The organism is Amycolatopsis sp. NBC_01480, from assembly GCF_036227205.1.
GTDB lineage: Bacteria > Actinomycetota > Actinomycetes > Mycobacteriales > Pseudonocardiaceae > Amycolatopsis.
In genome coordinates, this window is record NZ_CP109442.1 from 5,838,183 (window position 1) to 5,895,853 (window position 57,671).

The window sequence follows — 57,671 nt, forward strand, 5'->3', positions numbered from 1 at the left end:
GCGCAGCGTGGTGGTCCCGGTGGTCAGCGACTCCGCGTGCAAGGCGGCCTACGACACGTACGACCCGGCGAGCATGGTCTGCGCGGGCTACCCGGACGGCGGCAAGGACGCCTGCCAGGGCGACTCCGGCGGCCCGCTGGTCGTCGGCGACACGCTGATCGGCGTCGTCTCCTTCGGCGACGGCTGCGCGAAGGCCGGCAAGCCGGGTGTGTACACGCGGGTGTCGGCGTTCTCGGACGAGATCGCGCAGCAGTCCCAGGGTCGCATCCTCGGCTGACGCTGGACTCTCCTGACTGAACTGGTATGCAGGGGTCGTGAGCACCCTGTTTTCCGCGGCCGGTCCCGACCTCACCGCCGCCCAGCTGTACGCCGTCCTCCGCCTGCGCTGCGACGTGTTCGTGGTCGAGCAGGAATGCGCGTACCCCGAGGTGGACGGCCGTGACCTGCTGCCCGGCACCCGGCATCTGTGGATCTCCGACAGCGACGACGGTGTGGACGCGTACCTGCGGGTCCTCGCCGAGCCCGGCGGCGTCGGCCGGATCGGGCGGGTGGTGACGGCGAAGTCCGCCCGCAGCCGTGGCCTCGCGGGCGAGCTGATGGCCGCCGCGCTCGACGGCGCTCCCGGCGAGTTCGTGCTGGACGCCCAGACGTACGCCCAAGGCCTGTACGCCCGCTTCGGTTTTGTGGCCGAGGGCGAGGAATTCCTCGACGACGGCATCCCGCACATCACCATGCGCCGCCCCGCAGAAGTCGGGTAGACCCCCCGGATTTCCTTGCGGCGAAAGGAAATCAGGCCGTGGCGCCGCGCGGGGCCGACGCCGTGATCACCTTCACCGCGCGGTCCAGGTCGGCCTCGGTGAGGTCGGCGCGGGCGGTCAGGCGCAGCCGCGAGATGCCGTCCGGCACCGACGGCGGGCGGAAGCAGCCGACGCGGATTCCGTGCTCCGCACAGGATTCCGCCCAGGCGACGGCGGCTTCGGCGGAAGGCGCCTGCACCGAGATCACCGCGGCGTCCGGCAGGCTCGCCCGCAGGCCCGCGGCCTTCAGCTGCATCGCGAGGTTCCCGGCGTTCTCCACGACCTTGCCCGGCAGGTCCGGCTCGGACTTCAGCACGCCCAGCGCCGAAAGCGCGGCCGCGGCGCTGGCCGGCGCGAGGGCGGTGTCGAAGATGAAGCTGCGAGCGGTGTCCACGAGGTGCTTGATCACCCGCCGCGGGCCGATGACGGCGCCGCCCTGGGCGCCGAGGGCCTTCGAAAGCGTCACGGTCGTCACGACGTCGGGGGCGCTGGACAGCCCGGCCGCGTGCACCGCGCCACGGCCGCCTTCGCCAAGGACGCCGAAGCCGTGCGCGTCGTCCACCAGCAGGGCCGCGTTGTTCTCGCGGCAGATCCCGGCGAGCTCACCGAGCGGGGCGAGGTCGCCGTCCACCGAGAAGACCGAGTCCGTGATGACCAGCGCTCGCGGCTTGCGGCGCGTGGAGAGTGCGTGCTGGATCGCCGACGGCGTGCTGTGCGCGACGGCCGCGACGTCGGCGCGCGAGAGCCGGCAGCCTTCGATCAGCGACGCGTGGATGTACTTGTCCGTGACGATCGCGGACTCGGCGCCGGACAGCGCCGTCACCGCGCCGAGGTTGGCCGCGAAACCCGAGGAGAACACCAAAGCCGCCTGCGCGCCGCAGAACCGCGCGAGTTCCAGCTCCAGCTCGGTGTGCAGCTCCAGCGAGCCGGTGACGAGCCGGGAGCCGGTGGACCCGGAGCCCCAGCGCAGCGCGGCCGCCGCCGCGGCCCCGGCGACCCGCTTGTCGCGGGCCAGGCCGAGGTAGTCGTTGCCCGCCAGGTCGAGTTCGTCCGGCTGCGCGGGCCGGGGCCTCAGCCGCCGTACGAGCCCCGCGGCTGCCCGCTTCTCCGCCTCGGCGTCGAGCCAGTCGAAGACGTTTTCAGGCGGCAGCTGGGGGGATTCGGTCACGTTCGCAGTCTCCCACCCGGGCCCGCGCCGCAGATGTGCACCCCGTCACGGCAGAAGCCCCGCCCGGCGGCTGCCGGACGGGGCTTCTCCTGGTGACTCGGACTCAGCTGTCGTAGCTGCGACGCGGGCCGCGGCCCGGACGCTGCGGACGGCCCGCGCCGGTGCCGGTACGGCTGCGACCGGCGTAACCGGGACGGCCGCCTTCACGCGAGCCCTGGCCGTAACCGCCGCCGCGGCTCTCGCCGTAGCTGCGGTCGCCACGCTCACGACCGCCGCCGTAACCGCGGCCGCTGCCGCCGCTGCGGCGCGGCGACTCACGACGACGCTCGATGACCGGCTCGCCGCTCGGCGCCTGGGCACCGGTGATGCGCGAGAGCTCGTCGTCGCCCGGGCGGACCATCGTGGTCTCGGCGCGCACGCCGGCCCGATCGGTCATCCGGCGGACGGTGCGACGCTGGTCGTGCGTCACCAGCGTGACCACGACACCGGACGCCCCGGCGCGCGCGGTGCGGCCCGCGCGGTGCAGGTAGTCCTTGTGGTCCGCGGCCGGGTCCACGTGCAGCACCAGCGAGATGTTGTCCACGTGGATACCGCGCGCGGCGACGTCGGTGGCGACCAGCACCGGGGTGTGGCCTTCCTTGAAGTCGGCCAGGACCCGGTTGCGCTGGCCCTGCGTCTTGCCGCCGTGCAGCGCCGCGGCGTGCACACCCTGCTCGCGCAGCCGCTCGGTCAGGCGGTCGACGTGGTGCTTGGTCCGCACGAACATGATCGTGCGGCCCTCGCGGGCGCCGATCTGCGTGATGATGTCCTGCTTGTCCTGGTGCGAAACCTGGAGCACGTGGTGGTCCATGGTGTCGACGCTCGCAGTGGACGGCGCCACCGAGTGCGTGACCGGGTCGGTCAGGTACTGCTTGACCAGCCGGTTGACGTCACCGTCGAGCGTCGCCGAGAACAGCAGGCGCTGCCCGCCCGGCGGGGTGAGGTCGAGGATCTCCCGGACCTGCGGCATGAAGCCCATGTCCGCCATCTGGTCGGCCTCGTCGAGGGCGATGAAGTTGCAGTCGCCCAGCGAAGCGGTGCCCTGTCGGACGTGGTCCGACAGCCGGCCCGGGGTCGCGATGAGCAGGTCGACGCCGCGGGAAAGCGCGTCGGCCTGGCGGGTGAAGGCCATGCCGCCGACGGCCGTGCGGCACCACAGGCCGAGCGACTTGGCCAGCGGGGTCAGCGAGTCCGCCACCTGCATGGCGAGCTCACGGGTGGGCACCAGCACCAGCGCGCGGGGGCGCTTGGGCCGGGCCCGGCCGCCGTTGAGCCGGGCCAGCATGGCCAGGCCGAACGCCAGCGTCTTGCCCGAACCGGTCTGGGCGCGGCCCAGCACGTCGCGGCCCGCGAGCGCGTCCGGGATGGTGGCCGACTGGATCGGGAACGGCGAGTTGATGCCCGCCTCGGCCAACGCGCGCAGCAGCTCCTCGGGGAGCCCCAGCTGGGCGAAGGTCTTGGTGGCCACTGTCTCGACGGCGTCGTCGCGCAGCATGCCCTCGCCGCCACCGCCGGTGGCGGGACGCTGGCGCGGCTTGCGGTCGGGACGGCCGGCGTGTGCGGACGTCGATGAGTGACCGGAGTTGAACGTGACTGTCACAAATGCCTCTCGGACGTGGTACGTCGCAAGGGAGGCCCGGGCTGCCCGCGCGCAGGCAGGGCAAGATGGTGTGCGATGGGCTTTCACAGGGACGGACCCCGGCACACCATGTCGTGACCGACATCGAGCGCCGATGGATAGAGCTTCGGATTCACCGCGAACCCGCTGGGGGTTTATCGATACTTCGGGCTTTGGAGGCGACGGACACCAACTCATCCACGCCGCCGGTTGCGGTCTGTACACACTGTACCGGAGCCGGGCCTTCGACTTCGCACCCAGGTCCACGGTTGTGGGCGGCGTCGCAGGGGTGTTGTGCGCCACAGTCCCCGCGACGCCGCCCCGAGGTCAGCCGAGCCCCGCGGCGAAGGTCAGCGCTTCGACCAGATCGTCGGCCGCCGTGAGGTGTTCCGGCAGGCCACGGGCATGGAACCAGCCGGCCAGATTGCGCACGTCGCGGGTCAGGAACTCACGCCCGCCGGGGTTCGCCACGAGGTCCACCACCTGGGGCAGATCGATCACCATCAGGTGGCCCTCGTGCACCAGCAGGTTGTACGCCGAAAGGTCACCGTGTGCGACGCCCTGGACGGCCAGCAGCTCCAGCGCGGCGGTCGCCTGGGCCCAGAGGTCGGCCAGCTCGTCCGGCTCCGGGCGGAGCTGGGCGAGCCGGGGCGCCGCCGTGCCGTCGTCGTCACCCAGGAACTCGAGCAGCAGCTCGGTCCCGTTGCGCTGCACCGGGTACGGCACCGGCGCACCGATCGTCCACAAGCGACTCAACGCGGCGAACTCGGCCACCGCCCACTGCTCCGCGATCAGGTTGCGGCCGAACGAGCTGCGGTTGGACATCGCGCGCATCTCGCGGGAGCGGCGCATCCGCCTGCCCTCGAGATACCCGGCGTCACGGTGGAACAGCTTGTGCTCGTCGCTGCGGTAGCGCTTCGCGGCGAGCAGCACGCCGTCCGTGGCGGGCACATTCCGGCGCAGCAGGTGGACGTCGGCCTCCTTGCCGGTCTTGAGCACGCCGAGCTCGGTGTCGACCGCGCCGAGGTCGGTGACGACCCAGTCCGGCCTCGGGTGCGGGCCCTGCTCGGCGCTGTCCCAGGTGGTCCGGCGATCGGCGCCGTCCGGCAGCTCGGGCTCGGCGTAGGCCTCTTCGCGCAACTGGGCGAGGCGGACGCGCTCGCCCTCGGTGAGGCGGCCTCGGCGGGCCGGCCCGGGCTGGCCCTCGAACCGGCGCTCACGGCGGACCGGACCGTCGTCGAAAGAGTCGGAAAAGTCTTGCAAGTCTTCGAAATCGTGCTGACGCACTGGTGGGTTCTCCTAGATCAGGGGGTGCCCCACCGGGCGAGCGCGAAGCTCTAGCCGCGAGGGGCGGGCGGAAGTGGGCAGGACTGCGCCCGGACGTTCTCCACGACGCACCTCCTTGACCTCGGCTCCGCCGGCTCCCTGGCCGGTCCCGGGAAGTCTGGCGGGTGCCCGGGGCTCGCGCAACCGAATTACCGGGACCTAGCCTTCGGCCATGGATTACGACGCGGTGATCGTGGGCGGCGGACACAACGGCCTGGTGGCGGCGGCTTATCTGGCACGAGCGGGCCGCTCGGTCCTGGTGCTGGAGCGGCGGGCCGAGACGGGCGGCGCGGCGGTGTCGTTCCGCGCGTTCGAGGGCGTGGACGTGCGGCTGTCCCGGTATTCGTACCTGGTCAGCCTGCTGCCGCGGAAGATCGTCGAGGACCTGGGGCTCGACATCGAGCTGCGGCGGCGCCGGATGTCGTCCTACACCCCGGCTGGCAATTCGGGTCTCCTTGTCGACACGGGGGACGAGGCGCGCACGGCGGCGGCGTTCCGCGCCGTCACGGGATCCACAAAGGACTTCGACGCCTGGCGCCGGTTCTACGCGCTGGCCGGGAAGGTCGCGGCGACGACGTTCGACACGCTCACCTCGCCGTTGCCCAGCCGCGCCGAGCTGAGGCAGCGGATCGGCGACGACGAGGCGTGGTCGATGTTCTTCGAGCGGCCGATCGGGGAGACGCTCACCGGGCTGTTCGACGACGACACCGTGCGCGGCGTGGTGCTCACCGACGCGCTGATCGGGACTTTCGCCCCGGCGTCGGATGAAGAACTGCGGCAGAACCGCTGCCTGCTGTATCACCTGATCGGCAACGGCACGGGTGACTGGGACGTGCCGGTCGGCGGGATGGGCGCGGTCACCGGCGCGCTGGCGGACGCCGCGCGACGGGCGGGCGCCACGCTTGTCACCGGCGCCGAGGTGCAATCGGTGACGCCTGACGGTTCGGTGCGCTACACGCTCGAAGGCGCGTCACGGGTCGTCTCGGCTGGGCATGTGCTGGCGAACGTCGCGCCGCGCACGCTCGCGCGGTTACTCGGTGAGGAGCCAGGCGAGGCTCCGGAGGGCGCGCAACTGAAGGTCAACATGGTGCTTTCGCGGCTGCCCCGCCTGCGCGACACGACCGTCGACCCGCGCGACGCGTTCGGCGGCACTTTCCACGTCAACGAGACGTTCTCGCAGCTGGAGACCGCGTACGCCGAGGCCGCCGCGGGGCGGATCCCGTCGCTGCCGCCGTGCGAGATCTACTGCCACTCGCTCACGGACCCGTCGATCCTGGGCCCGGCGGAGCGCGCGGCGGGCGTCCAGACGCTCACGCTTTTCGGCCTGCACATGCCGGCGCGCCTGTTCGAGGCGAACAACGACGTGGCCCGGGCCGAAGCCCTGCGCGCGACGCTGGCGTCCCTGAACACCGTCCTGGCCGAGCCGATCGAGGATTGTTTGCTGCGGGATGAGGCCGGGCGCCCGTGCGTCGAGGCGAAGACGCCGCTGGACCTGGAGGCGGAGCTGGGGCTGCCGCGCGGGCACATCTTTCACCGGGATCTGTCGTGGCCGTTCTCGGATTCGGCCGCCGGGACTTGGGGCGTCGAGACGGCGTATCCGCGGGTGTTGCTGTGCGGTGCGGGTGCCGTTCGGGGTGGTGGGGTGAGCGGGATTCCTGGCCACAACGCGGCGATGGCGGTGCTGGCTGGTTGAGCGGTGGCTGGGTCGGATCGGGTGTTGCTGTGCGGTGCGGGTGTCGTCCGGAGCGCCGGGGTGAGCGGGATTCCCGGCCGTGCCGCGGCGAGGGGTGTTGACTGGCTGAGCGCCTGTTGGTGGCGTCGGCTGGTGGTGTCAGCTGGACCGGATCGGGTGCTGTTGTGTGGTGCGGGCGCTGCCCGGGCGCAGTGGGGTGAGCGGGATCTCTGGCCATAAAGCGGCGATGGCAGTGCTGGCCGGTTGAGCGGCGGTTGGTGCTGTTGTGCGGTGCGGGTGCAGTCCGGAGTGGCGGGGTGAGCGGGATCCCTGGCCGTAGTGCGGCGATGGCGGCGTTGGCCAGTTGAGTGTCGGCCGGTGGCTTCGGCTGGTGCTGTCGGCCGTGCCGTGTCGGGTAAAGGTCGACGGCGCGGTGCGGAGCGGGCAATGTGGAGACCATGCGCGTGATCGTGATCGGCAGTGGGATCGGCGGAGCGGCGACGGCGTACCAGCTCGCCGCGCGGGGTGCGGAGGTCGTGGCGGTGGACGCGCCCCGGCCGGGGGTGGCCACCGAGGCGGGCGCCGGGATCGTCAGCCCGTGGACCTCTCGCTGGGACAATCAGATCTACCCGCTGGCGGCCGCCGCGGGGGCGTACTACCCGGAGCTGGCTGCGGCGCTGGCGGAGCAGGGGCAGCAGACGTCGTACGAGGTCGTCGGCGGCATGGTGGTTTCGGAGTCGGCGGCCGAGCTGGACGAGGCCGAGGCGTTGCTGCTCTCGCGTGTCGCGGAGGCGCCCGGAGCGGGCAAGGTCAGCCGCCTCGATCCGGACCAGGCGCGCTCGCTGTTCCCGTTGCTCGCTCCGGATCTCGGCGCCGTCCACCTCTCCGGCGCGGGCCGCGTCGACGGCCGCCGGATCCGCCGGGCCCTGATCGCCGCAGCGAAACAGCGCGGCGCCCGTTTCGTGCGGGCGATGGCCTCCCTGCTGCCGAACGTTCCCGCCATCGTCGGGACGGGCACGGCCGGGCCGGTCGGCGGAACGGGCACAGCCAGGTCGGTCGCTGGGCCGGTTGCCGGGCGAGGCGCGGCCGGGCCGGTCGGCGGGCCGGGCTCGGGTGCTCCGCTCACCACCGCGAACGGCCGATGGCGCGTCACCGCCGGCAGCGAGGAACTGACCGCCGACGCCGTGGTGCTCGCAGCGGGCGCTTGGTCGGCCGCGGTGGCTGAGCGGCTGGGGCTGGTCGTCCCAGTGGCGCCGCAGCGGGGGCAGATCACCCACTTCGAGCTGCCGGGCACCGATACCGCCGCGTGGCCGGTTGTGCTGCCGCGGTCGAGTCATTACCTGCTGTCGTTCCCGGGTGGCCACGTCGTCGCCGGGGCCACCCGCGAGACCGGCTCCGGCTTCGACCACCGCGTGACGGCAGCCGGCCAGCGCGAGGTACTCGACCACGCCCTCGCCGTGGCCCCGGGCCTCGCCGACAGCACCCTCGCCGAAACCCGCATCGGCTTCCGCCCCGCAACCCCCGACACCCTGCCCCTGCTCGGCGCCGTCGACGCCCACCCCGGCCTGTGGCTCGCGACCGGCTTCGGCCCAGCAGGGCTCACCCTCGCGCCATACGCCGGCAAGCTGATCGCCGACCTCGTCCTCGGCGGCGATGTCCCGGCGGACCTGCTCGCGCCTTGCTCGCCTGCCCGCTTCGGCTGACCTCGGCCGGTTGGCCTGTTCGCGCCGTGCCGCCCGGCCGGTTCGGTTGAACTCGGCTGGTTGAGCTGGTTGAGCCGTGTTTGCCCGCCCGGTTCGGTTGAAGCGGGCTGGTGGCCTGGTTGAGCCGTGCTTGCCTGCCTGGTTAGGTTGAACCTCTGATCTGGCCGCGCCGTGCTTGCCTGCCCGGTCCGGCTGAACTCGGCCGGGTGGCCTGGCTGCAGCGTGCTTGCCTGCCGGTTTGGCTGAACCTGGCTTGGTGGCTTGGTTGCGGGTTCTCGCCCGGCCGGTTCAGCTCGACTCGGCCGGTTGGCCTGCGTGCACCGTGCTCGCTCGCCGGTTCAGTTGAACTCGGCCGGGTTGACCGGAGTTTGGAGGCGGGCTGGCCGTTCGCCGGTGATGGCCCGGGTTTCGAGGCGGGCCGCTAGCTGGTGATCGGTCGGGGTGTTGGGGTGGGTCGGCCTCGCGCTGGTGATTGGCCGGGGTGTCGGGCGGTCAGCCGGTGAGGAGTTCCAGGCTGTGGTCGCCGGTGCGCTCGACCGTGAGGCCCGCCTTGGTGATCACCTTCACCAGCTGGTCCACAGTGGACGGTTCGGCCCGGGTGGTGGCCAGGACCGCGGCCAGCCGGCCCTTGTAGGCCTTGTTGAAGTGGCTGACCGTGGTGCGGTTGCCGTGGGCGTCTTCCGTCACTACGCGGACGGTCACCGCGTCCGGGCGCAGTCGTGCGAAGGCCGCGTACGTGCCCGAGCGCAGGTCGACCACCAGGCCGTCGATGCCTTGCAGCACCGGCTCCAGCACTGGCTTCCACAGTCCGCGGACGGTGCCCAGCGCGGGCACGGAGTTGCTGCCCGAAAGCCGGTACGCGGGGATCGGGTCGGTCGCGGAGACCACGCCGAACAGCGCCGACGTCAGGGCCAGGCGGCGCTGCGCCTTTTCCAGGCCTGCGCGGGTGAAGCTCTTCATGTCGAGCGCGTCGTAGAGCACGCCGGTGTAGCGGCGCAGCGCGGGCAGCGTCGGGGAGGTCCAGAGCTGCGCGTTGCGGGTGACCTCGTCGCGCTGGCGTTCGGAGATGCCGAGGGTGGCGAGGCTGGCCGGGACGTCGCGGGCCAGCTCGACGAGCGCGTCCGCGAGCTTGGCCCGCACGGGGTTCAGCTCGGGGAAGGACAGCGCGCCGTGGTCGAGGGGCGGGCCGTCGCCGCCGTCGGCTTTGGTCTCGGAAGGGGGAAGCAGCACCAGCACGAACGCAGCCTAACCGCGGCCCAATCCGGATGCGGCGGCCGCTTCCCCCGGCCTACGCTGCGCCGCATGGACCTCACCTGGCGCCCGCTGACGCTTGACGATTCGGAGCAGCTCGCGGGCCTGTTCGCCGCTGCCCAGGACGTCGACCGGACCGGCGAGCACTACAGCGTCGAAGACCTGCGTGAGGAGCTCGACGCGCCGAACATCGACCTGCCGACCGGCTCGGCCGGCGCGTGGGCGGGGGACCGGCTGGTCAGCTACGCCGCGGTCGGCCGCCGCGACCTCGCCGACCCGGTCGACATGCCGCGCGTCGAGACGCTGACGCACCCGGACTTCCGCACCCGCGAGATCGCGGATCACCTCATGACCTGGTTGCTCGACGCGGGCAAGCACGTGCACGAGCAGTTCTTCCCGCAAGCGCCGCTGGAACTGCACGCGACCGTGCACGAGAACGAGCACTGGTACGCCGGGGCGCTCACCCGCGCGGGTTACCGGCGCGCTCGCACGTTCGTCGAGATGCGCGCCGACCTCGCCGAGCTGCCGTCGATGAAGCCGCTTCCGGAGGGCTACGAAGTGGTGGGCTTCGAGGACCGTTATGACGCCCTCACCCTCGAAGCGCGCAACGAGACCTTCGCCGAGCATTGGGGCAGCGCGCTCCTGTCGCCCGAAGCCTGGCGGCACCGCGTGACGGGTTCGAAAGACTTCCGGGCTGACCTGTCGTACTTGGTCCTCACTCCGTCTCGCGATCGGGTGCTGGCGTTTGTCTTGAGCGCCTTCATCGCTTCCGAAGCCGCGGCCACGGGCGTGCGCGAGCTGTACGTGGAGTACGTCGGTACGCGCGCCGAGCTGCGGGGGCTGGGCATCGCGTCGGCGTTGCTGGGCCACACCCTGGTGCAGGCGCGCGCGAAGGGTTTCGAGAAGTCGGCTCTTTCGGTGGACACGAGCAACTCCGCGCTCGGCGTCTACGAACGGTGCGGCTATCGGGTCGCCGACACCCGCTACGGGTACGTGCTGCCGGTCGGCTGACGGGCTCGCTTGTGGTGGTGCGCCGGGTTTTCGTGCTGTGTCGTCAGTTGACCAGGTTGAGCAGTGGGGTGCCGGTGGCGAAGCGGTGGAGCTGGTCGGCCACCAGTTTCTTGGCGCGGGGGTAGAACGAGGCCGAGCCGCCCGCGATGTGCGGGGTCAGGATCACCCCGTGCACAGTCCACAGTGGATGGTCGGCGGGGAGCGGCTCGGGGTCGACGACGTCGAGGGCCGCGCGCAGGCGTCCGGCGGAGGTCTCGGCGAGCAGGGCGCCGGTGTCGATCGCGGTGCCGCGGCCGACGTTGACGACCAGGGCGTCGTCCGGCAGCGCGGCGAGTTCGGGCGTGCCGATCAGGCCGCGGGTGGCCGGGGTGTCGGGCAGGACGAGCACCACGATGTCGGCCTCGGGCAGCAGCGCGGGCAGCTCGCTGATGCCGTGCACGTCCTCGTCAGGTCGCGGTCGGCTCGCGACGCGCGTGACCACGGCTTCGGCCGCGACCAGCTGCCGCTCGATCGCGCGGCCGATCGAGCCGTACCCGACCAGCAGCACGCGGCTGTCGGCGAGGGAACGGGTGTGCTCACGCTCCCAGGTGCCCGTCGCCTGCTGCGCGAACCACCGGGGCAAATCCCGCTGCGACGCGTGGATCAGCGCCAACGTGTGCTCGGCGACGCTCAGGTCGTGCAGCCCCCGCCCATTCGCCAGGCGGACGCCCTCGGGCAGCAGAGGCAGCAAGGTCTCGACGCCTGCCGACAACGACTGCACCACCTGCAACGACGGCAGCCGGCCGATCAGCTTCGCGGGCTCCGTACCGCTGTCGTAGGGAAGCACGTAGAACTCGACCTCGCTGAGGTCGTCGTCAGGCAGCGCCCCACCTCCGTACCAGGCGGCGGCGAGGCCTTCGGGCACCTCGATGTCGGTCCAGGGCAGCAACACACGCGCAGTCACACCCCCACGCTAATCCGCGACGACTCTCCTACGCGCCAGGGCCTCGCGACCGGCGACGACTTCGGCCACGCCGGGCGGGTTCCGCCAGCGTCGTGGCACACCTCGCCGCCATTCCTCGCTGCCGCCGTCGGCAGCGGGAATGCGCTCCAATGCGGCGTTCGGTGCGCTCAACGCAACCAACGCCGCATTGGGGCGGAACCCGGGCCGGAGCAGCGGACCCCGGCTGGACTCGCGACCAAGATCAATGCCCTCCAGCCTCTGCCACGCAGAACTCGTTGCCCTCAGGATCCGCCAGCACCGTCCACGCCACCCCGGGCTGACGGTGCCGGGCCTGTTCCTCCGCGCCCAAAGCGACCAGACGCCGCACCTCGGCCTCAGGGTCGGCAGTGCTGAAGTCCACGTGCACCCGGTTCTTGCCCGTCCGCGGCTCCGGGACCTGTTGGAACGCCAGCGCTGGCCCACCTCCCGAAGGGCGCGCCAGGATGACGAACGTCCCGTAATCGCCCGCGACGGTGACGTCGAGGGCTGCCGTCCAGAACCCGGCGAGTTCCTGGGGGTTGGTGCAGTCGATGGTGATCATGCCCAGCTCAAGTGCCATGCCTGCGAAGCTAGCCCCCACCACCGACAAAACCGGGGGCCGCGGATAACCCGTTGGAAGGTGGCCATGGGGGTTGACTACGCTGTGCCAAACGTCTAGGCCCGCCCAGCGCAGGGAGTTCTCAGTGATCACCAGGATGTCGTCGTTGTTCCTCCGCACCCTGCGTGAGGACCCGGCGGACGCCGAGGTACCCAGCCACCGGCTGCTGGTACGCGCCGGCTACGTCCGCCGGGTCGCCCCGGGTGGTTACACGTGGCTGCCGCTCGGGTTGCGGGTGCTGCGCCGCATCGAGCACGTGGTGCGCGAAGAGATGAACCAGATGGGCGCGCAGGAGATCCAGTTCCCCGCGCTGCTGCCGAAGGAGCCCTACGAGGCCACCGGCCGCTGGACCGAGTACGGCGACAACCTGTTCCGCCTCAAGGACCGCAAGGGTGCCGACTACCTGCTCGGCCCCACGCACGAGGAGCTGTTCGCGCTCACTGTGAAGGGCGAGTACACCTCCTACAAGGACTATCCCGTCACGCTCTACCAGATCCAGACCAAGTACCGCGACGAGGCGCGCCCCCGCGCCGGGATCCTGCGCGGGCGCGAGTTCGTCATGAAGGACTCCTACTCCTTCGACCTCGACGACGACGGCCTGGCGCGCTCGTACCAGGCGCACCGCGACGCCTACACCCGGCTGTTCGACCGCCTCGGCCTCGAGTACGTCATCGTGGCGGCGACCTCGGGCGCCATGGGCGGTTCGGCGTCGGAGGAGTTCCTGGCCGTCGCGGAGACGGGTGAGGACACCTACGTCCGCAGCACGGAATCCGGGTACGCGGCCAATGTCGAGGCCGTCGTCACGCCCGCGCCCCCCGCGAAGCCGATCGAGGGCCTGCCCGCCGCGCAGGTGCACCACACGCCGAACACGCCGACCATCGAGTCGCTCGTGGCGTTTTTCAACGCCGCCGGCCTCGGGCGCGAGTTCACCGCCGCGGACACGCTGAAGAACGTCATGCTCAAGACGCGCCAGCCCGGCGCGAAGGAGTGGGAGCTGCTCGGCGTCGGCCTGCCGGGCGACCGCGAGGTGGACATGAAGCGCCTCGAAGCGTCGCTGGAGCCCGCCGAGGTCGAGCTGCTCGACGAGGCGGACTTCAAGAAGAACCCGTTCCTCACCAAGGGATACATCGGGCCGAAGTCGCTGAAGGAGAACGGCGTCCGCTACCTCGTCGACCCCCGCGTGGTCGAGGGCACGGCCTGGCTGACCGGCGCCGACCAGGCCGACCACCACGTGCTCGACCTGGTGATGGGCCGCGACTTCACCGCCGACGGCACCATCGAGGCCGCCGAGGTCCGCGAGGGCGACGCCTCGCCCGACGGCCACGGCACCCTGGTCGCTGCGCGCGGCATCGAGATCGGCCACATCTTCCAGCTGGGCCGCAAGTACACCGACACGTTCAGCCTCGACGCGCTCGGCCCCGACTCCAAGCCGATCCGCATCACGATGGGCTCGTACGGGCTGGGCGTCTCGCGCCTCGTCGCGGTGCTCGCCGAGCAGAACTTCGACAAGGACGGCCTGGTCTGGCCGCGCGAGGTGTCGCCGTTCGACGTGCACGTGGTCATCGCGGGCAAGGACGAGACGATCGCGGCCGGCGCGGAGAAGCTGGCTGCCGACCTGGACGCCGCCGGCATCGAGGTGCTGCTCGACGACCGCAAGTCCTCGCCGGGCGTGAAGTTCGCCGACGCCGAGCTGGTCGGCGTGCCGACCATCCTGGTGGTCGGGCGCGGGCTGGCCAACGGACTGGTCGAGGTGAAGGACCGCCGCACCGGCGAGCGCGAGGAGATCGCGGTCGACTCGGTGGTCGACCACCTGGTCAAGCTCGTCCGCTCCTGACCGGGCGCCGCCGGTGTTCGGCCGCGACCGCAAGCGCCGGGACGGCGGCTACCAGGACAACGCCGCCCTGACCGGCTTCGGCGGCTACGAGCCGTCGGACACACCGACAACCGGGTACGGCGAGGTTCGGCCCGAGGCCACGCGGCCAGGCGGGACGGCTTCGGGTGTCGCCGAGCCTTTCGGGCCAGGCGGGACGGCTTCGGGTGTCGCCCAGCCTTTCGGGTCGGGCGGAACGGCTTCGGGTGTCGCCGAACCGTCTGGGCCTGGCGGGACGGCTTCGGGTGTCGCGGAGCCTTTCGGGCCAGGCGGAGCGGCTTCGGGCGCCGAACCTTCCGGGCTGGGCGGAACGGCTTCGGGTGTCGAGCCTTTCGGGCCGGGCGGGACGACTTCGGGCGCCGAACCGTTGCGCGGCAAGGGATTCGGGACGCGCACCGACCCGGCGGGCCGCGCGAATCCCGGCTCGGCCCAGGGTTCTTGGCCCAGCGCCGCGTCGTCCGCCGGGCCTGGCGTCCGGGCCGAGCCCCAGCGGATCCGCCCGCCCGCGAAGCCAGGCCGCAAACGCCGGGGCTCGCGGGTCGCGTGGGTGGTGGTCGTGGTGCTCGGGCTGGGTGCGGCGGCGCTGAACGTCTTCAGCACCGGCAACCACCGCTCCACGCCAAACCGTCCGCCGGTCGGTTACACACCCGAGCCACGGGTGACCGTTCCCGCCGTGGTGGCCGGGTGGCAATCCGTGCCGGGCCGCGATGGCTCGTACGCCTACGACGTGCCGCCGAGCTGGACACCCAAGCCCGGCACGGTGCACGGCTGGGACAAAACCGCCACCGCGCCCGGGATCACGCTCAGCACCAGCGCCTTTGTCGACGAGGGTTTCTGCCCCGGCGTCAGCGGCAGCCGCCGCGGCGGGGCCGGGGTGACGACGGAGCCGACCGGTGACGCGGAGCAGGCCGTCCGCAAGGCCGTCGACGACCTGGCCGTGAGCGCGTACGGCCCCGAATCCGCAAAGACGCCGGAGCCGGCAGAAGACGCCACCCTCCAAATCGGCCAAGCACAAAAGCCGACCCGCATGGTCTTCGCCGACGTCGCGCCAAAGGACGATGACCCGTGCACCTCGAAGCACGTGCTGGTCGGCGCGATCGCCATTTCCGGCCCGGCCTCGTCCGCCGTGCTGGTGGCGTACGCCGACCAGGAAGTGCCGGGAGCCCGCGAGGACCTGACGCGCATCCTGCGCAGCTACCGCGGCGTGCTCGCCTCCGACCGGGCCACCTCGACGCCCGCCACCCGCTGACGTTTGAGGGCCAGCTTCGCGAAGTCCTTCAGCCCGGCATTCGGCAGGTAGGCGCGGCCGAGCGCGATGCCGATCCGCGGCAGGTCCGCCTCGTCGCGGAACGCGAGGTACATCGGCTCGTGGCGGGGCTGGAACTTCGCCTTGAACGCGTGCAGCGAACGGAATCCGTAGTACGGCTCCATCTTCTCGCCCAGCGCGTCGAGCACCCGCTCCACCGCGCGCGCCGGCCCGGTGTCGCGGCTGCGCGCCAGCGGGGCGCCCGAAAGCGACACGAACCGCGCGCCCTCCTCACGGAAGGCGAGGCAGGCCGAAGCGATCAGGAACTCCATCACCGGCCGGAAACCGCAAGCACGGCGGCGCATCACGTCGAGCGTCCAGCCGCCGACCGTGCCGGCCCCGGTGTGCACCGGCAGCCACGAGGTGACGCCGTGCACCGTGCCGTCGGCGCCGATCGCCAGCCCGACCCGGGTGGCCGGGTCCATCGCCTGGTCCAGCCCGCCGAGCGTGAACCCCATCTCCGGCATGCCCTTGTCACCGATCCACTCCTCGGACAGCGCGCGCACCTGGGCGCGGACCGAGCGCGGCTGCTCGGCCAGGCGGACCAGCCGGAATTCGATCCCGTCCTTGCCCGCCTTGTTGAGCGCCGAACGAACGTCCTGCCACGCCTTGCCGCGGAACTCCAGGTGCTCCAGGTCGACCAGGGTGTCCTCGGCGACCTGCACGTGCTGCCAGCCCAGCTCGCGGGTGACGGCCACGGTGGTCGCCGTCGCGGAGAAGACACACGGCACCAGGCCGGTGTTCTCACACATTTCGGTGAACTCCGTGACGGTGCGGGCGGCCGAGTCGTCCGGCGCGACCGGGTCGCCGAGCGCGACCGCGACGCCCGCGTGCCGCTGGTAGGCGAGGTAGGAACTGCCGTCGGAGGCGACGAAGTAGGCGTTCTGCGGCCAGGTGGTCATCCACGAGATGGTGCTGCCTCCGTTGCGCCCCAGCAGCATCCGCGCGAACGCCGGGTCCGGGCCGCCGTGGCCGAGCTTGCGGCAGCGGCGCCGGGACGGCACGCGGAACGCGCCGCGCGCGACGATCAGCAGGATCAGCTCGACCGTCCACAAGAGATTGTCCACGAAGAACAGCGAGAGGCCGTGGGCGTCGTAGCCCGTGCGCACCAGCCTGGCCACGGCCACCACCCCGCCGAGGATGAGCACCTGCGACATCGCGAACGCGCACAGCGCCACCGCCCAGCGCCAGGCCGTGCGGCTGCCGCGGCGCAGGCCGTTCATCATCGGCACCACGATCGCGCACAGGATCAGGATTTCGGCCGGCGACAGGGAAACCGCGTCGGACGGGCCGAACGGGCCGTCGCCGGGAATCAGCCACATCACCACCTCGGCGCCGGCGAGCAGCAACAGGCCCGCGCACGCCATCAGGCGCAGCTCGCGCTGGCCCGGCCGGCCGGCCTCCTTGATCCGCGCGGCCCCGACGAGCCGGTGCCCGAGCGGCAGGCCGATCAGGAGCGCGAAGAAGTGCACCAGGTCGGCGAGCGATCCGACGTACACGATGGCAACGCACGCGTACACGCACAGCCCGGCGCGAAGCCGAAGCCGCCACGGCGGGCGCAACGCGGCGCTGGCCACGGCGATGGCCGCGAGCGTGCCGCCGGAGAAGCCGACATCCAGGGTGCCCGCGATGCGTCCCGCCCAGATCCAGCCGGAATTGCGGCACAGCTCGAGGAACTGGATCGCGGCGATCGTGGAGACCAGCTGCCCGCCGACGGTCACGGCGATCGCGCGCCGCGTGCCGAGCTGCCACTCCGCGAAGCCCGCGAGCAGCGCGAAAGTCCCCACCATCGGCAGGTAGAACAGCGGCCGCAGCGCGAAGAACGGGCCGGTGGCCAGCGTCCACCAGCGCCCGTGCTGCATCGAGGGCAGGCCGTAGGCGTAGTTGTGGAAGCTGGCCTGATGTTCGGCCGCGTGCCACAGGGTCCCGCTCGCGATCGCCACGACGAGCATGGCGAGCACCACCGTGGTCGTGAACGGGAGCCGGTGCCAGAGCACAGCGAACCGGCCGCGCGGCGGCTCCTCTGCCGCCCGTCCGCGTCCCCCCGTGCCGGCACCGTCGGCGGTGTCCGCCGCCGGCGCTGCTGTTGTCATGAGCTGAGTCTGGCCCGCGGACCTAAAGCGGGCATCCCTCGTCGGGCGGACTTCTCCCCCTAAGGGACTGCTACCCCAGAGGGACCCGACCCTGACCTAAGGGGGGATGCGGGCTCAGTGCCGTCGCGGTGACCAGTGCGTATGCGTGCCGGAAGGGCCGTGGAGGGCGCTGTTGAGCGAAAACAGGGGTTGACGCGCATTCAGCCCAGCACGGCCTTGCGCACCGAGTCAAGATCGCTCAGATCGGCCAGCACGGTGTGGGCGCCGGCGTCCCGGAGCTCCTCCGCGCGGTAACGCCCGGTGGCGACGGCCACCGCGACGGCCCCGTTGTCGAGCGCAGCACGGACGTCTTCGGGAGTGTCGCCGATGATCACCACGGCTTCGGGGGCGAAGGTGACGTCGTGCTTGGCCGCCGCGGCGGAAACGGCGTGCGGCACGAGGTCCGGACGGTGCGCAGAGAGCGAACCGTAACCGCCGATCGCCAGGTCCAGGTGCTCGTCGAGGCCGAACGCCGCGAGCTTGTGCCCGGAGATCTCCGGCAGGTTGCCGGTGACGAGCGTCTGCACCACGCCGCCGTGTCCCGCCATGGCCTCCAACGCGGCGGCGGCACCGTCGAGGGCGCGGCCGGATTCGTGCAGCGTGGCGCTCTCCCGCTCGGAGACGGCGATCAGCTCGGCCCACAGCCGCTGGATCGTCTCCTCGTCCGGCTCGATCCCGTGGAGGGTCAGCAGGCTGCTGCTGATCGCGCGCTCGGTGTTGCCGCCGAAGTCCGGGTGCACGCTCAGCTCGGTGCCGGTGGCCGCGAGCAGCGCCTCGGTGTACCAGCGGAGGCCGACGCCGCTCAAGTCCACGAGGGTGTGGTCGATGTCCCAGAGCACCAGCCGGTGCGCGCGTGTCGTCGTCACGCTCGCGAGGCTACCGGGGCGGTCCGGCGAAATCAGCCCGCGAGCAGGCTGAACCGCACCCGCCGGACCGGGTTGTCCACATTCGTGTCCACCAGGCAGATCGACTGCCAGGTGCCCAGCAGCAGCACCCCGCCCAGCACCGGGATGGTCGCGTACGGCGGCACCAGCGCGGGCAGCACGTGGTCACGGCCGTGGCCGGCGCTGCCGTGCCGGTGGCGCCAGCGCTCGTCGCGGGGGAGCAGCTCGTCGAGCGCGGCGAGCAGGTCGTCGTCGCTGCCGGCGCCGGTCTCCAGCACCGCGAGCCCGGCGGTGGCGTGCGGCACCCAGACGTGCAGCAGGCCGTCGGTGCAGTCGGCGTCGCGCAGGAACGTCTCGGCCTCGCGGGTCAGGTCGTACACCACGGCGCTGTCGCCGGTGTGCACCTCGATCTCGGTGGAGTACATGCCCGCCAGCGTAGGTCGGGCTCAGGAGCCGAGGTACCGGAGCACGGCCAGGACCCGCCGGTTGTCGCCGTCGGACGGCGACAGGCCGAGCTTGCCGAAGATGCTCGTCACGTACTTCTCCACCGAGCCGGCCGAGAGGAACAGGGCGGCGGCGATCGCGGAGTTCGACCGGCCCTCGGCCATCAGGCCCAGCACCTCCCGTTCGCGCGCGGTCAGCTCCGAAAGCGCGTCCGAGCGGCGGGTGACGCTGAAGAGCTGGCTCACCACCTCGGGGTCCAGCACCGTCTCGCCGCCGGCCACCCGGCGCAGCGCGTCGAGGAAGTCCGAAACCTCCGCGACGCGGTCCTTGAGCAGGTAGCCGACGCCGCCGGCGCGGTCGGCCAGCAGCTGCGCCGCGTACTTCGTCTCGACGTACTGCGAGAACAGCAGGATCGCCCGCCCGGGCCGCTCGCCGCGCAGCGCGATCGCCGCGCGCAGGCCCTCGTCGGTGTGCGTCGGCGGCATCCGGACGTCCACAATGGACACGTCCGGCTCGTGTTCGAGCACTGCGGCGCGCAATGCCACGGCGTCCTTCACCGCGGCCGCGACCTCGTGCCCGCGCAGCGTGAGCAGCTCGACGAGCCCGTGGCGCAGGATGGTCGAATCCTCCGCGATGACGATCCGCACGCGTCCCCCTTCTCCGCGGCCCGACTCTAGCGAGGCAATGGCACCGCGGCGGTGACCGTGGTCGGCCCGCCGGGCGGGCTGGTCACGGACAGCTCGCCGTCGACCGTGCGCAGCCGGTCCGCGAGCCCGGCGAGGCCGCCGCCCGGGACCACGGCGGCGCCGCCCGCGCCGGTGTCGGCGACGACCAGCCGCAGCACGCCGCCGTCCTCCGACAGCGCCAGCCGGACCGGGGAACTGGTGTGTTTCGCGGCGTTCGTGAGCAATTCGGCCGCGCTGAAGTAGACGATCGTCTCCACCGAAGGCGGCGGACGGCGCGGCAGGTCGACCTCGACCCGGACATCGACCCCGGATCTCGCGACCAAAGTGGACAGTGCCACGTCCAGGCCGGCGTCGAGCGCGGCCGGGTGGATGCCGCGGGCGAGGTCGCGCAGCTCGGTGAGCGCCTGCTTGGCGTTGGCGTGCGCGGTGGTCACCAGGTCGCGGACCTGGCCGAGGTCCACCGTCTCGGCGCCCAGCTCCTCCTTCGCCAGCCCCAGCCGCATGGCGAGCGCGACCAGCTGGGCCTGCGCGCCGTCGTGGAGGTCCCGCTCGATCCGGCGCAGCCGCAGCGCCGCGTCCTCGACGGCGGTCGCGCGGCTCTCCTCGAGGTCGCGCACCCGCTCGCTGAGCACGGGCTGGCCCAGCAGGCCGGCCACGAACCCGCGGTCGACCGTGGTCAGCGCGTGGATCAGCCGCGGCAGCACGGCCAGCACGGCGATCCCGGACGCCGCCCAGAGCAGCGTGCCCGCCCAGGCGCCGCTGTGGATGCCGAACACCGGCATCGTCGCGCCGTGCAAGGGAAACCACAGCACGAGGTAGCTGATCGAGGCGCCGGCGTAGAGCACCAGCAGGCCGGCCAGGAACAGGCTGATCAACGTCCACGGCAGCCGCACCAGCAGGTACGCCACGGCCCGCCAGGCGACCGGGTCGCCGATCCGCAGCTTGAGCCAGCGCCACAGCCCCGGCTTCAGCACCACCGGGCGCGGGGCGGGCACCCGCTCGCCGAGCAGCGCGCCCGCCAGCCGCCGGTGCCCGGCCCCGAGCGCCCGGGCCCCGTCCAGCACCGCCGCGAGCACCGCCGGCCCGACGATCAGCGGGAACAGCGCCACGCCGACCACCACTCCGGCCAGCACGGCGAACCAGGCGACCAGGGAGAACGGGCCGGCGAGCACCAGCCACGCCGTCTCCCGCGCGGTGTCACGCGGCGGCACCGGCCGCAGCAGCCGGCGCAGCGCACTCGGATTCCTGGTCACCCGGCCGAGTCTGCCGCGCGGGGCACCCGCCCGCCCATCCGGTTTTCCCTACTCCCGGGGGCCTGGCCGGAGTCCGTCAAGGACTCCTTGCCCGCGTGGGACGCCGCGAGGGAGTCCTTGCCCGCGTGGGACGCCGCGAGGGAGTCCTTGCCCGCGTGGGACGCGGTGAAGGAGTCCTTCACGGCGTCGGGGTCACCACTCGGAGTCTGGCCGCTTGGCGTCCGGCTGTTCGGAGTCCGGCTGCTCGGCCCGCTGGAGGCGCTCCTCGTCGGCCTGGGCCTTCCCGGCCGCCTCCCGCATCTCGATCAGGTCGGTCATCCAGTCGCCGGTCTCGCGCGCGATGTCCCGCACGGCGCCGGTGATGATCGTCGCGATGGCCCCGATGTGAGTGGCCGCGGATTCCGTGAGCTCCTGGACCGTGTCCTTGCCGCTTTCGAACTGACCCACCATGAGAGTTCCCTAAGCTGCTCGGAGTCGCTTGTCGTGCTCCAGGCTATCCGCCGGCGGGGCGGGCTGCCCGAGCTTGTCCGGCAGCGCCAGCTTCACGATCTTCTTCGCCACCGACCAGAGCTGCCGGTGCAGCGGCCCGGTGTGGTACGGCAGGCCGTAGCGCTCGCAGATGTCGCGCACCTCGCCGGCGATCTGCGGGTAGCGCCGCGCCGGGATGTCGGGGAACAGGTGGTGCTCGATCTGGTGCGAGAGGTTGCCGGACAGCAGGTGGAACAGCGGGCCGCCGCTGATGTTGGCCGAGCCGAGGATCTGGCGCAGGTACCACTGGCCGCGCGACTCGTCCTCGGTCTCCTCCTCGGTGAAGCTCTCGACGTCGGCGGGGAAGTGGCCGCAGAAGATGATCGAGAACGCCCAGAGGTTGCGGACCAGGTTCGCGCTCGCGTTGCCCAGAAGAGTCAACGGCGCGAGCGGCCCGGTCAGCGCCGGGAACAGCAGGTAGTCCTTGCCGACCTGGCGGGCCGCCTTGCGCACGATCTTGCGCAGCACCGGCACGTTCTCGGCCCAGCTCCGCTCACCCTTCACGACCCGCTCGATCTCGAGGTCGTGCAGCATCACGCCCCACTGGAAGAACAGCGCGAGCAGCGTGGCGTACACCGGGTTGCCCAGGTAGTACGGGTGCCACTTCTGCGCGGTGTCCATCCGCAGCACGCCGTAGCCGACGTCGCGGTCCTTGTCGACGATGTTCGTGAACGTGTGGTGGATGTAGTTGTGGGAGTGCCGCCAGTTCTCGGCCGGCGCCACGGTGTCCCATTCGAACCGCTGCGAGCTCAGCTCCGGGATGCGCGTCCAGTCGTACTGGCCGTGCATCACGTTGTGGCCGATCTCCATGTTGTCCAGGATCTTGGCCAGCGACAGCGCGGCGACGCCGGCCAGCCACGCGGGCGGCAGGAACCCGGCGAACAGCAGCCCGCGGCCGGTGACCTCGAGCGCGCGCTGGGTCTTGATGATGTTCCGGATGTACTCGACGTCGGCTTCGCCGAGGTCGTCGACGATCCGCTGGCGCAGGGCGTCGAGCTCGCGGCCGAACTCCTCGACCTGTTCCGGGGTCAGGCGGTCCTGAAGACCGGTCATGAGTTCCTCCTGGTCTGGTTTAGGCGTGGATCTCGACGTCCCCGACGGGGACGCTGATGCAGAGCTGGATCTCCTCGTTCTCTTCGCCGGAGATCTCGCCGGTGCGCGCGTTGCGCACGCGCCCGGCGGTCTTGACCTGGGTGCAGGAGAAGCAGATGCCCATCCGGCAGCCGTGCTCCGGCGTCAGGCCCGCGTCCTCGGCCTGCTCCAGCAGCGGCTTGCCCGAGTTGTCGCACTCGCGCCCGCTGCGGGCGAAGCGCACCCGGCCCTCGGCAGCCTCCGCGTCGAAGGTCAACGGCGGGGCCGTGAACTCTTCAGTGTGCAGCCGTTCACTCAATCCCTCGGCGGCGAACTGCTCGCGGACCGAGTCCATCAGCGGCTTCGGGCCGCAGAGGTAGGTCTCGGCGTCGCGGTACCAGGGCGCGGCGGCGGCGAGGTGCTCCTTCGTGAAGAAGCCGTGCAGGTCCCCGCCGCGACGGCTGTGGGTGTGCGCGTGCACCACGCGCAGGCCCGGGTGCTGCGCCGCGAGCGCGTCCAGCTCCTCGCGGTAGAGCACGTCGGACGCGGTGTTGGAGTAGTGCAGGAACACGATCTCGCCCTGGTGCCCCTCGGCGACGAGCGTGCGCACCATCGCGAGCACCGGCGTGACCCCGCTGCCGCCGCTGACCAAGAGGATCTTCTCCGGCCGCGGCGTCGGCAGCGTGAACTCACCGTCCGGTTCGGACAGTCCGAAGACCGAGCCGACGCGAGTGGTCTCCTGCAGGTACCGGGAGACCAGGCCGTGCGGGTCGGCTTTCACGGTGAACTCGAGGTCACCGCCCTGCGGGCCGCACGGCGAGTAGCAGCGGGTGCGCCGCACGCCGTCGATCTCCACGGTCAGCCGCACGTACTGGCCGGCGGTGAAGTCCCGCCACGCGCGGCTCGGCCGGACGCTGAACGTGACCGTGTCCGGCGTCTGGCGCCGCACGGCCGTGACCCGCCCGCGGATCTCGCGGCGGACCAGCATCGGGTCGACGAGTTCCAGGTAGCGGTCGACGCCGTGCGGGGTGAGCAGTGCCTCGGCGAGCGAGGCGAGGCTGCGTACCCGGCGGGGGAGCAGGGTGGCCATCACGCCCTCCAGAAATTTGAGTGCACATCTGTACACTCACCAGTGTGGGGGCACGGGCGGGTGTGCTGTCAACGCGAGAGCGAGGTGATGTGACGTGTGCCATGACGAAGCCGTCAGTACGCTGCCGGACGTGGTGGGAGTCGAGGAGCCGGTGACCAGGCAGGAGCGCAAGCAGCGGACTCGCCAGGCGCTGCTCGACGCCGCGCTGGAGCTGCTGGCCGACCGCGGGTTCGCCAGCCTGTCGCTGCGGGAGGTCACCAAGCGCGCGGGCATCGTGCCCACGGCGTTCTACCGGCATTTCGCGTCGATGGAGGAGCTGGGCGTCGCGCTGGTCGAGGAGGCGACGCGGACCCTGCGCGACATGATCCGCTCCGCCCGGACCGACCGGAACAGCTACCGGCGGATGATCCAGGCCTCGGTGCGCACGCTGTACGAGCACGTTCGCGCTCGTGAGGACCACTTCCGGTTCCTCACGCGCGAGCGCTACAGCGGCACCGGCCCGGTGGCGCGCGCCATCGCCGTCGAGCTGAAGCTGTTCTCCAGCGAGCTGGCGATCGACCTCGCCCGGTTCGACCACCTGCGGGAATGGCCGTCCGAGGACCTGTACATCCTGGCCGACCTGATCGTCACGGCGATGCTCGCCACGGTCGTCGACCTGCTGGAAACCCGCCCCGGCGACGCGGAGGCGGACGCGCGCACGATCGCCGTCGCGGAGAAGCGGCTGCGGCTGATCCTGCTCGGCGTGCCCCGCTGGAAGCCGTCCGCCTGACGCGCGGCCGCTCACCCGTCTGCTGAGGCGAAATGCGTCTCAAGCGGCTAGGGACTCCTCTTCGTACGTGGTAGAAATCGCGGAGATCGATGATCCTCAAGGTCGAGGAGGTCGCGTGGCGGAGAGCGGAAACCGGCTGACGGTCGGGGTGGTCGCGGAGTCCCGGTCCGGGGAGCGCCGGGTCGCGATGGTGCCGAAGCTGGTGGCCCGGCTGGCCCAGCGCGGCCTGCGGGTGGTGGTCGAACCCGGGGCCGGGGCCGGCGCGCAGCTGGCGGACGACGCGTATGTGCAGGCCGGCGCCGAACTCGGCGACGCCTGGGCGGCCGACGTCGTGCTGAAGGTCGCCCCGCCGTCCGAAAACGAGGTCGGCAAGCTGAAACCGGGCACCGTCCTGATCGGATTCCTTGATCCACGCGGTGCTCCCGACGGTATCGAAGAGCTGGAACGGGCCGGCATCCGCGCGTTCGCGATGGAGGCCGTGCCGCGGATTTCGCGGGCGCAGGCGATGGACGCGCTGTCTTCGCAGAGCAGCGTTTCCGGTTATCGCGCGGTGCTGCTGGCCGCGGAGAAGTTCACCCGGTTCTTCCCGATGCTGACCACCGCGGCCGGCACCGTGCCGCCGGCGAAGGTGCTGGTGCTCGGCGCCGGCGTCGCGGGCCTGCAGGCGCTCGCCACGGCCAAGCGGCTCGGCGCGCAGACCACCGGCTACGACGTGCGGCCCGAGGTGGGGGAGCAGGTGCGCTCGATCGGCGCGAAGTTCCTCGACCTCGGCATCGAGGCCGTCGGCGAGGGCGGTTACGCGCGTGAACTGACTGCCGAGGAGCGTGCCGAGCAGCAACGGCGGCTCACCGAAGCGATCACGAAGTTCGACGTGGTCATCACCACCGCGCTGGTGCCCGGGCGCAAGGCGCCGACCCTGGTCACCGCCGACGCCGTGAAGGGCATGCCCGCCGGCGGGGTGGTGCTCGACCTGGCCGGCGAGAGCGGCGGCAACTGCGAGCTGAGCCGGCCCGGTGAGGACGTCGTCGAGCACGACGTCACGATCAGCGCCCCGCTCAACGTGCCGTCCGGGATGCCGACCCACGCCAGCGAGCTGTACGCCCGCAACGTCACGGAGCTGCTCGAACTCCTGGTCACCGCCGAGGGCGAGCTGAAACTCGACTTCTCCGACGAGGTCGTCGCCGGGGCCAACGTGGCCGGGCGCGAAGGGAGCGCATCGTGACGCTGGTGGAGAACCTGGCCGTGCTCGTGCTCGCGGGGTTTGTGGGCTTCACGGTGATTTCGAAGGTGCCGAACACCCTGCACACGCCGCTGATGTCCGGCACCAACGCCATCCACGGCATCGTCCTGCTCGGCGGCCTGGTCGTGCTGGGGCTGGGCGTGGACGGGGTGCTGAACAAGATCCTGCTGGTGATCGCCATCGCGTTCGGCACGATCAACGTGGTCGGCGGCTTCCTCGTCACCGACCGGATGCTGGCGATGTTCAAGGCGAAGAAGCCCGCGCCCGGTGAGGAGGACGAGAAGTGACCGACCTCATCGCGATCCTCTACATCGTCGCGTTCGCCCTGTTCATCTACGGCCTGATGGGCTTGACCGGCCCGCGCACGGCGGTGCGCGGCAACTGGATCGCCGCCGTCGGCATGGGCATCGCGGTGATCGCGACGCTGCTCACCCCCGGCATGGGCAACTGGCTGCTGATCGTCCTCGGCGTCGCGATCGGCGCGCTGGTCGGCGTGCCGTCCGCGCGCAAGGTCAAGATGACCGCGATGCCGCAGATGGTGGCGCTGTTCAACGGCGTCGGCGGCGGCGCGGTGGCGCTGATCGCGTGGGTCGAATTCCGCAGCACCGACGGGTACGCGCACGAGCCACTGTACGTCGCGATCGCCTCGCTCTTCGCCGCGCTGATCGGCTCGATCTCCTTCTGGGGCTCGATCATCGCGTTCGGCAAGCTGCAGGAGGTGATCACCGGCCGCCCGGTCACGCTCGGGAAGCTCCAGCAGCCGGTGAACGCACTGCTCCTGCTGATCGCGCTGGTCTGCGCGGTGATCATCCTGGTCGGCGGCGACGCGCAGATCCTGGTGATCGGGCTGCTCCTGGCCGCCGCGATCCTCGGCGTCACGTCGGTGCTGCCCATCGGCGGCGCCGATATGCCCGTGGTGATCTCGCTGCTGAACGCGTGCACCGGGCTTTCCGCGGCGGCGATGGGCCTGGCGCTGTCCAACACGGCGCTGATCGTGGCGGGCATGATCGTCGGCGCGTCCGGCTCGATCCTGACCAACCTGATGGCGAAGGCGATGAACCGGTCGATCCCGGCGATCGTGGCCGGCGGCTTCGGCGGCGGCACGGCCGTCGCGTCCGCCTCGGGCTCGGGCGAGGTGCGGCCGGTGCGCTCGACCAGCGCGTCGGACACCGCGATCCAGATGGCCTACGCGAGCAAGGTGGTCGTGGTGCCGGGCTACGGGATGGCCGTGGCGCAGGCGCAGCACACCGTGCGCGAGATGGCGAAACTGCTGGAGTCCAAGGGAATCGAGGTCGCCTACGCGATCCACCCGGTGGCCGGCCGGATGCCGGGCCACATGAACGTGCTGCTCGCCGAGGCCGACGTGCCGTACGAGCAGCTCAAGGAAATGGACGAGATCAACTCCGAGTTCGCCCAGACCGACGTCGCCCTCGTGATCGGCGCGAACGACGTGATCAACCCGGCCGCCGAGACCGACCCCGGCTCGCCGATCTACGGCATGCCGATCCTGAAGGTCAGCGACAGCCGCTCGGTGATCGTCCTCAAGCGCTCGATGAGCTCGGGCTTCGCCGGCATCGACAACGACCTGTTCTACGATGCGAAGACCAGCATGCTCTTCGGCGACGCCAAGTCCTCGGTGGGCGAGATCGTGGAGGAGCTCAAAGCACTGTGAATCTCAAAGCACTGTGAACGGCGGGTCGGATATACGCGCCGAATTCGCTGAGCCGACCGAGAACCTGGCGTTCGACGAGGCGCTGCTGCGCGTCGAGCCTTCGGCGCCGGTGTTGTGGCTGTGGCGCAACCCGGTGTGCGTGGTGGTCGGGCGAGGGCAGAAGGTGGCGCGCGAGGTGCGTGTCGCGGAATGCGCGCGGGACGGCGTCCCGGTCCTGCGCCGTGCGAGCGGCGGCGGCACGGTTTTCCACGACCCGGGGAACCTGAACGTGACTTTGGTGCTGCCAGGCCCGCCGCCGCGGCCGTTGGAAATGCTGGGGCTGGTCATGTCGGCGGCGGTGGAGAAGCTGGGCCTGACGCCGACCCTGGGCGAGCGCGGCCTGTTCGTGGGCACCCAGAAGCTGTGTGGCTTCGCGGTCTTCCGCACGAAGGGCGGTCTGCTCGCGCACTCGACGCTGCTGGTCGACACGGATCCTTCGCGCGTCGGCGCGTACCTCACCGGCCCGCCGCCGGACCCGAAGCCGCTGGACTCGCACCGCAGCCCCGTCGCCTCGCTGTCCGGTCACGGCTTGTCGTTTGGCCCGGGTGAGGTGGAGTCGGTGGTCCGTGCGGCTGCCGGTTCGCTGCTCGGACCGCTTGAGCCGCGCTCGCCGTCTCCGGTCGAGCTGGACCGTCAGCGCACTTTGCTGCACACCCGTTACCACTACGAGGCCTGGCACACCGACGGACGGCAACGCCAAGCCTGACGCCCGGCCCGGACACAGCAAGAGCCCCTTTGCGGGAGTTCTTGCTGTGTCCGGGTTTCAGGCTCGGGTCACTCGGTTGCGGAGAACTTGACCGCCGGAACCTTCGCCACCGCGCGACGAGGCTTTGCTGCCGTCTTCGCCGGGACCGCCTTCGGTGCCGGGGCTGCCTTCGCCGCGGCTGTCTTCGGCGCTGCGGTCTTCGCGGCTGACTTGGCCGGAGCCCTCTTCGCCGCAGCCGCCTTCGTTGCCGAAGTCGTTGCCGGAGTTGCCTTCGCGGCCGAACGCTTCGCCGTTGCCGCCTTCGCTGGAGCAGCCTTCGGCGCCGGGGCTGCCTTTGCCGGGGCGGCCTTCTTCGTGCGGGTGGTCTTCGCAGTCGCGGTCTTCACCGCGGCCGCCTTACGCGAGGCGGGCTCCGCCTTCGTCGCGCGCTTACCCGCAACCGGCTTCGCCGCCTGCTTGGCGACTGGCTTGGCCGCCGTCTTGCCAGCCGACCGGCCGCCCGGCACCTTCGCCGAAGCGCCCGCTTTCCCTGCCCCAGCAGCAGGCTTCTTCGCCCCCGGCACGAAACGCGGCCGCTGCTTCCGCCCGCCGACGCGACGGGCCGCGTCCGCGTACCGGCCGAGGATCTTGCGCAGCGCGGCCGCGTTCGCGGAAGTCAGGTCGATCTCGTATTCGACGCCGTCGAGGCCGAATCCGACGGTCTGGGCCGCCGGGCCGCCGGTCAGGTCGTCCAGAACGCGGACAGCAGTGTTCCTGGCCATGAAGCCTCCCGTGCTCGATCGTGGTCATGCGTGCAACCGGCACGGCGACGCCCCGGCTCCCCCCGGTGCCGCCGGTTTCTTGCAGCTGTCTGACGAGAATAGCCGCTGGCTTGCGCGAAGCCGCGTGGTGGTGTGCGCTGAACCCATGTCAGGACAGACTTTCGACGTTGTGGTGATCGGGGCCGGACCGGTCGGCGAGGTGGCCGCCGAACGCGCCGCCAAGGACGGGCTGAAGGTGGCGCTCGTCGAGCACGAGTTGTTCGGTGGGGAGTGCTCGTACTGGGCCTGCATTCCGAGCAAGGCGTTGCTGCGCCCGGGAAACCTGCTCGCCGCGGCGAAGCGGATGCCCGGCGTGCCGGTCGGCGCTGCGCTCGACCCGGCGCAGGTGTTCGCCCGGCGGGACTGGTTCACCGGCAAGGGCGACGACGCCGGGCAGGTGGACTGGGCGCGCGGCGCGGGCATCGAGCCGGTGCGCGGCCACGGCCGGATCACCGGCGAGCGCGAGGTGACGGTGGGCGAGGACCTGGTGCTCACCGCCCGTCACGCGGTGATCGTCTGCACCGGCAGCGTCCCGCGGTCGCCGTCGATCCCGGGGCTCGACACGATCCGGCCGTGGGGCTCGCGTGAGGCCACGTCGGCGTCCGCGGTGCCCGCGCGCCTCGGCGTGCTCGGCGGCGGGGTGGTCGGCGTCGAGATGGCGCAGGCGTGGGCCCGGCTCGGCGCCGAGGTGCACCTGGTGATCTCCGGCGAGCGCCCGCTGCCGAAGCTGCCGGCGTTCGCGGGTGACCTGCTGCTCGGCGGGCTGCGCGAGGAGGGCGTCTTCGTGCACACCATGTCCGGCATCCGCGAGGTGTCCGCTGTGGACGGCGGTGCGCAGCTCACGCTGGCCGACGGCGAGCAGCTGGTGGTCGACGAGCTGCTGGTCGCCACCGGCCGGGCCCCGGCGACCGGCGACGTCGGACTCGACGTGCTCGGCCTGCCCACCGACGCCCCGCTCGCCGTCGACGAGAGCGGCCGGGTGTCCGCCGTGGACGGTGGCTGGCTGTACGGGGCCGGTGATGTCACCGGCCGCGCGCTGCTGACGCACCAGGGCAAGTACGGCGCGCGGGTCGCCGGCGACAGCGTCGCGGCCCGCGCCCGGGGCGAGGAAATCTCGACCGCGCCGTGGAGCCGTTACAGCGCGACGGCCGATCACCACGCCGTGCCGCAGGTGGTGTTCACCGACCCGGAGGTGACGTCCGTCGGACTCACCGAGGCGCGCGAGGGCTCGGCCGACCGCGTGGTGGACATCGACATCGCGGTGGCCGGCTCGTCCCTGCACGCCGACGGGTACAAGGGCAAGGCGCGCATGGTCGTGGACACCGAGCGCGGGGTGGTGCTCGGGGTGACGTTCGTCGGCCCGGACGTGGCCGAGCTGCTGCACTCGGCGACCATCGCCGTCGTCGGCGAGGTGCCGCTGGACCGGCTGTGGCACGCCGTGCCCGCGTTCCCGACGATCAGCGAGGTGTGGCTGCGGCTGCTGGAGGCGTACGGGCTCTGACGCTCAGCTCGGCAGCACCAGGTCGAGCGCGCCCTTCGCGGCACGGGCGAGGCCGGGATCGTCCGAAGTGGACGGTCCCGGCAGCCAGACCGCCTGCACCAGCCGCACACCGTTGCCCTCGATCTTGCTGGTGTAGGCGGCGCCGTCGAACTGCGGGGCCGGGCCCGGCCACTTGCCGGCCTCGGTGGCGACGTCGATGATGCCGCCACTACCCGGCGTGTCGGCCACCTCTTTGAAGTGCGAGGCCTGCGCGGCATCAGGAAACGCGACGACGGCCACAGTCACCGCAGCCGCCCGCCCATCGACCTGGGCGGTGTAACTCGCCCGCTGCACTCCGACGCAACTGGTCTGCTGCAAACTCGCCTGCACATCCCCGAACGCATGCGACGCACACCGCTGATCACCACTGCCGGCCCGTACCTCGAACGTGAGGCTCGGCGCCGCCGGAGCACTGGACACCGGCGCACTGGACACCGGCGGGGCCACGGCTTGGGAACTCGCGGGCGGCGCCGCGGTCTGCCCACCGTCCCCACCACCCCCGGTCGCCGCGATGATCACCGCGGTGACCAACAGCACCACCAACAACCCGATAGCCCCGAGCGGCAACCACCGCACAGTCCGCGACTGCTTACCGGAACCCCCACCCGGCGGCGGTGTTGCCCCCGTGCCTGCTGCTCCCGCGCCTGCCGCCGAGCCCGCGCCTGCTGGCGTTCCGGTACCCGCCGCAGCGCCCGCGCCTACTGCTCCCGCACCTGCTGTCGCAGTGCGCGCCGCTGCTCCTGCGCCTGCCGCAGGGCCCGCGCCCGCTGCTGTTCCTGTGCCTGCTGCCCCGGTGCCCGCCGCAGTGCCTGTGCCTGCTGCCGTTCCCATGCGTGCCGCAGCGCCTGTGCCCGCCGGGGTTCCGGCGCCGGTCGCCGCTCCTGCGCTTGGCCTCGTTCCGGTGCCTGCCGCTGTTGCCGCACTGGTTGCCGTTCCGGTGCCCGCAGCCGCCGGACGCGGACTGTTCCCGGGCTGCGCCATCGGCCGCGGTTTGGCCAGCGGCTGGGACGCCGCCCCGGCCACCCGCGGCGGCGGTGCCATGGCCTCGGTGACCTCTTCACCTTCCGCCGATGGTCCTGCCGTGCTGCCAGTAGAACCGCCCGATGTGGACGGACCCGGCCGCCCCGGCGAGGCAACGGACTCGGTCGGCTCATCGGCAAGCCCAGCCGAGGTCTCACCGATACCTGCGGCCGCCGAAGTGCCAGCCGCGGGGGAAGACGCGGCCGACCTGCTGGGTTGCCCCGCCGGTGAAGGCGAGGCGGTGGCACCTGCACCGGGGAAGACCGGCGCCCCACTCCGATCAGTGGGAGAAGCCCCACCCGCCGACCCGCCCGCAGCGCCGGGGGAAGTGGCGCCGGTTGCAGCCGGATCAGCGAAAGCGGAGCCCGCCGAGCCAGGGGCCGCGGCACCGGCTGCGGCCGGGCCAGGGACGGCGGAACCCATTGCGCCGGGGGAAGCGGCACCGGCTGTCGTCGCGCCAGGGGAAGTGGCGCCGGTTGCAGCTGGGGCAGGGGAAACCGCACCCATCGTGCCGGGGGAAGCGGAATCAGCCGCGCCGGTGCCGGGGGAAGGCGGACTGGCGGCCGGGGCGACGTGCGGGACCGGAGCGAGCGTCGGGAACACCGGTGGCGGTGGCGGCACCGAGGTGATCTTCGGGCGGGCCGCGGTGAATCTGTCCGGATGGGACATCGGGACGGTCTGCGGAGTCGCGGCCACCGACGGCGTCCCGGAGGCCGAGCCCGCTGCGGCGGGCTCCACCGGGCGAGCCCTCGAGGACGCGGCCGGGTTAGGCGCAGCAGAGGTCCCCGAGGACGCGGCCGGGGGAGCGGCAGCAGGGGACCCCGAGGAAGCAGCCGAGGCGGGCATCGCGGCGGATCGGCCAGTGGAGGGCATTGCGGCGCCCGCCGGAGGCAAGGCAACGGCACCAGCCGCAGGCCCAGCCCCTCGCCGGCCCCCACTGCCCACAGAGGACACCCGACTCTCCGGCGGCACCGGCGAATCATCCGTATACCGGACAAAACCCTCGCCCAGCAGAACATCGTCCGATAACTCCGGAGCATCCGGGGCAAAGGCAGTGATCAGGGCGCGCGCCTGGTCAAGCGAGCGCGGGCGGCGGGCCGTCGCCAGGGAAACCGTCGCCGCGAGCATGGTGGTGGGGGTCGGGTGCAGGACGCGGACCGGGCCGGCCAGGTCGGCCGGGGGCTGGTCGACGGTTTCCACATACGGGCCCACCGCGATGATCGTGCCGACCGGGCCGGTGCCCGGGGCCAGCTCCGCGATCCGGCGCTCGCACTCCTGGGACAGGTCGAGGGCCTCGGTGGCCGGGTTGACCGCGTCGTCGCCGTGGACCAGGGGCCAGCCGTCGGCCTTCCAGGGGCCGCCGAGGGGGGCCTCGAGGCGCAGGGCCGGGTCGGGCAGGTCGACGCCGATCACGATGAGCACGCCCTTCGGCAGCACCACCACCGCTTCCACGGCCCGGTCGCCGCCGACCGGGCGGGCGCCGACCAGTGCGACGCCGCCGATCACGGTGCTGCCGCGGCCGAGCGAAGCCAGCGCCGCCCGCACGTCTTCGGCGACGCGCGACGGCTGCTGCCCGAGGCGGACCAGTCGCACCGAAACCCTCCTCACCTCGACCGTTTCCGGGGCACCACGCTAGCGCGCCCGGCCCCGTACGCGGCGCGACACGGGGAAGCGTCGGCGTGCCTCCCTCCTAAAGGGGGTTCCCGTGCGACTTGTGGGGTTCGTGTGGCCAAACAGCACGGTTGGGGTGCAGAATGTGCTACACAGTGCTGCAAGTCGGGAAGAGACACGGAAAGCGCACAGAGCCCGTCGCTGGTCGAGAGGTCGTAGGGGAAGACGTCCCTCGTCGAGCAAGCGGAGGTCAGCAGTGAGCACCCGTGGCAACACCCGAGGCGTGGTGTACGTCCACTCGTCGCCGTCTGCGGTTTGCCCGCACGTCGAGTGGGCTATTTCGGGCACCCTGGGTGCCCGAGTCGAGCTGAAGTGGACGGCGCAGCCCGCCAGTCCGGGACAGCTCCGCGCCGAATGCGGCTGGCGTGCGCCCGCCGGCAGTGGCGGCAAGCTGGCCGCCGCGCTCAAGGCGTGGCCGATGCTGCGCTTCGAGGTCACCGAGGAGCCCAGCGCGGGCCTCGACGGCGAGCGGTTCTGCTTCGCGCCCGGCCTCGGCCTGTGGCACGGGCGGACCAGCGCCAACGGCGACATCGTGGTCGGCGAGGACCAGCTGCGCGCGCTCGTGACCATGACGCGGGGCGGCGAATCCTTGGCGCACAAGCTGGACGAGCTGCTGGCGGCGAGCTGGGACGAGGCGCTGGAGCCCTACCGGCACGCCGGCGACGGCGCCCCGGTCACCTGGCTGCACCAGGTCGGCTGACCGCCGGGGGCGGGTGGGTACCCTCTCAGGGGTGACCGCCCAACCGCCCGTCCGTTCTCGCCAGCGGTGGCTGGTTCCCGTCCTGGTCGTGGTGCTGTCCCTCACCGTCGGTGGCGGGCTGCTCGCGCGTGAGCTGTACCAGCGCCCGGAGGCGAAACCCGTCGACGCCGGCACGGTGGCCCCACCAGTCTCGGCGGACCCCGATGGCCGCCCGGGGTCCGGCAACGTCGAAGTCACCGACGACGTGGCGCATCACCCGGAGGGCGACGCGGTGCGCCCGGTCATCCAGGCCTACTTCGACTCGATCAACAGCCGCGATTACGCGGCCTGGAAGAAGACGGTCAGCGTCCAGCGGGTGCAGCAGAAGCCCTCGGCCGAGTCCTGGGCGAAGGACTTCCGGTCCACGAAGGACGGCAGCATCCTGATCTACCGGATCGAGCCCGCCGCGCACGGCTCGCTGCGCGTGCTGCTGGCGTTCACCAGCACGCAGTCGAAGGAAGACGCGCCGGAGAACCTCAAGAGCGGGTGCATCCACTGGCGGCTGGTGTGGCCGATGGTCTTCCAGAACGGCGGCTTCAAGATCGACACCGTGGACAGCACCGGCCGCTCGCCGGAGGGCGAAGTCTGCTGAGTCCCCGACCGACGCTGAGTCCCTTACCGACGAAAGAGGCCCTCTCCCACGCGGGAGAGGGCCTCTTTTCGTAGCTTTCGCCGATCAGACGGCGGGGGTGAACAGCAGCGCGGTGTTGTGGCCGCCGAAGCCGAACGAGTTGCTGATCGCCGCGGTGATCTCCATCTTGCGGTTCTCACCGGACACCACGTCGAGCTGGACCTTCGGGTCCAGGTCGGTGAGGTTCAGCGTCGTCGGCACCACGCCCTCGTACATCGAGAGGATCGTGGCGATGCCCTCCACCGCGCCGGCGCCGCCGACGAGGTGGCCGAGGGCGCCCTTCGGCGCGGTGACCACCGCGTGGTCGCCGATGGCGGTCCGGATCGCGGCCGCCTCGCCGATGTCACCGACCACAGTGGACGTGGCGTGCGCGTTCACGTGCTGGATGTCCGCCGGGGACAGCCGGGCCATGTCCATCGCGGCCCGCATGGCCGCGATCTGCCCGATGCCGTCCGGGTGGTTGCCCGTGATGTGGTAGGCATCGGATGTGATCCCGTAGCCGGCGAGCGTCGCGTAGATCCGCGCGCCGCGGGCCTTGGCGAGGTCGGCCCGCTCCAGCACCACGACGCCCGAGCCCTCACCGAGGACGAAGCCGTCGCGGCTGACGTCGAACGGCCGGGACGCGGCCGACGGGTCGTCGTTGCGGGTCGACACCGTGCGCGCCTGGGCGAAGCCGGCCAGCGTGATCGGGTGGATGCACGCCTCGGTGCCGCCCGCGACCACGACGTCGGCCCGGCCGGACCGGATCATCTCGTAGCCGGTGGCGATGCCCTCGGCGCCGGAAGCGCACGCCGAGGCCGGGGAGTGCACGCCCGCCCGGGCCTTCAGGTCGATGCTCACGTGCGCGGCCGGGCCGTTGGGCATCAGCATCGGCACGGTGAGCGGGGAGACCTTGCGAAGACCCTGCTGGTGCAGCAGGTCGTTCTGGCTCAGCAGCGTCACCGGGCCGCCGACGCCGGTGCCGATGGACACGCCGAGGCGCTCCGGCACGACGTCGGTGTGCTCGTCGGTCTGCTCGGTGAAGCCGGCATCGGCCCAGGCCTGGCGCGCGGCGATGATCGCCACCTGCTCGCACCGGTCCAGCCGCCGGGCCTGGACGCGCGGCAGCACCTCGCTGGGCTCGACGGCCAGCGTTCCGCCGATCTTCACGGGCAGGCCGAGTTCTTCGACCCAGTCCGCGGTCAATGGGCGGACGCCGCTGCGGCCGGCCAGCAGGCCGTCCCAAGTGGACGCGACGTCTCCGCCGAGCGGGGTGGTGGCCCCCATGCCGGTGATGACGACGTCGATGTTGCTCATGCGTTCACCTCGTTGGCGGTCGGTGTGGCCTGAGCCGGACTCCCGGCCCGGGTACGAAGAGGACCTAGTTCTGGTTGGCGGAGACGTAGTTCACCGCGTCGCCGACGGTCTTGAGGTTGGCCAGCTCGTCGTCCGGGATCTTGACGCCGAACTTGTCCTCGGCCTGCACGGCGATCTCGACCATCGACAGCGAGTCGATGTCCAGGTCGTCCACGAACGACTTCTCGGCGGTGACGTCGTCCTGAGCCACACCGGCCACCTCTTCGACGATCTCGGCGAGGCCGGCGAGGATCTCAGCGTTGTCAGCCATGGGGGTTGTTCCCTTCTCGGTTCTTCATTTCGTGTGCTGCCCCGCGGGCACGGCGCCCGCGCGGCAAGTATTCACTCAGGGGCAGAGGAAAGCCTGCCCGGCATAGGAAAGCCCGGCACCGAAGCCGACCGCCAGCACGACGTCGCCGGACTTCGCGGTGCCCGCCTTGCGCATGTGGTCCAGCGCCAGCGGGATCGATGCCGACGAGGTGTTGCCGGAGTACTTGATGTCGTCGGCGACGACCAGGTCCTCCCGCGCGCCCGCGGCCCGCAGCTTCTTGGCGATCGACTCGACGATGCGCAGGTTCGCCTGGTGCGGGATCAGGATGTCCACATCGGACGGCTGCAGGCCCGCGGCCTCCAGCGCGCGCAGGGCGATCGGCGCGATCTGCGTGGTCGCCCACCGGAAGACCGACTGGCCCTCCTGGTAGATGTACTTCCCGTCGCGCATGTAGATCAGGTCGACCAGGTCGCCGGCGCTGCCCCAGACCACCGGGCCGATGCCCGGCTCGTCGGCGCCGCCGACCACCGCGGCGCCCGCGCCGTCGGCGAAGATGATCGCGTTCGCGCGGTCGAGCGGGTCGACCGAGTCGGTGAGCTTCTCCGCGCCGATCACCAGGACCTTCTTCGCGGAGCCGGCCCGGATCAGGTCCGAGGCCACGCCGAGGCCGTAGCAGAAGCCGGCGCACGCGGCGTTGAGGTCGAAGGCGCCGGCGCTCTGGATGCCGATCCGGGTGGCGACCTGGGCGGCCGCGTTCGGGATCTGCGTCGGCATCGTGCAGTTCGGCAGGATGACCGTGTCCACTTCGGACGGATCGACGCCCGCGTCGGCCAGCGCGGCGGAGCCGGCGGCGACGGCGAAGTCGACCAGCAGCTCGTCCTTCTCCCCGAAGCGCCGCTCGATGATGCCGACGCGGTCGCGGATCCACTGGTCGTTGGTGTCCATGAGCTGCGACAGGTCGTCGTTGGTGACGATCTTGTCCGGCTGGTGGCTCCCGGTGCCGAGGATCCGGGTGCTGCTCGGGCCGGTGCTCTGGCGCAGGCTGGGGCGGTCGGTCACTGGGCGTCCTCCTCGCGCAGGTTCGCCAGCTCAGCCGGCGTCTTCAGCGCGATGGTAGTGGTGACGACACCCTTGAGCTGCCGCTTGACCAGGCCGGTCAGCGTGCCCGCGGGCGCGAGTTCGAATGTGCTGGTCACGCCGAGCGAGACGAGGCCGTCCATGGTCAGGTCCCAGCGCACCGGGCGGGTCACCTGGGCGACCAGGCGGTCCAGGTACTCGGCGCCGCTGGTGACCACCCGGCCGTCCGCATTGGACAGCAGCGGGCGGACCGGGTCGGCCGGGGTGAGGCCGGCGGCGTGCTCGCGCAGGGCGGCTTCGGCGGGCGCCATGTACGGCGTGTGGAAGGCGCCGGCCACCTTGAGCGCACGGATCTTCGTGCCCTCGAGCGGTTCGGCGACGATCCGTTCGATCGCCTCGGCCGAGCCGGACGCGACGATCTGGCCCGCGCCGTTCCGGTTGGCCGCGGCCAGGCCCTGCTCCTCGAGCCACGCCACGACCTGCTCGGGATCGCCGAGCATCACGGCCGCCATCGACGTGGGCTCCAGCGCGCAGGCCTTCGCCATCTCGGCGCCGCGCACGGCGGCGAGCGCCACCGCGTCGGCCGAGCTGAGCACCCCGGCGATCGCGGCCGCGGCCAGCTCGCCGACCGAGTGCCCGGCCACCGGAGCGTCGGCCGCCACCGGGGCGGCCTGCTGCAGGTGCTCGAACGAGAGCAGGGAAAGCGCCACGATCAGCGGCTGCGCGACGGCGGTGTCCTGGATCTCCTCGGCGCCGGCCTCGGTGCCGAGCCGGAGCAGGTCGAGCCCGGCGTGGGCGGACCACTCGGCCACGCGCGCGCGGGCGCCGTCGAGCTCGAGCCACGGGGTGAGCATGCCGGGGGCCTGGGAGCCCTGGCCGGGAGAGAGGACTGCGACTGTCACCTGTCTATGACACCACGCGGACCCGCTCCGGCCGGATGCGGGCGGTCACCAAGTCCGACCGGCGTAATTGGAGGAAACCTCCAACGGCCCGCCGTGAATCTCCGCCCTTAACCCAGATGCCTTGTGGGATTCAACCATTGCTTGCCGTGAAGTCGGTCACGGAGTGGTGAGGTCGCTGCCGCGGTGCGAACGGTCCCGCCCGGCCCGATGCGCCCCAATGCGGCGTTGGTTGCTCCAGCCCTGCCCCACCACCACCCTCAGCGGAGGCACTCCGTGCCCAGCCCTGATTCCACGCACCGAACGCCACATTGGGTGCGTTGGGTCCGGGGCCGGCTGGGGCGGCGCCGGCCGGGGTCACCAGAGGCCGCGGGCCCGCGCCAGGCGGCCGACGGTCAGCGCGATCCGCAGGACCAGCGCGTCGCGGGGCTCGGTGGGGTTGCGGCCGGTCAGCTCGGCCGCCTTGCGCAGCCGGTACCGCACCGTGTTGGGGTGCACGAACAGGGCCTGCGCGCAGCGTTCGAGCACGCCGCCGGTCTCGAGGTAGGTCTCCACCGTGCGCTGCAGCGCCGGCCCCGCCTCTTCGAGCGGGCGGGCGACGAGGTCCACCAGCAGCCGCTCGGCCTCCGGGTCGCCGGACAGGGCGCGCTCGGGCAGCAGGTCTTCGGAGCGGACCGGGCGCGGGGCGCCGGGCCAGCCGACCACCGCGCGCAGCCCGGACAGCGCCTCGGCCGCGCTGTGGTGGGCCTCGGCCAGCGACGGGACGGTCGGGCCGGCCACCACCGGGCCGTCGGCGAACACCGCGGACATCCGGGAGAGCGTTTCGCGCTCCTTCGGCCCGCCGTCGGTGGGGCCGCCGATCACGATGACCAGCCGCGAGCCCTGCACCGACAGCAGCACCGGCCGGCCGACCCGCGCGGCCCGGCTGCGGACCTCGAACACGACCGTCGGCGGGTCTTCCGACGGCGGGTTGCCCACGAGCACCGTCGCGGCCGAAGCCGGGTCCCAGCCGAGCGCGGCGGCGCGGGAGAGCACCGCTTCCTCGGCGTCGCCGCGGACGATGCCGTCGACGACCAGCGCCTCCAGCCGCGCGTCCCACGCACCGCGCGCTTCCGCTGCGGCAGCGTAGGAATTGGCCGCGGCGAAGGCGATTTCCCGGCCGTAGCGCAGAATTCCTTCGATCAGGGCGGCGCGCTCGGCCTCGTTCGCGGCGAACTCCGGCAGCTGCTCCTCGAACACCTCGATGGCCAGCCGCACCATGCCGACGGCCTGGCGCAGGCTGACCCAACGCGAAAGCTCGGCGGGCGCGTCGCGGAACGCCTCCGTGGTGAGCTTCAGCGCCTCCTTCGAATCACGCAGCCAGTCGACGAAGCCCGCCGCGCCGGCCTGCGTGATGAGCAGGACGCTCGCGCGCTGGTCCGCGGGCAGCCGCGCGAACCACACCAGCCGCTGCTCCATCACCGCGACGCTCGCGCTCGCGAGGCGCCCGGACGCGTGCTCCAGCCCGCGCAGGGTCTTGGCGGACAGCCCGTGGTGCTTGGGCACCTGGCGCCCGGAACTCGTTTCAGCCATGTCAGGACCGATCCTACGGGTGCGCGTACCAGCAACTTTCGACGGCGGACACGCAACCACGGGTGCTAGGAACAGGCGCCGCCCCCTCTCTACGATCGGCCGAGGTGACAATCGTCACCGAATACGACGGCAAGGGGGAACGGGCTATGCCAGAGCCCGGATTGGAGATCGACGCGATCTCCAAGCGGTACGGCACCGTGGTCGCGCTGGAGAAGATGACTTTCGACGTACGGCCGGGGGAGCTTTTCGGTTTCGTCGGCAGCAACGGCGCCGGCAAGACCACCACCATGCGCATCGCCCTCGGCGTGCTCAGCGCCGACGCCGGCGAGGTGCGCTACGCCGGCGAGCCGGTGAACTACGAGACCCGCCGCCACATCGGGTACATGCCCGAAGAGCGAGGTCTGTACCCGAAGATGAAGGTCGGCGAGCAGCTGACCTACCTGGCCCGGCTGCACGGGATGTCGGCGTCGGACGCCAAAGCCTCCACGGAACGGTGGACCGAGCGGCTCGGTGTCGCCGCGCGCCGCGACAGCGAGGTCCAGGCGCTGAGTCTCGGCAACCAGCAGCGCGTGCAGCTCGCCGCCGCGCTGGTGCACGAGCCGCGGATCCTCGTGCTGGACGAGCCGTTCTCCGGCCTCGACCCGGTCGCGGTGGACGTGATGAGCGCGGTGCTGCGGGAGAAGGCGGCCACGGGGGTGCCCGTCGTGTTCTCCAGCCACCAGCTCGATCTGGTGGAGCGGCTGTGCGACCGGATCGGGATCGTCCGAAGTGGACGGATGGAGGCGTGTGGTTCCGTGGCGGAGCTGCGTTCCGGCGGCGCGGTCCGGCTGCTCGTGGACGCGCCGGAGGCCGCGGACGGCTGGGCCGCCGGGCTGCCCGGCGTCACCGTGCTCGGCCGCGAGGGCTCGGTGACCGAAGTGGAGCTGGGCGACGGCGCGGACGACCAGGCCGTGCTGCGCGCGGCACTGGCGACCGGGCCGGTGCGCGGGTTCTCGCGGAAACTGCCTTCTCTGACCGATCTTTTCCGCTCCGTCGTGAGCGAACACCACACCCAGGAGACTGCGGCATGAGCGAGCCCGACGTCCGGATGAGCCCGCTGTCCGCGGTCGGCCTGGTGGCCTCGCGCGAGATCGGCACGCGGGTCAAGTCGAAGGCCTACCGGATCAGCACGCTGATCATGCTGATCCTCATCGTCGCCGTCACGGTGGTGTTCAAGCTCATCGGTGGCAGCAGCGGCCCCGACGCGACCGTCGGCTTCGTGCCCGCGGCCGCCCCGCTCGCGGCGCCGGTGACGGCCACGGCGAAGTCGATCGGCAAGAACGTCGCCACTGAGCAGGTGCCCGACCAGCAGGCCGGCGTCGCCAAGCTGAACGACGGCTCGATCGACGCGTTGCTGGTGCAGGACGCGCAGCGGGTGCACGTCCAGGTGAAGAAGACGCTCGACCCGACGCTCAAGAACGTGCTGAACGTGGTGGCCGGGCAAATCGCCCTCGGCGAGCAGATCCGCGGGCTCGGCGGTGATCCGGCGAAGGTCGGGGCCGCCGTCGCCGGCGCTTCGATCGACGAACTGCCGCCGCTGCAGCAGCCGTACAACTACGACGGCCAGCAGCTCATTCTCGGTATCATCGCCGGGATCCTCATCTACCTGTCGTTGATGCTGAACGGCCAGAGCGTGGCGCAGGGCGTGGTCGAGGAGAAGACGTCCCGCGTGGTCGAGCTGCTGCTGTCCACGATCAAGCCGTGGCAGCTGATGGCGGGCAAGGTGCTCGGCATCGGCACGGTGGGGCTGATCCAGATGCTGGCGATCGGCGTGGTCGGGCTGGCCGCGGGGCTGGGGCTGGGGGTGCTGACCATCTCGGTGTCGGCGGCCATCGGCACCGTGGTGTGGCTGATCGTCTGGTACCTGCTCGGCTTCTTCATGTACTCGATCGTCTTCGCCGCGCTCGGCGCGCTCGTCTCCCGCCAGGAGGACGTCGGCGGCGCGACGATGCCGGCGCTGATGCTGGTGATCGTCGGTTACGTGGTCGGCATCTCGGTGCTGCCCTCGGACCCGTCGAACTCGTTCGCCGAGGTGCTGTCGGTGATCCCGGTCTTCGCGCCGACACTGATGCCGATGCGGCTGGCGATGGGCGGGGTGCCGGTGTGGGAGGCCGTGCTTTCGGTGGGGCTGGTGGTACTGCTGATCCCGGCGCTGATCTGGCTGGCCGCGCGGATCTACCGCAACGCCGTGATGCGCACCGGCGCGAAGGTCAAGCTGCGGGACGCGCTGAGCGCGGCCTGAGTGGTTGGTGGGGCACCTGTGGCCACGAGCGTCCGGGCAGTAGGGGCGTTGCGTGGCCACAGGTGTTTCCGGGTGGGTGTTTGTGTGGTGCTTGTTAAATCGCGAGCGGACATGTGCGTGTTCACGCGGTGATTCGCGGTGATGATTGGGCCGAATGGCCGCGGTGTCCTGCCCGCCGGACCGGAGTGGCCGCGCCTATGCCGTCAACTGTGCCGCTTCGTCAGGCTTCGGTGCGAGTGGCCGCAAACGCGCTGGAGCAGGTGAAGGCGTAACCGCGGTCGACAAGCGCTGTCATCCAGGGAAACCCGAAGCGTATTCGCAGAGCGACCGCTCGCGTACGCGCTGATTGCTTCCGGGCTGATTGCTGGGGAAATGCTCGAGGCCGCCCGGCGCTTGCGGTTTTCGCTGCGCCGGACGGCCTCGTCTCCCCGGTCCCCACCGGTAGTACAAGTATGGCCGTCATTGATCTTCCCGCGCCAGTCGTCTCACTCGATCGTGGTGCACAGCACTCTCGTCCGCTGGGTACCTGATCATCGAACCGGTGCACAGCGGACGCCGCCGGATTCGAAGCCGACCACGGCGAAGGGAGCCCGCGTGGGTGAGCAATTGAAGGACGGACTCGGACAGGCCTGGAATCTGGTGGCCACGTTCGTCCCGAAACTCGTCGGATTTCTGATCATCCTGTTCATCGGCTGGCTGATCGCGAAAGCCGTGTCCAAAGCACTCGGACTGGTGCTCGGAAAGCTCGGATTCTCGCGGCTGATCGAGAAGACCGGGCTCACCGGAATGATGAAGCAGGCGAATGTGGACGCCACCGGCATCCTGGTCAAACTCGTCTACTACTTCATTCTGCTGATCGCCCTGCAGCTGGCGTTCGGCGTGTTCGGCGCGTCGAACCCGGTCAGCCAGCTGCTGAACGAGATCATCGCGTTCCTGCCGCGGATCCTGGTGGCGCTGGTGCTGATCGTGGTGGCCGCGGCCATCGCCAAGGTGGTGCGTGACGTGGTCACCTCCGCGATGGCGGCGCGTCCCGCGGGGCGCCTGCTCGGCACCGTCGCCTACTGGCTGATCATGGCGTTCGGCATCATCGCGGCGCTGGGCCAGGTGAACATCGCGACGGCGGTGACCGGCCCGGTGCTGATCGCCGTGCTGGCGACCATCGGCGGCGTCATCGTGGTCGGCTTCGGCGGCGGCCTGATCAAACCGGCCCAGGACCGCTGGGGCGGCTGGCTCTCCAACCTCCAGGGCCAGCTCGGCAGCGGCGACGGTGGTTCGGCGCGTGGGGTCGGGCAGGGTCAGGCTCTGTCAGGTCAGCCTCAGCCGGGTCAGGCTCAGCGCGGTCAGGCACAGCCGGGCCAGACGGCCCAGGCTCAGACCCAGCCGGGCCGGACTCAGCAGGCCCAGGCCCAGACACAGCAGGCTCAGACGCAGCAGGCCCAGGCCCAGCAAACCCGGATGCAGGAGACCCAGTCCGCCCACGCGGGCAACGGCCACCAGCCCGGCTCCGACACCCCGACCCCGCCCGCGGGATTCGGCCGCGTCGAACGCTGAGCTACCCCTCGGCGAGGGTCCGGTGCATCGGGTGGGCACCGGACCCTCGCCGTTCCCGTGCGCGATTGGCTGTGCCCGCTCGGCCAAGCGGCACAGCCATGTCGCGCGGCCACCCTGACGGGGCGCTCTGGCCGGGCCACCTCGCGCAGCCGCCTCGCCCGGCCGCCCAAATGGATCGCCTCGTCGAGCCATCTCGCCCAGCCTGCTCGGCGGTGCCCGCTTGACCATCCCGCGCAACTGCTCTGGTCGGCCGCCCTGCCGAGTCATCCCGCCCGGCCGCCACGCCGCCATCCGACCCGGCCGCCCTGGCGGGTCGCCCGCCGAGCCACCTCGCCTGGCCGCTCTGGCTTCGCCCCGCCGTCTCGCCCGGCGGCCCGCAGCCGCCATCTAGCCAAGCCGCCCTGGTGGGTGGCCCCGCTCAGACATCGGGCCGCCCCGCGCCGCCGCTCGCGCGGCCGCCCCGCGGTGTCGCGCAGCCGCCCTGCCCGACCATCGCCCGGCTGCCCCACCCAGCCGTCTCGCTCGGCTGTCTCACGGGGCGGGATGTCTTCCGCCTCACAACGGTGGGGGAATTGCCCCGCGATGCTGCATGTTGGGAGCGGTAGACCGGAAGGGGTGGGGACGTGGACTTCCTGCTGCATCACGGCGTGACCGTGCTGGGCCAGTGGATCTCGATCGCGGAGCTGGCGGGCCAGGTGTTCGCGCTGGCTGTCGTGTTCCTGGCCGAGCGGCGGACGCTGTGGACGTGGCCGGTGCAGGTCGGGGCCACCGTGCTGTTGTTCTCCGTCTACATCTCCGCGCACCTCGGCGGGCTGGCGAGCCGGCAGATCGCCATCCTCGCCATCTCGCTTTACGGCTGGTGGGCGTGGAATCGGCGCAGCGATCCGGTGTACGGCGTCGTCGTGCGTAAGGGGCGGTGGACCGAGCGGGCCGCGATGCTGGCCGGGTTCGTCGCCGGCACCGTAGTCATGGCGCTGGTCCTGCAGGCGCTGAACGCGTCGTGGGCGCCGTGGCCGGACGCCGCGATCTTCGTCGGGACGTTGGTGGCCTTCGGGGCCCAGGGGGCCGGTCTGGTGGAGTTCTGGCTGGTCTGGCTGGTGGTCGACGCGATCGGCGTGCCGCTGCAGATCTCGTCCGGGCTGTACTTCTCCGCGGCGATCTACATCGTTTTCGCCGCGCTGGTCGTGCACGGCTGGTGGAGCTGGAACCGCACGGCCAAGAACGTTCAGCGGGCGCCGGTCACGGCAGCATCCAGCTGAGCACCGGCGTGCTCTGACCGAACACGATCAGGCACATCACCAGCAGCAGCCCCACGCTCCACGGCAGCACCTTCCGCAGCAGCTTTCCCTCCTCGCCGGGCAGATTCGCCGCCACGCAGGCGATCGTGAGGTTCTGCGGCGAGACCATCTTGCCCAGTACGCCGCCGGAGCTGTTCGCCGCCGCCAGCAGGTCGGCGGGCAGCCCGGTCTGGTGGGCGGCCGTCACCTGGAGGGCGCCGAACAGCGCGTTGGCCGAGGTGTCCGAGCCGGAGACGGCGACCCCGAACCAGCCGAGCACCGGCGAAAGGAACGCGAGCCCGGCGCCCGCCGCCGCGATGAACGTGCCGATGGTGGCGGTCTGCCCGGACAGGTTCATCACGTACGCCAGCGCGAGCACCCCCGCGACCGTGACGATCGCGAAGCGCAGCTCCTTCACCGTTGCCAGCCATTCCGCGACGGCGCCGCTCGCCGCGACCTTCAGCGCGATCACCGTGATGATCCCGGCCAAGAGCACAAGCGTGCCGCCGGTGTTGAGGAACGGCAGCGAGAAAGTGTTGCCGGACACCGCTTTCCCATTGGGACTGTGCACGTCGAGGCCGGCCCAGTGGAACTTCCAGGTGGCCCGGTCGAGCAGGTTCTTCACCGGCGGCACCTGCGCGAGCGAGAAGACCACGATGATCAGCGCGTACGGCAGATAGGCGCGCACGACCTCGCCGCGCTCGTCCGGCCGGTCGAGCGTCGCGGTGCGGGTGCCGGTGAGGACCCGCGCGCGGACCTCGGCGGACACCGCGCGCCGGGTCATCGGCAACGCGACCAGCGCCGCCGCCCCGGCGAGCGCGGCGCCGATGTCGGCCAGCTGCGGCGACACGAAGTTGGACGCGAGGAACTGCACCACCCCGAACGCGAGCCCGCAGACCAGCGCCGGGATCCAGGTCTCCCGCAGGCCGCGGCGGCCGTCGACGATGATCACCAGCAGCAGCGGCACGAACAGCGCGAGCAACGGCGTCTGCCGCCCGACGATCGACGACACCTGGTCCAGCGGCAGCCCGGTGACCTGCGCCAGCGTGACCACCGGGGTGCCCATCGCGCCGAACGCCACCGGCGCGGTGTTGGCCACCAGCGCGACCACCGCCGCCTTGGCCGGGCCGAAGCCCACGGCCACGAGCATCACCGCGCTGATCGCCACCGGCGCGCCGAACCCGGCCAGCGCCTCCATCAGCGCCCCGAAGCAGAACGCGATGATCAGCGCCTGGATCCGCGGGTCGTCGGAGACCCGGCCGAACGAGCGGCGCAGCACGTCGAAATGGCCCGTGCGCACGGTGACCCGGTAGACCCACAGCGCGTTGACCACGATCCACAGGATGGGGAACAGGCCGAAGGCGGCGCCCTGCAGCGCGCCGGAGATCGCCTGGCCCACCGGCATGCCGAACACCACGGTGGCCACGACCAGCGCGACCACCAGCCCGATCAGCGCGGCGTGGTGCGCCTTGGCCCGGACCACGCCGAGCAGCACCAGCACCACGGCCAGCGGGATGATCGCGACCAGCGCGGAAACGCCGAGGGAACCGGCCAGCGGAGTGGGATCCTGAACGAACAAGCCGACCTCCGGGGGGACCGATGCTTCCGCATAGCGGAAACGGCGTTTCACGAGGTGGCTGAGATAGTGGTCACAACTGCCACGGCCCGTCAAGGCTGTGTCGCACGTCCGGCCCAGTGCCCGAAGCGCCCCAATGTGGCGTTGGTTGCTCCAGCCCTGCCCCACCACCACCCTCAACGGAAGCGCTCCGCGCCCAGCCCCGATTCCACGCACCCAATGTGGCGTTCGGTGCGTTGGACGCATCGAACGCCACATTGGGGCGCATTCGGCCCGGGGGTGAGGTGGGGCTGGTGGGGGTCAGCGCAGGGTGGCGTGTGATGGCCGGAGGTCTTCGATCCGCCGGACGCCCAGCAGCTGCATGGTCCGGACCATCTCCGTGCGCAGGATGTCGACGCACCGCTGCACCCCGCGTTCGCCGCCGGCCATCAGGCCGTACAGGAACGCGCGGCCGATCAGCACGGCGTCCGCGCCGCGGGCGAGTGCGGCCACGATGTCGCCGCCGGACAGGATGCCGGTGTCGACCCACACCTCGGCGCTGCCCTGCAGCTCGTCGAGCACGGCGGGCAGCAGCTCGATCGGCGTCGGCGCGCGGTCGAGCTGGCGTCCGCCGTGGTTGGACAGCACCACCCCGTCGGCGCCGTGTTTCACCACGTCGCGGGCGTCGTCGACGTTCTGGACGCCCTTGATCACCAGCTTGCCCGGCCAGGTGCGGCGCACCCAGTCGAGGTCGTCGAAGTCGAGCGTGGGGTCGAACAGCTTGTCCAGCAGCTCGGCCACGGTGCCGCCGAAGTGGTTGAGCGAGGCGAAGGTCAGCGGCTCGGTGGTGAGCAGGTTGATCCACCACGCGGGGTGCATCGCCCCGTCGGCGAACGTCTTGAGCGTGAGCGCCGGCGGGATGGTCAGGCCGTTGCGGACGTCGCGCAGCCGGGCGCCGGCCACCGGGGTGTCGACGGTCAGCAGCAGCGTGTCGTAGCCGTTCTCCCACGCCCGATTCATCAGATCTTCGCCGGCGCCGTGGTCGTTCCAGACGTAGAGCTGGAACCACTTGCGCGCGCCCGGCGCGGCTTCGGCGAGGTCCTCGATCGAGGTCGTGCCCATGGTGGACAGGCCCATCGGCATGCCGTTGCGCTCGGCCACGCGGCCCACCGCGCGCTCGCCCTCGTGCTGCATCATCCGCGTGAACCCGGTGGGCGCGAAGGCGAACGGCAGCTCCGAGCGGCGGCCGAGGATCTCCTTGCTCGTGTCCACATCGGACACGCCCCGCAGCACGTTGGGGTGGAACTCCACGCTCCGGTAGGCCTGACGGGCGCGGCGGAGGCTGTCCTCCAGCTCGGCGGCGCCGTCGGTGTAGTCGAACGCGGCGCGCGGGGTGCGCTTGCGCGCGATCATCCGCAGGTCGGCGATCGTGTGCGCGCCGGCGAGGCGCCGGTCGGTCGGGTTGAGCACGATCGGCTTCGGCCGCAGGATCTGTTTCAGTTCACTCGGCCGCGGCAGGCGACGCTGGGTCACGCTCGATCACCCTTCCTCAAGCATCCGAAATACATCCGACCTCTACCCTAGAGGCCGGGGTGGCGCAAAAGCATCAGGCCCCACGCGAAGGGCCCTCCGGGACATGGTGCGTCCCGGAGGGCCCTTGCGGCTACGCCTGCTTACGCGTTGCCCGAGTCCGAGGTCTGCGGGCCCGCGGCGGACACGTCGTCGATGCGGTACTTGCGCGCCGCCTCGACCACCTTGTCCTGCGCGACCTCGCCGCGCTTGGCCAGCGCGGTCAGCGCGCCGACCACGATCGACTCGGCGTCGACCAGGAACTTGCGCCGCGCCGCCGGGCGGGTGTCGGAGAAGCCGAACCCGTCCGTGCCGAGCGTGAGCATGTCGGTGGGCACCCACGGGCGGATCAGGTCCGGCACCGCGCGCATCCAGTCCGACACCGCCACGATCGGGCCGCGCACGCCCGAGAGCGCCTCGGTCACGTACGGCACGCGCGGGGTGTCGCCCGGGTACAGCAGGTTGTCGTGGTCGATCGCCACGGCCTCGCGGCGCAGCTCGGTCCACGACGTCGCCGACCACACGGCCGCCCGCACGCCCCACTCCTCGGCCAGCATCTGCTGCGCCTTGAGCGCGTCCGGCATCGTGACGCCGGAGACCAGGATCTGCGCCTCCGGGCCGTCGCCCGCCGGGGCGTCGGCGTACTTGTAGAGGCCCTTGAGCAGGCCGTCCACGTCGAGGCCCTCGGGCTCGGCGGGCTGCTGGTACGGCTCGTTGTAGATCGTCATGTAGTAGAAGACGTTCTCGCCGTTGCCGTCCGGGCCCGTCTCGCCGTACATCCGGCGCAGGCCGTCCTTGACGATGTGCGCGATCTCGTACGAGTAGGCCGCGTCGTACGCCACCACCGCCGGGTTGGTCGCCGCCAGCAGCAGCGAGTGCCCGTCGGCGTGCTGCAGGCCCTCACCGGTCAGCGTGGTGCGGCCCGCGGTGGCGCCGAGCACGAAGCCGCGGGCCATCTGGTCCGCCGCCGCGTACAGGCCGTCGCCGGTGCGCTGGAACCCGAACATCGAATAGAAGATGTAGATCGGGATCATCGGCTCGCCGTGCGTGGCGTACGAGGTGCCCACCGCGGTGAACGACGCGGTCGAGCCGGCCTCGTTGATGCCCTCGTGCAGGATGACGCCCTTTTCGGACTCCTTGTACGCCAGCATCAGGCTCGCGTCGACCGAGGTGTACGTCTGGCCGTGCGGGTTGTAGATCTTGGCCGTCGGGAACATCGAGTCGAGGCCGAACGTGCGGGCCTCGTCCGGGATGATCGGCACGATCCGCTTGCCGATCTCCGAGTCCTTCGCCAACTCGCGCACCAGCCGGACGAACGCCATCGTGGTGGCGACCTCCTGCTTGCCCGAGCCCTTGCGCACGCCCTCGTAGACCTTGTCGCCGGGCAGCACGAGCGCCTTGGCGGACTTCGGCCGGCGCTCCGGCAGGAAGCCGCCGAGCGTCTTGCGGCGGCCGACCAGGTACTCGATCTCCGGCGAGTTCGCGCCCGGGTGGTAGTACGGCGGCAGCTTCGGGTCGCGCTCCAGCTCCTCGTCGCTGATCGGGATCCGCTGCGAGTCGCGGAACAGCTTGAGGTCGTCGAGCGTGAGCTTCTTCATCTGGTGCGTGGCGTTGCGGCCCTCGAACGACGGGCCGAGGCCGTAGCCCTTGATGGTGTGGGCCAGGATCACCGTCGGCTGGCCGTGGTGCTCCATGGCCGCCTTGTACGCCGCGTACACCTTGCGGTAGTCGTGGCCGCCGCGCTTGAGGTTCCAGACGTCGGCGTCGGTGAGGTCCTTGACCAGGTCCTTCGTCCGCGGGTCGCGGCCGAAGAAGTGCTCGCGGACGAACGCGCCGTCGTTGGCCTTGTAGGTCTGGAAGTCGCCGTCCGGCGTGGTGTTCATCAGGTTGACCAGCGCGCCGTCGCGGTCGGCCGAGAGCAGCGAGTCCCACTCGCGGCCCCAGATGACCTTGATCACGTTCCAGCCCGCGCCGCGGAAGTACGACTCGAGCTCCTGGATGATCTTGCCGTTGCCGCGCACCGGGCCGTCGAGCCGCTGCAGGTTGCAGTTGATCACGAAGGTCAGGTTGTCCAGGCCCTCGCCGGCGGCCACGTGGATCAGGCCGCGCGATTCCGGCTCGTCCATCTCGCCGTCGCCGAGGAACGCCCAGACGTGCTGGTCGCTGGTGTCCTTGATGCCGCGGTCGCGCAGGTAGCGGTTGAACCGGGCCTGGTAGATGGCGTTCATCGGGCCGAGGCCCATGGACACCGTCGGGTTCTCCCAGAACTCCGGCATCAGCCGCGGGTGCGGGTACGACGGCAGGCCGCCGCCCTCACCGGCGTGCGAGTACTCCTGGCGGAAGCCGTCGAGCTGCTGCTCGGTCAGCCGGCCCTCCAGGAAGGCGCGGGCGTAGATGCCCGGCGACGCGTGGCCCTGGATGTAGATCTGGTCGCCGCCGCCGGAGTGGTCCTTGCCGCGGAAGAAGTGGTTGAAGCCCACTTCGTACAGCGCGGCGGACGAGGCGTACGTCGAGATGTGCCCGCCGACGCCGACGCCCGGGCGCTGCGCGCGGTGCACCATGATCGCCGCGTTCCACCGGATGTACGCCCGGTAACGGCGCTCGAGCTCCTCGTCGCCGGGGAACCACGGCTCGTTCTCCGTGGGGATCGTGTTGACGTAGTCCGTGGAGGTCAGGGCGGGGACGCCGACGTTGCGCTCCCGCGCGCGCTCCAGGAGGCGCAGCATCAGGTACCGCGCCCGCTGGTGGCCACCCCTGGCCAGCGCCTCGTCGAAGGAGTCCAGCCACTCGGCCGTCTCGTCGGTGTCGATGTCGGGCAGGTGCGCCGCCAGTCCGTCACGGATGACGCGTACGCGTGCCGGGGTCTCCTTGCCGGAGGCGCCGTCGTTCTGCGGGGCCAAGGGGTCTCCTTGTAGCTGGTTGTGCTCTCGGGCGGGAGTGTTCGCCTCATACCCATCGTCGCCCCCGGTCCGTCTCCTGTCGCCGCTACTGAGCGGTAACAAGGGACGCCCCGGCTGCGCCACTCCCCGCGTGCGGTGTAACGCGCGCGCGTTTTTCTCCTCCAGCCTAGGGGAGAGGTTTCCGGGACTCCCCGGAGCGGTCGTGGGACACTGGTCGCGGACACCCGTCCCGGGGTCGCGCAACGGCGCCGGGGGCCCCTACGCTGCGACACGAGTTGTCAAAGATCCGGTGTGGACGGTTGCGCGCAGCGCCGCGCCAGTGTTCGCTATGACAACCGTGTACCCCGAGTGTGGCGGTCCGTCCCGGTCCGAAGGGCTGAACGAACGCCACGCTCCGTCGTAGTTGGAGGAGTGGAAGCAGTGGTCGCCGCGGGAGACGCCGGCAGTGCCAGCGTCGCCGAGAGGCTTGGCATCAAGCCGGACATGGTGGTCCAGGAGATCGGCTGGGACGAGGACGTCGACGAAGACGTTCGCGCCGCCATCGAAGAGGAGATCGGTGGTGAGCTCCTGGACGAGGACGCCGACGACGTCGTCGAGGTCGTGCTGCTCTGGTGGCGCGAAGACGACGGCGACCTGGGTGACACCCTCATCGAGGTCAGGACCCCGCTGGACGAGAACGGCGTGATCTGGGTGCTGACCCCGAAGACGGGTCAGCCAGGGCACGTCGAGCCGAGCGAGATCGCCGAAGCCGTGCCGCAAGTCGGCCTGGCGCAGACCGCCAACATCAGTGTGAGCGCCGACTGGGTCGGCACGAGGCTGGTGTCGCCGAAGTCCTCGAAGGCCAAACAGCGCTGAGCCCGGGCCTGCGCCGCTGACACGATAGGGTTGTCGGCGCAGGCCCGTGTCCGCTCTGGAGAGGAATCGCCGCATGGCCGTCGAGGTCGGCTCACCAGCCCCTGACTTCACGCTCAACGACTACAACAAGCAGCCCGTCCAGCTCTCGTCCTTCAAGGGCGAAAAGCCGGTGCTGCTGGTGTTCTTCCCGTTCGCGTTCAGCGGGGTCTGCACCGGGGAGCTGTGCCAGCTCCGGGACGAGTTCTCGGACTACGACACCAAGGGTGTCCAGGTGCTCGGCATCTCCTGCGACGCGGTCTTCTCGCTGAAGGTCTGGGCCGAGCAGGAGAACTACCAGTTCCCGCTGCTGTCGGACTTCTGGCCGCACGGCGAGGTGGCTCAGTCCTACGGCGTCTTCAACGACAAGGCCGGCCTCGCGCTGCGCGGCACCTTCCTGATCGACACCGACGGTGTGGTGCGCTTCGCGGAGGTCAACCAGCCCGGCGAGGCCCGCGACCAGCAGGCCTGGAAGAAGGCCGTGGCCGAACTGGCCTGACGATCTTCCCGGCGACGCCCGTGCCCTGCTCCGCGCGGGCGCGGGTGTCGCCACGGGGCGCATAGCTCAGCGGAAGAGCACTCGGTTTACACCCGAGCGGTCGCAGGTTCGAACCCTGCTGCGCCCACCACAGCCGGCCATTCCACGCAGTCCCCGTAAGCAGAAGAAGGCCTCCATCCCGGCCGTCGCCGGGTGGAGGCCTTCGTGCTGCTGACGCCTGGTCTGCCGGCGCCGGGTCTGCCCCCTCGACAGGCCCGGCCACCGCGCAGCGCGTCGCGGGTAGCACCGTTCAGGAGACCGGCCGGGGGTCGCGAGATACATCCTTGCCTTGGGCCGAACGGGTGATCTTCGCTACCGGTTCGGAAGCCCCTTTTCATGGCGCCGGCGTCACCCGTTTGCCTGCTAACGGAAGGGGCGGAGCCGCCGAAAAGTGATCGGCAGGTTTCGCACTCGGACCAGGGGGAAGTTCGTGCAGATTCGCAAGATTGCCCAGAGAGCGGCGGCGCTCGTCGTGTTTTCGGCGGCGGCCGCATTGGCCGTCGCGGCGCCGGCGGGGGCGCAGGGCGTCGCGACCGGGACGCTCGCGTTCAGTGGCGACGCGGGTGACTACATCACCGGCGGCGGCACGTACGCCTACTCCATCGCGGCGAACGACCGGCTCTCGGTGACCGCCGACGAGGCCGGCCACCACATCTCCGTGGGCCTCACCGGCGCCAACGGCGACTGGTGGAGCCTCGATCTCGCCGCGCCCCAGGGGCAGACCCTGGCGGCCGGCACGTACACCGACGCGCACCGCTATCCGTTCCAGGCGCCCCAGCAGCCGGGTCTGGACCTGAGCGGCAACGGCCGCGGCTGCAACCAGAGCACCGACTCGTTCGTGGTGCAGAACGTCCTGTTCGGCCCGCACGGCTACGTGCAGAACCTCGACGCGACGTTCGAGCAGCACTGCGAGAACGGCGCGACGGCCGCTCGCGGCGAGATCCACCTCGCCAACCCGGCCCCGCCTGCGGAGCTGGGCATCGGGCTCAAGGTGGCCACCGACGGAACCGCGAGCACGCTCAACGGCAAGGCCGGGCTGAACGGCTCGGTCGAGTGCACCGCGCCCGCCACCGTGACGCTCAACGGCTCGGTCACCCAGGTCAAGCACAACGTGATCATCCGCGGCACTTACTCGGTCCAGGTCAAGTGCACGCCGGGCGCGCCGGTGCCATGGCAGGTGTCCGTCGATCCCGCCGGGACCACGCCGTACCAGAAGGGCCAGGCGGAGGTGGTCACCCAGGCGACCGCGCTCGACCCGGTCTACAACACCAATGTCTCGGTCGACAACACGACGGTCGTGACGTTGAAGAAGGCCTGACGAACGCCGCGGGGGTGGCGGGTCTCGCCACCCCCGCAGTCCGGTCAGGCCAAGTCAGGCTCGGTCACGCGCTCCAGGCGTGCTCGGCCAGGCTCGGGTGCAGCGGGGCGGCCACGAGGCGGTTCGCGAACGTCGACATCGTGTAAGTGCCGATGCCGAGCACCACTTCCAGCGCCTGCTGCGGGGTGTAACCCGCCGCGAGGAACGCGTCCAGGTCCGCCGGCGGCACGTCGCCCGTCGTCTCGAGCACCTTCAGGACGAAGGTGCGCAGGGCCTCCAATTCAGGTGACGGCAGCGCGGAGGACGAGCGCAGCGCCGACACCACTTCGGCCGGCGCGCCCAGCTTCAGCAGCTTCGCGGTGTGCATCGCCACGCAGAAGTGACACTCGTTGCGGGTCGCGATGGTGAGGATCAGTGTCTCGCGCGCCAGCGGTGCCAGCGTGGTCGTCTCGAAGAGCGCGCTGAGCTTCAGGAAGCCATTCAACAGCTCCGGTGACGTCGCGAGGCGGGCGACGGCGGCGGGTACGTCGCCGAATTGGGCGGCGGTCGCCGTCAGGGAGCGGCGCGAGGAAGGCGGGGCGGTGTCGACGGTGTGGGTGGGGAAATGCACGAAGGGCTCCCTGCTCGTAAGATGGACAACGTGGTTGACCAAAACGTAAACCAGGTTGTCGAATATGGCAAGCGGGATGCTCCCGGCTTCGAGCTGCCGCTGTTGCTGTTCGGCGGTTTCCGCACGATCGTCGACCGCCTGCACGCCGAGCTCGCGCGCCAGGGCCACCCCGACGTCCGCCCCGCGTACGGCTTCGCCATGCAGGCCATCGGGCTGAACGGGGCCACGGCGTCGGAGCTCGGGCGGCGCCTCGGGGTCTCCAAACAGGCCGCGGGCAAGACCGTCGACCGCCTGGCCCAGCTCGGGTACGCCGAGCGCGCCGACGACCCGGCCGACGCGCGGCGCAAGCTCGTCCGCCTGACGCCGCGGGGGATCGACTCGCTTCGCCGGTCCGCGGTGATCTTCGAGGAATTGCGCGCGGAGTGGGTCCGCACGCTCGGCGTCGAGCGGGTCCGCGCGATCGAGGCCGACTTGCGAGTCGTGGTGCCCGCCGACGGGTTCCGGGTGGACGTCGCCGGCTGGTTCGGCTGAGTAGCGTCAAGCCCAAGGACGACGTGGAGGTACGAGTGGACGCCGAAGATTTCGGACAGGTGCTGGCCGCAGTGCGCGAGTTCGTGCGCAAGGAGGTCGTGCCCAGCGAGGCCGAGATCGACGAGCGGGACGAGATCCCCGCCGGGATCCGGGAGAAGGCCGCCGGGCTCGGCCTGTTCGGCTGGGCGCTGCCGGAGGAGTACGGCGGGCTGGGCCTCGGCATGGCCGAGGACGTCCGGCTCGCGATCGAGCTGGGTTACACGACCCCGGCGTTCCGCTCGCTGTTCGGCACCAACAACGGCATCGCGGGCCAGGCGATCGTCGCCTACGGCACGCCGGACCAGCGCACCCGCTGGCTGCCGCGGCTGGCCGCCGGGCAGGCGATCGCGTCGTTCGCGCTGACCGAGGCCGAGGCGGGCTCGGACCCGAGCGGGCTGACCAGCCGGGCCGTGCGGGACGGCGAGATCTTCCGGCTCAACGGCGTCAAGCGCTTCATCACCAACGCGCCGCTCGCCGAGCTGTTCGTGGTGTTCGCCCGCACCGAGCCGGGCAGCACCGGCCGCGGCGGGATCTCCGCGCTGCTCGTGCCCGCCGGTTCGAAGGGCGTCACCGTCGGGCCGCACGACAAGAAGATGGGCCAGGCCGGCGCGTGGACCGCCGAGGTGTTCTTCGACGACGTCGAGGTGCCGGTGTCCGCGCTCGTCGGCGAGGAGGGCCAGGGCTACCGGATCGCGATGGCGTCACTGGCCCGCGGCCGGCTGCACATCGCCGCGTTGTGCGTCGGCATGGCGGAGCGCGCGCTGGGCGAGGCGGTCGCGTACGCCCGCACCGCGCGTCAGGGTGGCCGGCCGATCGGCGAATACCAGCTGGTGCAGGCGCTGCTGGCCGAATCGCACGCCGAGCTCGCCGCCGGGCGCGCGATGGTGCACGAGGCCGCCGCGGCGTACGACTCGGGCGAGGACCGCAAGCTCGGCCCGTCCTCGGCGAAGCTGTTCTGCACGGAGATGCTCGGCCGCGTGGCCGACCGGGCGGTGCAGGTGCACGGCGGCGCCGGTTACCTGCGCGGCGTCACGGTCGAGCGGATCTACCGCGACGCGCGGCTGTTCCGGATCTACGAGGGCACCAGCGAAATCCAGAAGCTGGTCATCGCCCGTCAGCTGCTGCGGGAGTCCTGAGCCAGCCGGTTGACCTCGTGCACCAGCAGGTCGATCTCGTCGTCGGTGTTGTAGTAGTGCGCCGACGCGCGGACCAGGTCGGGCAGGCCGCGGGCGGTGAAGTCGTACTGCGCGGACACCGCGTGGGTGACGCTGGTGTTGATCTTCGCCGCCGTCAGCCGGGCCTTGACCTGCTCGGCGGGCAGCCCGGCCAGGCTGAACGAAACCAGCCCGCACCGCCGCGCCCCGACGTCGTGGATCTGCACTCCGGGGATTTCGCCGAAGCGTGACCGGATCGTGGCGGCCAACGCGGCGACCCGGTCTTCGATCGCCGGCAGCCCCCACTCCAGCGCGTAGTCGACAGCCGCGCCGAGGCCGAGCACAGCGGCGAAGTCGCGTTCCCAGACCTCGAACCGCTTGGCCGTCGGGTGCACCACGTACTCCGTCGGCGACTCCCAGCTGGCGGAGTACAGGTCGAGCATCGCCGGCTCCAGCCGGTCGCGCAGTCGTGGGTGCACGTAGAGGAATCCGGTGCCACGGGGCCCGCGCAGGTACTTGCGGCCGGTGGCGCTCAGCGCGTCGCACCGGATGCGGGTGACGTCGAGGTCGATCTGCCCGGCCGACTGGCACGCGTCGAGCAGGTACGGGATGCCCGCGGCGGAGGTCACCGCGCCGATCGCCTCGGCCGGGTTCACCAGCCCGCCCTGCGTCGGCACGTGGCTGACGGCGACGAGCTTCACGTCGTCGTCGATCCGGGCGCGCAGGTCGTCGACGTCGAGCTGGCCGGCGTCGTCGTCGGCCACCACCTCCACGCGGGCGCCGGTGCGGCGCGCGACCTGCAGGAAGGCGATCGCGTTGCTCGCGTACTCGGCGCGCGAGGTCAGGATCCGGTCGCCGGCCTTGAACGGCAGCGCGTAGAACACCGCCTGCCACGAGCGGGTCGCGTTGTCCGTCAGCGCGATGTCGTCGACGCCCGCGTTGAGCAGCCGCGCGACCGACGCGTAGACCGCCTCGGTGCGCTCGGCGGCCTCGGCGGCAGCCTCGTAGCCGCCGACCAGCGCTTCGTGGCGCAGGTAGTCGACCATCGTGTCGGTGACCCGCGCGGGCGGGAGCGCGGATCCGGCGTTGTTGAAGTGGGCGGCACCGGAGCAGCCGGGCGTTTCGGCGCGGGCACGGGCGACGTCGGCGGGCTGGAAACTGGCCATGCCAACTGAATACAGTACTGACCTTCTGCATGCAATACTGCTGTCATGACCCAGCGACTCCTGCGTGGCGACCTGATCGAGGAGATCACCACGCGGGTGCTCGACGGCCGCCTGGTCGCCGACGCCCGGATCAACGAGGTGCACCTGGCGCGCGAGCTCGGGGTCAGCCGGACGCCGTTGCGCGAGGCGCTGATCGGGCTGGCCGACCGCGGGCTGCTGATCGCCGCGCCGGGCCGCGGATTCCTCGTCGCGCCGCTCGACCCGGAGGAGGCCCGGCGGCTGTACCCGCTCGTGGCCGAGCTGGAGTCGCTCGCCCTGCGCTGGACCTCGCCGCTCGACCTGTCCTCGCTGCCGGACCGGCTGGACCGGCTGGCCGGGGAGATGGCGGCGCTGCCCGCCGGGCCCGATCTGTCCGCTGTGGACGATCGCTGGCACGCGTTGTTGTTGTCCCGCTGCGGAAACCCGCACCTGATGCGGCTGATCGACCAGACCAAGCCGCTGCTCAAACGTTACGAGTCGGTGTACTTCGGCGGCACGGAACGCGCGGCCGAGAGCATCGAGGAGCACCGGGGGATCGCGGCCGCACTCCGTGAAGGCGACCTGCCCGGCGCCTCGGCGCTGCTGGTCCGCAACTGGGTCAAAGCATTGGCCTACATCGAAAGGGGATGATCCACATCAAGATCTTCGCGCACCTGTCCGACATTCACCTGGACGGCGGCGAGCGCGCCGACGCCCGCGCGGCGGCGGTGCTGGACTACCTGGGGAACCTCGCGCGGCCGGTGGACGCCGTGCTCGTCACCGGCGACATCGCCGACCACGGCCTGCCCGAGGAGTACCGCCGGGCCGCCGAACTGCTCAAGAACCCCGCGCCGGTGCTCGTC

52 protein-coding genes, 1 tRNA gene and 1 pseudogene (2 of these 54 cut by a window edge) are annotated in these 57,671 nt (G+C 71.4%); 27 read left to right on the top strand and 27 right to left on the bottom strand.

The genetic code is table 11. From position 1 onward, the window contains the following. Positions 1–277: the final stretch of a S1 family peptidase gene (locus OG371_RS27975; RefSeq protein ID WP_329058197.1), read on the top strand. It extends 551 nt beyond the left edge of the window; the window shows 277 of its 828 coding nt (coding positions 552–828); its start codon lies off the left edge, out of view; its stop codon occupies positions 275–277. Positions 278–314: 37 nt separating this feature from the next. Further along, a complete protein-coding gene (locus OG371_RS27980) occupies positions 315–758 on the top strand; it encodes a GNAT family N-acetyltransferase (RefSeq protein ID WP_329058198.1) in 444 nt (147 codons plus the stop codon). A 31-nt stretch (positions 759–789) separates the two neighbouring features. Here the strand turns inward: OG371_RS27980 and OG371_RS27985 are convergent, their stop codons facing one another. The 3 genes from OG371_RS27985 to OG371_RS27995 form a co-directional block, all read right to left on the bottom strand. Continuing rightward, positions 790–1,965, bottom strand: a complete 1,176-nt coding sequence (locus OG371_RS27985; RefSeq protein WP_329058199.1) for an 8-amino-7-oxononanoate synthase — start codon at positions 1,963–1,965, stop codon at positions 790–792. A 103-nt stretch (positions 1,966–2,068) separates the two neighbouring features. Further along, the gene (locus tag OG371_RS27990) at positions 2,069–3,604 is read right to left on the bottom strand and encodes a DEAD/DEAH box helicase (RefSeq protein ID WP_329058200.1); all 1,536 of its coding nucleotides are present in this window, start codon (positions 3,602–3,604) and stop codon (positions 2,069–2,071) included. 345 nt (positions 3,605–3,949) lie between these two features. Further along, positions 3,950–4,909, bottom strand: a complete 960-nt coding sequence (locus OG371_RS27995; protein ID WP_442875992.1) for a serine protein kinase RIO — start codon at positions 4,907–4,909, stop codon at positions 3,950–3,952. 211 nt (positions 4,910–5,120) lie between these two features. Between OG371_RS27995 and OG371_RS28000 the strand changes: the two genes are divergently transcribed. Together OG371_RS28000 and OG371_RS28005 are read left to right on the top strand one after the other, a co-directional pair. Beyond that, complete coding sequence (locus OG371_RS28000; protein ID WP_329058201.1) at positions 5,121–6,641, top strand: phytoene desaturase family protein; 1,521 nt, start codon at positions 5,121–5,123, stop codon at positions 6,639–6,641. Positions 6,642–7,078: 437 nt separating this feature from the next. Then, entirely contained in the window at positions 7,079–8,323 is a 1,245-nt protein-coding gene (locus OG371_RS28005; protein WP_329058203.1) for an NAD(P)/FAD-dependent oxidoreductase, read from the top strand. Positions 8,324–8,815: 492 nt separating this feature from the next. On the opposite strand, the gene yaaA is transcribed toward OG371_RS28005, so the two are convergent. Beyond that, positions 8,816–9,559 (bottom strand): peroxide stress protein YaaA, encoded by a 744-nt coding sequence (yaaA, locus tag OG371_RS28010; protein ID WP_329058204.1) that lies wholly within the window; start codon positions 9,557–9,559, stop codon positions 8,816–8,818. A 66-nt stretch (positions 9,560–9,625) separates the two neighbouring features. On the opposite strand from yaaA, the gene OG371_RS28015 reads away from it, so the two are divergent. Continuing rightward, positions 9,626–10,585: a GNAT family N-acetyltransferase gene (locus tag OG371_RS28015; RefSeq protein ID WP_329058205.1), complete on the top strand. Its 960-nt coding sequence runs from the start codon at positions 9,626–9,628 to the stop codon at positions 10,583–10,585. A 43-nt stretch (positions 10,586–10,628) separates the two neighbouring features. Here the strand turns inward: OG371_RS28015 and OG371_RS28020 are convergent, their stop codons facing one another. Both OG371_RS28020 and OG371_RS28025 read right to left on the bottom strand, forming a co-directional pair. Continuing rightward, the gene (locus OG371_RS28020; protein ID WP_329058206.1) at positions 10,629–11,528 is read right to left on the bottom strand and encodes a 2-hydroxyacid dehydrogenase; all 900 of its coding nucleotides are present in this window, start codon (positions 11,526–11,528) and stop codon (positions 10,629–10,631) included. A gap of 241 nt (positions 11,529–11,769) precedes the next feature. After that, positions 11,770–12,126 (bottom strand): VOC family protein, encoded by a 357-nt coding sequence (locus OG371_RS28025; RefSeq protein WP_329058208.1) that lies wholly within the window; start codon positions 12,124–12,126, stop codon positions 11,770–11,772. A gap of 124 nt (positions 12,127–12,250) precedes the next feature. On the opposite strand from OG371_RS28025, the gene OG371_RS28030 reads away from it, so the two are divergent. Both OG371_RS28030 and OG371_RS28035 read left to right on the top strand, forming a co-directional pair. Continuing rightward, on the top strand, positions 12,251–13,999 hold the full coding sequence (locus OG371_RS28030) for a proline--tRNA ligase (RefSeq protein WP_329058209.1): 1,749 nt from the start codon (positions 12,251–12,253) through the stop codon (positions 13,997–13,999). 403 nt (positions 14,000–14,402) lie between these two features. Beyond that, positions 14,403–15,284: a hypothetical protein gene (locus tag OG371_RS28035; RefSeq protein WP_329058210.1), complete on the top strand. Its 882-nt coding sequence runs from the start codon at positions 14,403–14,405 to the stop codon at positions 15,282–15,284. On the opposite strand, the gene OG371_RS28040 is transcribed toward OG371_RS28035, so the two are convergent. From OG371_RS28040 to OG371_RS28080, 9 genes are all read right to left on the bottom strand, one after another. Continuing rightward, the gene (locus tag OG371_RS28040; protein WP_442875993.1) at positions 15,230–17,434 is read right to left on the bottom strand and encodes a bifunctional lysylphosphatidylglycerol flippase/synthetase MprF; all 2,205 of its coding nucleotides are present in this window, start codon (positions 17,432–17,434) and stop codon (positions 15,230–15,232) included. The two genes, OG371_RS28035 and OG371_RS28040, sit on opposite strands and share 55 nt — an antisense overlap. Before the next feature lie 200 nt (positions 17,435–17,634). After that, on the bottom strand, positions 17,635–18,339 hold the full coding sequence (locus OG371_RS28045; protein ID WP_329058211.1) for an HAD family hydrolase: 705 nt from the start codon (positions 18,337–18,339) through the stop codon (positions 17,635–17,637). 32 nt (positions 18,340–18,371) lie between these two features. Further along, complete coding sequence (locus OG371_RS28050) at positions 18,372–18,782, bottom strand: secondary thiamine-phosphate synthase enzyme YjbQ (protein WP_329058212.1); 411 nt, start codon at positions 18,780–18,782, stop codon at positions 18,372–18,374. Between the two features lie 21 nt (positions 18,783–18,803). After that, the gene (locus tag OG371_RS28055; protein ID WP_329058213.1) at positions 18,804–19,448 is read right to left on the bottom strand and encodes a response regulator transcription factor; all 645 of its coding nucleotides are present in this window, start codon (positions 19,446–19,448) and stop codon (positions 18,804–18,806) included. A 26-nt stretch (positions 19,449–19,474) separates the two neighbouring features. Beyond that, positions 19,475–20,740 (bottom strand): sensor histidine kinase, encoded by a 1,266-nt coding sequence (locus tag OG371_RS28060; protein ID WP_329058214.1) that lies wholly within the window; start codon positions 20,738–20,740, stop codon positions 19,475–19,477. Beyond that, complete coding sequence (locus tag OG371_RS28065) at positions 20,737–20,922, bottom strand: hypothetical protein (protein ID WP_329058215.1); 186 nt, start codon at positions 20,920–20,922, stop codon at positions 20,737–20,739. Before OG371_RS28065 ends, OG371_RS28060 begins: the two co-directional genes overlap by 4 nt. 10 nt (positions 20,923–20,932) lie before the next feature. Continuing rightward, positions 20,933–21,190 (bottom strand): hypothetical protein, encoded by a 258-nt coding sequence (locus OG371_RS28070; RefSeq protein WP_329058216.1) that lies wholly within the window; start codon positions 21,188–21,190, stop codon positions 20,933–20,935. 9 nt (positions 21,191–21,199) lie between these two features. After that, complete coding sequence (locus OG371_RS28075; RefSeq protein WP_329058217.1) at positions 21,200–22,321, bottom strand: fatty acid desaturase family protein; 1,122 nt, start codon at positions 22,319–22,321, stop codon at positions 21,200–21,202. A 19-nt stretch (positions 22,322–22,340) separates the two neighbouring features. Beyond that, positions 22,341–23,429 carry a ferredoxin reductase gene (locus tag OG371_RS28080; RefSeq protein ID WP_329058218.1) on the bottom strand — a complete coding sequence of 363 codons (1,089 nt, stop codon included), beginning with the start codon at positions 23,427–23,429 and terminating at the stop codon, positions 22,341–22,343. 130 nt (positions 23,430–23,559) lie between these two features. Between OG371_RS28080 and OG371_RS28085 the strand changes: the two genes are divergently transcribed. The 5 genes from OG371_RS28085 to OG371_RS28105 all read left to right on the top strand — a co-directional run bounded on the left by OG371_RS28085 (position 23,560) and on the right by OG371_RS28105 (position 27,855). Then, entirely contained in the window at positions 23,560–24,198 is a 639-nt protein-coding gene (locus OG371_RS28085; protein WP_329058219.1) for a TetR family transcriptional regulator, read from the top strand. Between the two features lie 115 nt (positions 24,199–24,313). Continuing rightward, positions 24,314–25,420 carry a Re/Si-specific NAD(P)(+) transhydrogenase subunit alpha gene (locus OG371_RS28090; RefSeq protein WP_329058220.1) on the top strand — a complete coding sequence of 369 codons (1,107 nt, stop codon included), beginning with the start codon at positions 24,314–24,316 and terminating at the stop codon, positions 25,418–25,420. Positions 25,421–25,422: 2 nt separating this feature from the next. Next, positions 25,423–25,725 (top strand): NAD(P) transhydrogenase subunit alpha, encoded by a 303-nt coding sequence (locus OG371_RS28095; RefSeq protein ID WP_091628238.1) that lies wholly within the window; start codon positions 25,423–25,425, stop codon positions 25,723–25,725. Continuing rightward, positions 25,722–27,110, top strand: a complete 1,389-nt coding sequence (locus tag OG371_RS28100) for an NAD(P)(+) transhydrogenase (Re/Si-specific) subunit beta (protein ID WP_329058221.1) — start codon at positions 25,722–25,724, stop codon at positions 27,108–27,110. Before OG371_RS28095 ends, OG371_RS28100 begins: the two co-directional genes overlap by 4 nt. 13 nt (positions 27,111–27,123) lie before the next feature. After that, positions 27,124–27,855, top strand: a complete 732-nt coding sequence (locus OG371_RS28105; RefSeq protein WP_329058222.1) for a lipoate--protein ligase family protein — start codon at positions 27,124–27,126, stop codon at positions 27,853–27,855. Positions 27,856–27,923: 68 nt separating this feature from the next. Here the strand turns inward: OG371_RS28105 and OG371_RS28110 are convergent, their stop codons facing one another. Next, positions 27,924–28,616, bottom strand: coding sequence for a histone-like nucleoid-structuring protein Lsr2 (locus tag OG371_RS28110; RefSeq protein ID WP_329058224.1), 693 nt, complete (start codon positions 28,614–28,616; stop codon positions 27,924–27,926). Between the two features lie 145 nt (positions 28,617–28,761). Here OG371_RS28110 and OG371_RS28115 point away from each other — a divergent pair, with 145 nt between their 5' ends. Next, on the top strand, positions 28,762–30,156 hold the full coding sequence (locus OG371_RS28115) for a dihydrolipoyl dehydrogenase family protein (protein ID WP_329058225.1): 1,395 nt from the start codon (positions 28,762–28,764) through the stop codon (positions 30,154–30,156). Positions 30,157–30,159: 3 nt separating this feature from the next. Here OG371_RS28115 and OG371_RS47525 read toward each other — a convergent pair whose 3' ends face one another. Then, positions 30,160–32,808, bottom strand: a complete 2,649-nt coding sequence (locus tag OG371_RS47525) for a hypothetical protein (protein WP_442875994.1) — start codon at positions 32,806–32,808, stop codon at positions 30,160–30,162. Between the two features lie 274 nt (positions 32,809–33,082). On the opposite strand from OG371_RS47525, the gene OG371_RS28130 reads away from it, so the two are divergent. Together OG371_RS28130 and OG371_RS28135 are read left to right on the top strand one after the other, a co-directional pair. Continuing rightward, positions 33,083–33,586, top strand: a complete 504-nt coding sequence (locus OG371_RS28130; protein WP_329058229.1) for a DUF3145 domain-containing protein — start codon at positions 33,083–33,085, stop codon at positions 33,584–33,586. 31 nt (positions 33,587–33,617) lie between these two features. Further along, positions 33,618–34,217 (top strand): hypothetical protein, encoded by a 600-nt coding sequence (locus OG371_RS28135; RefSeq protein WP_329058230.1) that lies wholly within the window; start codon positions 33,618–33,620, stop codon positions 34,215–34,217. Between the two features lie 84 nt (positions 34,218–34,301). On the opposite strand, the gene OG371_RS28140 is transcribed toward OG371_RS28135, so the two are convergent. From OG371_RS28140 to OG371_RS28160, 5 genes are all read right to left on the bottom strand, one after another. Next, on the bottom strand, positions 34,302–35,552 hold the full coding sequence (locus OG371_RS28140; RefSeq protein ID WP_329058231.1) for a beta-ketoacyl-[acyl-carrier-protein] synthase family protein: 1,251 nt from the start codon (positions 35,550–35,552) through the stop codon (positions 34,302–34,304). Between the two features lie 64 nt (positions 35,553–35,616). After that, entirely contained in the window at positions 35,617–35,862 is a 246-nt protein-coding gene (locus OG371_RS28145; RefSeq protein ID WP_091628111.1) for an acyl carrier protein, read from the bottom strand. A gap of 75 nt (positions 35,863–35,937) precedes the next feature. Next, positions 35,938–36,921 carry a beta-ketoacyl-ACP synthase 3 gene (locus OG371_RS28150; protein ID WP_329058233.1) on the bottom strand — a complete coding sequence of 328 codons (984 nt, stop codon included), beginning with the start codon at positions 36,919–36,921 and terminating at the stop codon, positions 35,938–35,940. After that, complete coding sequence (locus OG371_RS28155; protein WP_329058234.1) at positions 36,918–37,841, bottom strand: ACP S-malonyltransferase; 924 nt, start codon at positions 37,839–37,841, stop codon at positions 36,918–36,920. Before OG371_RS28155 ends, OG371_RS28150 begins: the two co-directional genes overlap by 4 nt. Before the next feature lie 354 nt (positions 37,842–38,195). Further along, a complete protein-coding gene (locus OG371_RS28160) occupies positions 38,196–39,410 on the bottom strand; it encodes a PucR family transcriptional regulator (RefSeq protein WP_329058235.1) in 1,215 nt (404 codons plus the stop codon). 146 nt (positions 39,411–39,556) lie between these two features. On the opposite strand from OG371_RS28160, the gene OG371_RS28165 reads away from it, so the two are divergent. From OG371_RS28165 to OG371_RS28180, 4 genes and pseudogenes are all read left to right on the top strand, one after another. Further along, a complete protein-coding gene (locus tag OG371_RS28165) occupies positions 39,557–40,480 on the top strand; it encodes an ABC transporter ATP-binding protein (protein ID WP_329073282.1) in 924 nt (307 codons plus the stop codon). Then, positions 40,477–41,691, top strand: coding sequence for an ABC transporter permease (locus tag OG371_RS28170; RefSeq protein ID WP_329058237.1), 1,215 nt, complete (start codon positions 40,477–40,479; stop codon positions 41,689–41,691). Before OG371_RS28165 ends, OG371_RS28170 begins: the two co-directional genes overlap by 4 nt. Positions 41,692–42,285: 594 nt before the next feature. Then, positions 42,286–42,960 (top strand): annotated as a pseudogene (locus tag OG371_RS28175) (mechanosensitive ion channel family protein); the annotation flags it as partial. Between the two features lie 905 nt (positions 42,961–43,865). Continuing rightward, positions 43,866–44,501 (top strand): nicotinamide mononucleotide transporter family protein, encoded by a 636-nt coding sequence (locus OG371_RS28180; protein ID WP_329058239.1) that lies wholly within the window; start codon positions 43,866–43,868, stop codon positions 44,499–44,501. Here OG371_RS28180 and OG371_RS28185 read toward each other — a convergent pair. The 3 genes from OG371_RS28185 to aceE form a co-directional block, all read right to left on the bottom strand. Continuing rightward, positions 44,482–46,098, bottom strand: a complete 1,617-nt coding sequence (locus OG371_RS28185; RefSeq protein WP_329058240.1) for an L-lactate permease — start codon at positions 46,096–46,098, stop codon at positions 44,482–44,484. The two genes, OG371_RS28180 and OG371_RS28185, sit on opposite strands and share 20 nt — an antisense overlap. A 297-nt stretch (positions 46,099–46,395) precedes the next feature. After that, positions 46,396–47,607: an alpha-hydroxy acid oxidase gene (locus OG371_RS28190; RefSeq protein ID WP_329058241.1), complete on the bottom strand. Its 1,212-nt coding sequence runs from the start codon at positions 47,605–47,607 to the stop codon at positions 46,396–46,398. A gap of 140 nt (positions 47,608–47,747) precedes the next feature. Further along, on the bottom strand, positions 47,748–50,543 hold the full coding sequence (aceE, locus tag OG371_RS28195; RefSeq protein WP_329058243.1) for a pyruvate dehydrogenase (acetyl-transferring), homodimeric type: 2,796 nt from the start codon (positions 50,541–50,543) through the stop codon (positions 47,748–47,750). Positions 50,544–50,963: 420 nt separating this feature from the next. Here aceE and OG371_RS28200 point away from each other — a divergent pair, with 420 nt between their 5' ends. From OG371_RS28200 to OG371_RS28215, 4 genes are all read left to right on the top strand, one after another. After that, positions 50,964–51,398: a DUF3052 domain-containing protein gene (locus OG371_RS28200; protein WP_091628099.1), complete on the top strand. Its 435-nt coding sequence runs from the start codon at positions 50,964–50,966 to the stop codon at positions 51,396–51,398. 73 nt (positions 51,399–51,471) lie between these two features. Beyond that, on the top strand, positions 51,472–51,933 hold the full coding sequence (locus OG371_RS28205; protein WP_329058244.1) for a peroxiredoxin: 462 nt from the start codon (positions 51,472–51,474) through the stop codon (positions 51,931–51,933). A 55-nt stretch (positions 51,934–51,988) separates the two neighbouring features. Further along, positions 51,989–52,063 (top strand) — tRNA-Val (locus OG371_RS28210). Between the two features lie 339 nt (positions 52,064–52,402). Further along, on the top strand, positions 52,403–53,290 hold the full coding sequence (locus tag OG371_RS28215; protein ID WP_329058245.1) for a hypothetical protein: 888 nt from the start codon (positions 52,403–52,405) through the stop codon (positions 53,288–53,290). A gap of 64 nt (positions 53,291–53,354) precedes the next feature. On the opposite strand, the gene OG371_RS28220 is transcribed toward OG371_RS28215, so the two are convergent. Next, on the bottom strand, positions 53,355–53,900 hold the full coding sequence (locus OG371_RS28220) for a carboxymuconolactone decarboxylase family protein (protein WP_329058246.1): 546 nt from the start codon (positions 53,898–53,900) through the stop codon (positions 53,355–53,357). A 21-nt stretch (positions 53,901–53,921) separates the two neighbouring features. Here OG371_RS28220 and OG371_RS28225 point away from each other — a divergent pair, with 21 nt between their 5' ends. Beyond that, on the top strand, positions 53,922–54,431 hold the full coding sequence (locus OG371_RS28225; protein WP_329058248.1) for a MarR family winged helix-turn-helix transcriptional regulator: 510 nt from the start codon (positions 53,922–53,924) through the stop codon (positions 54,429–54,431). Between the two features lie 35 nt (positions 54,432–54,466). Then, a complete protein-coding gene (locus OG371_RS28230; RefSeq protein ID WP_329058249.1) occupies positions 54,467–55,606 on the top strand; it encodes an acyl-CoA dehydrogenase family protein in 1,140 nt (379 codons plus the stop codon). On the opposite strand, the gene OG371_RS28235 is transcribed toward OG371_RS28230, so the two are convergent. Beyond that, positions 55,585–56,790 (bottom strand): aminotransferase class V-fold PLP-dependent enzyme, encoded by a 1,206-nt coding sequence (locus tag OG371_RS28235; protein WP_329058250.1) that lies wholly within the window; start codon positions 56,788–56,790, stop codon positions 55,585–55,587. The two genes, OG371_RS28230 and OG371_RS28235, sit on opposite strands and share 22 nt — an antisense overlap. A gap of 45 nt (positions 56,791–56,835) precedes the next feature. On the opposite strand from OG371_RS28235, the gene OG371_RS28240 reads away from it, so the two are divergent. Then, entirely contained in the window at positions 56,836–57,459 is a 624-nt protein-coding gene (locus OG371_RS28240) for a GntR family transcriptional regulator (RefSeq protein ID WP_329058251.1), read from the top strand. Then, positions 57,456–57,671, top strand: the 5' portion of a protein-coding gene (locus OG371_RS28245; protein ID WP_442875995.1) for a metallophosphoesterase. The gene runs 561 nt beyond the window's last position; the window shows 216 of its 777 coding nt (coding positions 1–216); the start codon lies at positions 57,456–57,458; its stop codon lies off the right edge, out of view. The genes OG371_RS28240 and OG371_RS28245 overlap by 4 nt, the downstream gene beginning before the upstream one ends.

Excerpts from the sequence above, each read along its gene's own strand:
- OG371_RS28000 (WP_329058201.1), top strand. The coding sequence starts at position 5,121 with ATGGATTACGACGCGGTGATCGTGGGCGGCGGACACAACGGCCTGGTG.
- OG371_RS28005 (WP_329058203.1), top strand. The coding sequence starts at position 7,079 with ATGCGCGTGATCGTGATCGGCAGTGGGATCGGCGGAGCGGCGACGGCG.
- OG371_RS28015 (WP_329058205.1), top strand. The coding sequence starts at position 9,626 with ATGGACCTCACCTGGCGCCCGCTGACGCTTGACGATTCGGAGCAGCTC.
- OG371_RS28025 (WP_329058208.1), bottom strand. The coding sequence starts at position 12,126 with ATGGCACTTGAGCTGGGCATGATCACCATCGACTGCACCAACCCCCAG.
- OG371_RS28040 (WP_442875993.1), bottom strand. The coding sequence starts at position 17,434 with ATGACAACAGCAGCGCCGGCGGCGGACACCGCCGACGGTGCCGGCACG.
- OG371_RS28050 (WP_329058212.1), bottom strand. The coding sequence starts at position 18,782 with ATGTACTCCACCGAGATCGAGGTGCACACCGGCGACAGCGCCGTGGTG.
- OG371_RS28070 (WP_329058216.1), bottom strand. The coding sequence starts at position 21,190 with ATGGTGGGTCAGTTCGAAAGCGGCAAGGACACGGTCCAGGAGCTCACG.
- OG371_RS28075 (WP_329058217.1), bottom strand. The coding sequence starts at position 22,321 with ATGACCGGTCTTCAGGACCGCCTGACCCCGGAACAGGTCGAGGAGTTC.
- OG371_RS28080 (WP_329058218.1), bottom strand. The coding sequence starts at position 23,429 with ATGGCCACCCTGCTCCCCCGCCGGGTACGCAGCCTCGCCTCGCTCGCC.
- OG371_RS28110 (WP_329058224.1), bottom strand. The coding sequence starts at position 28,616 with ATGGCCAGGAACACTGCTGTCCGCGTTCTGGACGACCTGACCGGCGGC.
- OG371_RS28115 (WP_329058225.1), top strand. The coding sequence starts at position 28,762 with ATGTCAGGACAGACTTTCGACGTTGTGGTGATCGGGGCCGGACCGGTC.
- OG371_RS28140 (WP_329058231.1), bottom strand. The coding sequence starts at position 35,552 with ATGAGCAACATCGACGTCGTCATCACCGGCATGGGGGCCACCACCCCG.
- OG371_RS28145 (WP_091628111.1), bottom strand. The coding sequence starts at position 35,862 with ATGGCTGACAACGCTGAGATCCTCGCCGGCCTCGCCGAGATCGTCGAA.
- OG371_RS28160 (WP_329058235.1), bottom strand. The coding sequence starts at position 39,410 with ATGGCTGAAACGAGTTCCGGGCGCCAGGTGCCCAAGCACCACGGGCTG.
- OG371_RS28165 (WP_329073282.1), top strand. The coding sequence starts at position 39,557 with ATGCCAGAGCCCGGATTGGAGATCGACGCGATCTCCAAGCGGTACGGC.
- OG371_RS28170 (WP_329058237.1), top strand. The coding sequence starts at position 40,477 with ATGAGCGAGCCCGACGTCCGGATGAGCCCGCTGTCCGCGGTCGGCCTG.
- OG371_RS28205 (WP_329058244.1), top strand. The coding sequence starts at position 51,472 with ATGGCCGTCGAGGTCGGCTCACCAGCCCCTGACTTCACGCTCAACGAC.
- OG371_RS28225 (WP_329058248.1), top strand. The coding sequence starts at position 53,922 with ATGGACAACGTGGTTGACCAAAACGTAAACCAGGTTGTCGAATATGGC.
- OG371_RS28235 (WP_329058250.1), bottom strand. The coding sequence starts at position 56,790 with ATGGCCAGTTTCCAGCCCGCCGACGTCGCCCGTGCCCGCGCCGAAACG.
- OG371_RS28240 (WP_329058251.1), top strand. The coding sequence starts at position 56,836 with ATGACCCAGCGACTCCTGCGTGGCGACCTGATCGAGGAGATCACCACG.